At 32.2% G+C, this 57,671-nt stretch carries 57 protein-coding genes and 1 tRNA gene (1 of these 58 running past the window's edge); 50 read left to right on the top strand and 8 right to left on the bottom strand.

Going from position 1 to position 57,671, the window contains the following annotated elements; all coding sequences use genetic code 11:
- Together E0F91_RS14470 and E0F91_RS14465 are read left to right on the top strand one after the other, a co-directional pair.
- Nucleotides 1–1,375, top strand: partial view of a fumarate reductase/succinate dehydrogenase flavoprotein subunit gene (locus E0F91_RS14470; protein WP_132067165.1) — the 3' portion only. The gene continues 626 nt to the left of window position 1, outside the view; the window shows 1,375 of its 2,001 coding nt (coding positions 627–2,001); the start codon falls outside the window, past its left edge; it ends in the stop codon at nt 1,373–1,375.
- Nucleotides 1,376–1,463: 88 nt separating this feature from the next.
- A complete protein-coding gene (locus tag E0F91_RS14465; protein ID WP_091253757.1) occupies nt 1,464–2,210 on the top strand; it encodes a succinate dehydrogenase/fumarate reductase iron-sulfur subunit in 747 nt (248 codons plus the stop codon).
- Nucleotides 2,211–2,330: 120 nt separating this feature from the next.
- Here the strand turns inward: E0F91_RS14465 and E0F91_RS14460 are convergent, their stop codons facing one another.
- A complete protein-coding gene (locus tag E0F91_RS14460; protein WP_132067164.1) occupies nt 2,331–2,894 on the bottom strand; it encodes a hypothetical protein in 564 nt (187 codons plus the stop codon).
- Nucleotides 2,895–2,966: 72 nt separating this feature from the next.
- Between E0F91_RS14460 and E0F91_RS14455 the strand changes: the two genes are divergently transcribed.
- Nucleotides 2,967–3,737 carry an amidohydrolase gene (locus tag E0F91_RS14455; protein ID WP_132067163.1) on the top strand — a complete coding sequence of 257 codons (771 nt, stop codon included), beginning with the start codon at nt 2,967–2,969 and terminating at the stop codon, nt 3,735–3,737.
- On the opposite strand, the gene E0F91_RS14450 is transcribed toward E0F91_RS14455, so the two are convergent.
- Entirely contained in the window at nt 3,734–5,392 is a 1,659-nt protein-coding gene (locus tag E0F91_RS14450; RefSeq protein ID WP_132067162.1) for an Ig-like domain-containing domain, read from the bottom strand. The genes E0F91_RS14455 and E0F91_RS14450 overlap by 4 nt on opposite strands.
- A gap of 210 nt (nt 5,393–5,602) precedes the next feature.
- Between E0F91_RS14450 and mce the strand changes: the two genes are divergently transcribed.
- The 9 genes from mce (at nt 5,603) to E0F91_RS14405 (ending at nt 13,451) form a co-directional block, all read left to right on the top strand.
- The gene (gene mce, locus E0F91_RS14445; RefSeq protein WP_132067161.1) at nt 5,603–6,004 is read left to right on the top strand and encodes a methylmalonyl-CoA epimerase; all 402 of its coding nucleotides are present in this window, start codon (nt 5,603–5,605) and stop codon (nt 6,002–6,004) included.
- A gap of 144 nt (nt 6,005–6,148) precedes the next feature.
- Nucleotides 6,149–6,222: transfer RNA gene (locus E0F91_RS14440), tRNA-Ile, on the top strand.
- A 167-nt stretch (nt 6,223–6,389) separates the two neighbouring features.
- The gene (locus tag E0F91_RS14435) at nt 6,390–7,115 is read left to right on the top strand and encodes a hypothetical protein (RefSeq protein ID WP_132067160.1); all 726 of its coding nucleotides are present in this window, start codon (nt 6,390–6,392) and stop codon (nt 7,113–7,115) included.
- A 92-nt stretch (nt 7,116–7,207) separates the two neighbouring features.
- On the top strand, nt 7,208–7,495 hold the full coding sequence (locus tag E0F91_RS14430) for a helix-turn-helix transcriptional regulator (RefSeq protein WP_132067159.1): 288 nt from the start codon (nt 7,208–7,210) through the stop codon (nt 7,493–7,495).
- A gap of 89 nt (nt 7,496–7,584) precedes the next feature.
- Complete coding sequence (locus E0F91_RS14425; protein WP_132067158.1) at nt 7,585–8,793, top strand: primase-helicase family protein; 1,209 nt, start codon at nt 7,585–7,587, stop codon at nt 8,791–8,793.
- Nucleotides 8,794–8,999: 206 nt separating this feature from the next.
- Nucleotides 9,000–9,857 (top strand): toprim domain-containing protein, encoded by an 858-nt coding sequence (locus E0F91_RS14420; protein WP_132067157.1) that lies wholly within the window; start codon nt 9,000–9,002, stop codon nt 9,855–9,857.
- A 200-nt stretch (nt 9,858–10,057) separates the two neighbouring features.
- Nucleotides 10,058–10,576 carry a BfmA/BtgA family mobilization protein gene (locus E0F91_RS14415; protein WP_132067156.1) on the top strand — a complete coding sequence of 173 codons (519 nt, stop codon included), beginning with the start codon at nt 10,058–10,060 and terminating at the stop codon, nt 10,574–10,576.
- Complete coding sequence (locus E0F91_RS14410; RefSeq protein ID WP_132067155.1) at nt 10,576–11,832, top strand: DUF5712 family protein; 1,257 nt, start codon at nt 10,576–10,578, stop codon at nt 11,830–11,832. Before E0F91_RS14415 ends, E0F91_RS14410 begins: the two co-directional genes overlap by 1 nt.
- Nucleotides 11,833–12,035: 203 nt before the next feature.
- Nucleotides 12,036–13,451 (top strand): ApeA N-terminal domain 1-containing protein, encoded by a 1,416-nt coding sequence (locus E0F91_RS14405; protein ID WP_132067154.1) that lies wholly within the window; start codon nt 12,036–12,038, stop codon nt 13,449–13,451.
- A 133-nt stretch (nt 13,452–13,584) separates the two neighbouring features.
- On the opposite strand, the gene E0F91_RS14400 is transcribed toward E0F91_RS14405, so the two are convergent.
- Entirely contained in the window at nt 13,585–13,989 is a 405-nt protein-coding gene (locus E0F91_RS14400; RefSeq protein WP_132067153.1) for a helix-turn-helix domain-containing protein, read from the bottom strand.
- A gap of 180 nt (nt 13,990–14,169) precedes the next feature.
- On the opposite strand from E0F91_RS14400, the gene E0F91_RS14395 reads away from it, so the two are divergent.
- The 15 genes from E0F91_RS14395 to E0F91_RS14325 all read left to right on the top strand — a co-directional run bounded on the left by E0F91_RS14395 (nt 14,170) and on the right by E0F91_RS14325 (nt 35,572).
- Nucleotides 14,170–14,727, top strand: coding sequence for a hypothetical protein (locus E0F91_RS14395; protein WP_132067152.1), 558 nt, complete (start codon nt 14,170–14,172; stop codon nt 14,725–14,727).
- 34 nt (nt 14,728–14,761) lie between these two features.
- Nucleotides 14,762–16,378, top strand: coding sequence for a hypothetical protein (locus E0F91_RS14390; RefSeq protein ID WP_132067151.1), 1,617 nt, complete (start codon nt 14,762–14,764; stop codon nt 16,376–16,378).
- 411 nt (nt 16,379–16,789) lie between these two features.
- Nucleotides 16,790–19,483 (top strand): class I SAM-dependent DNA methyltransferase, encoded by a 2,694-nt coding sequence (locus E0F91_RS14385; protein ID WP_132067150.1) that lies wholly within the window; start codon nt 16,790–16,792, stop codon nt 19,481–19,483.
- 71 nt (nt 19,484–19,554) lie between these two features.
- Nucleotides 19,555–20,478 carry a hypothetical protein gene (locus E0F91_RS14380; protein WP_132067149.1) on the top strand — a complete coding sequence of 308 codons (924 nt, stop codon included), beginning with the start codon at nt 19,555–19,557 and terminating at the stop codon, nt 20,476–20,478.
- Between the two features lie 348 nt (nt 20,479–20,826).
- Entirely contained in the window at nt 20,827–21,876 is a 1,050-nt protein-coding gene (locus tag E0F91_RS14375; RefSeq protein WP_132067148.1) for a DNA-binding protein, read from the top strand.
- A 2-nt stretch (nt 21,877–21,878) separates the two neighbouring features.
- Entirely contained in the window at nt 21,879–22,343 is a 465-nt protein-coding gene (locus E0F91_RS14370; RefSeq protein WP_132067147.1) for a type II toxin-antitoxin system death-on-curing family toxin, read from the top strand.
- Between the two features lie 310 nt (nt 22,344–22,653).
- Nucleotides 22,654–22,851, top strand: coding sequence for a hypothetical protein (locus tag E0F91_RS14365; protein WP_132067146.1), 198 nt, complete (start codon nt 22,654–22,656; stop codon nt 22,849–22,851).
- Nucleotides 22,852–22,909: 58 nt separating this feature from the next.
- On the top strand, nt 22,910–24,850 hold the full coding sequence (locus tag E0F91_RS14360; RefSeq protein ID WP_132067145.1) for a DEAD/DEAH box helicase: 1,941 nt from the start codon (nt 22,910–22,912) through the stop codon (nt 24,848–24,850).
- A complete protein-coding gene (locus tag E0F91_RS14355) occupies nt 24,837–26,033 on the top strand; it encodes a GIY-YIG nuclease family protein (RefSeq protein WP_243698913.1) in 1,197 nt (398 codons plus the stop codon). Before E0F91_RS14360 ends, E0F91_RS14355 begins: the two co-directional genes overlap by 14 nt.
- A gap of 197 nt (nt 26,034–26,230) precedes the next feature.
- Entirely contained in the window at nt 26,231–28,573 is a 2,343-nt protein-coding gene (locus E0F91_RS14350) for an AAA family ATPase (protein WP_132067144.1), read from the top strand.
- 72 nt (nt 28,574–28,645) lie between these two features.
- Nucleotides 28,646–30,121: an AAA family ATPase gene (locus E0F91_RS14345; protein ID WP_132067143.1), complete on the top strand. Its 1,476-nt coding sequence runs from the start codon at nt 28,646–28,648 to the stop codon at nt 30,119–30,121.
- Nucleotides 30,114–30,950 (top strand): hypothetical protein, encoded by an 837-nt coding sequence (locus E0F91_RS14340; protein WP_132067142.1) that lies wholly within the window; start codon nt 30,114–30,116, stop codon nt 30,948–30,950. Before E0F91_RS14345 ends, E0F91_RS14340 begins: the two co-directional genes overlap by 8 nt.
- Nucleotides 30,951–31,046: 96 nt before the next feature.
- Complete coding sequence (locus E0F91_RS14335) at nt 31,047–33,299, top strand: nSTAND3 domain-containing NTPase (protein WP_132067141.1); 2,253 nt, start codon at nt 31,047–31,049, stop codon at nt 33,297–33,299.
- Between the two features lie 90 nt (nt 33,300–33,389).
- A complete protein-coding gene (locus E0F91_RS14330; RefSeq protein ID WP_132067140.1) occupies nt 33,390–33,749 on the top strand; it encodes a hypothetical protein in 360 nt (119 codons plus the stop codon).
- A gap of 95 nt (nt 33,750–33,844) precedes the next feature.
- Nucleotides 33,845–35,572: a hypothetical protein gene (locus E0F91_RS14325; RefSeq protein ID WP_132067139.1), complete on the top strand. Its 1,728-nt coding sequence runs from the start codon at nt 33,845–33,847 to the stop codon at nt 35,570–35,572.
- Nucleotides 35,573–35,632: 60 nt separating this feature from the next.
- On the opposite strand, the gene E0F91_RS17785 is transcribed toward E0F91_RS14325, so the two are convergent.
- On the bottom strand, nt 35,633–35,776 hold the full coding sequence (locus E0F91_RS17785) for a hypothetical protein (protein WP_165930143.1): 144 nt from the start codon (nt 35,774–35,776) through the stop codon (nt 35,633–35,635).
- A 1,009-nt stretch (nt 35,777–36,785) separates the two neighbouring features.
- Nucleotides 36,786–38,012 carry a site-specific integrase gene (locus E0F91_RS14320; protein WP_132067138.1) on the bottom strand — a complete coding sequence of 409 codons (1,227 nt, stop codon included), beginning with the start codon at nt 38,010–38,012 and terminating at the stop codon, nt 36,786–36,788.
- A gap of 376 nt (nt 38,013–38,388) precedes the next feature.
- Here E0F91_RS14320 and E0F91_RS14315 point away from each other — a divergent pair, with 376 nt between their 5' ends.
- The 18 genes from E0F91_RS14315 (at nt 38,389) to E0F91_RS14235 (ending at nt 49,782) form a co-directional block, all read left to right on the top strand.
- Nucleotides 38,389–39,591 (top strand): site-specific integrase, encoded by a 1,203-nt coding sequence (locus E0F91_RS14315; RefSeq protein ID WP_132067137.1) that lies wholly within the window; start codon nt 38,389–38,391, stop codon nt 39,589–39,591.
- A 223-nt stretch (nt 39,592–39,814) separates the two neighbouring features.
- On the top strand, nt 39,815–40,543 hold the full coding sequence (locus tag E0F91_RS14310; protein ID WP_132067136.1) for a hypothetical protein: 729 nt from the start codon (nt 39,815–39,817) through the stop codon (nt 40,541–40,543).
- Between the two features lie 116 nt (nt 40,544–40,659).
- Nucleotides 40,660–40,878: a hypothetical protein gene (locus tag E0F91_RS14305; protein WP_132067135.1), complete on the top strand. Its 219-nt coding sequence runs from the start codon at nt 40,660–40,662 to the stop codon at nt 40,876–40,878.
- Nucleotides 40,879–41,398: 520 nt separating this feature from the next.
- A complete protein-coding gene (locus E0F91_RS14300) occupies nt 41,399–42,052 on the top strand; it encodes a DUF6046 domain-containing protein (RefSeq protein WP_132067134.1) in 654 nt (217 codons plus the stop codon).
- 24 nt (nt 42,053–42,076) lie between these two features.
- Entirely contained in the window at nt 42,077–42,358 is a 282-nt protein-coding gene (locus E0F91_RS14295) for a hypothetical protein (RefSeq protein WP_132067133.1), read from the top strand.
- A 24-nt stretch (nt 42,359–42,382) separates the two neighbouring features.
- Nucleotides 42,383–42,625 carry a hypothetical protein gene (locus tag E0F91_RS14290; protein WP_132067132.1) on the top strand — a complete coding sequence of 81 codons (243 nt, stop codon included), beginning with the start codon at nt 42,383–42,385 and terminating at the stop codon, nt 42,623–42,625.
- 20 nt (nt 42,626–42,645) lie between these two features.
- Complete coding sequence (locus tag E0F91_RS17780; RefSeq protein ID WP_165930142.1) at nt 42,646–42,789, top strand: hypothetical protein; 144 nt, start codon at nt 42,646–42,648, stop codon at nt 42,787–42,789.
- 2 nt (nt 42,790–42,791) lie between these two features.
- Complete coding sequence (locus tag E0F91_RS14285) at nt 42,792–43,100, top strand: hypothetical protein (RefSeq protein WP_132067131.1); 309 nt, start codon at nt 42,792–42,794, stop codon at nt 43,098–43,100.
- 11 nt (nt 43,101–43,111) lie between these two features.
- A complete protein-coding gene (locus tag E0F91_RS14280; RefSeq protein ID WP_132067130.1) occupies nt 43,112–43,723 on the top strand; it encodes a hypothetical protein in 612 nt (203 codons plus the stop codon).
- A 10-nt stretch (nt 43,724–43,733) separates the two neighbouring features.
- Nucleotides 43,734–44,027: a helix-turn-helix domain-containing protein gene (locus E0F91_RS14275; protein ID WP_132067129.1), complete on the top strand. Its 294-nt coding sequence runs from the start codon at nt 43,734–43,736 to the stop codon at nt 44,025–44,027.
- Nucleotides 44,028–44,113: 86 nt separating this feature from the next.
- On the top strand, nt 44,114–45,061 hold the full coding sequence (locus tag E0F91_RS14270; protein ID WP_132067128.1) for a hypothetical protein: 948 nt from the start codon (nt 44,114–44,116) through the stop codon (nt 45,059–45,061).
- 614 nt (nt 45,062–45,675) lie between these two features.
- Nucleotides 45,676–46,005 (top strand): helix-turn-helix domain-containing protein, encoded by a 330-nt coding sequence (locus E0F91_RS14265; protein WP_132067127.1) that lies wholly within the window; start codon nt 45,676–45,678, stop codon nt 46,003–46,005.
- Nucleotides 45,986–46,921 (top strand): hypothetical protein, encoded by a 936-nt coding sequence (locus tag E0F91_RS14260; RefSeq protein ID WP_132067126.1) that lies wholly within the window; start codon nt 45,986–45,988, stop codon nt 46,919–46,921. The genes E0F91_RS14265 and E0F91_RS14260 overlap by 20 nt, the downstream gene beginning before the upstream one ends.
- A 4-nt stretch (nt 46,922–46,925) precedes the next feature.
- Nucleotides 46,926–47,153, top strand: coding sequence for a hypothetical protein (locus tag E0F91_RS14255; protein WP_132067125.1), 228 nt, complete (start codon nt 46,926–46,928; stop codon nt 47,151–47,153).
- 169 nt (nt 47,154–47,322) lie between these two features.
- Nucleotides 47,323–47,583 carry a hypothetical protein gene (locus tag E0F91_RS14250; RefSeq protein WP_132067124.1) on the top strand — a complete coding sequence of 87 codons (261 nt, stop codon included), beginning with the start codon at nt 47,323–47,325 and terminating at the stop codon, nt 47,581–47,583.
- Between the two features lie 12 nt (nt 47,584–47,595).
- A complete protein-coding gene (locus E0F91_RS14245; protein WP_132067123.1) occupies nt 47,596–47,883 on the top strand; it encodes a hypothetical protein in 288 nt (95 codons plus the stop codon).
- Between the two features lie 1,025 nt (nt 47,884–48,908).
- Nucleotides 48,909–49,262, top strand: coding sequence for a hypothetical protein (locus E0F91_RS14240; RefSeq protein WP_132067122.1), 354 nt, complete (start codon nt 48,909–48,911; stop codon nt 49,260–49,262).
- A gap of 292 nt (nt 49,263–49,554) precedes the next feature.
- Entirely contained in the window at nt 49,555–49,782 is a 228-nt protein-coding gene (locus E0F91_RS14235) for a hypothetical protein (protein WP_132067121.1), read from the top strand.
- Between the two features lie 32 nt (nt 49,783–49,814).
- On the opposite strand, the gene E0F91_RS14230 is transcribed toward E0F91_RS14235, so the two are convergent.
- The gene (locus E0F91_RS14230; protein ID WP_132067120.1) at nt 49,815–50,402 is read right to left on the bottom strand and encodes a riboflavin synthase; all 588 of its coding nucleotides are present in this window, start codon (nt 50,400–50,402) and stop codon (nt 49,815–49,817) included.
- A gap of 185 nt (nt 50,403–50,587) precedes the next feature.
- Between E0F91_RS14230 and E0F91_RS14225 the strand changes: the two genes are divergently transcribed.
- The 3 genes from E0F91_RS14225 to E0F91_RS14215 all read left to right on the top strand — a co-directional run bounded on the left by E0F91_RS14225 (nt 50,588) and on the right by E0F91_RS14215 (nt 53,242).
- The gene (locus tag E0F91_RS14225; protein WP_132067119.1) at nt 50,588–51,928 is read left to right on the top strand and encodes a phage integrase SAM-like domain-containing protein; all 1,341 of its coding nucleotides are present in this window, start codon (nt 50,588–50,590) and stop codon (nt 51,926–51,928) included.
- A gap of 116 nt (nt 51,929–52,044) precedes the next feature.
- Nucleotides 52,045–52,671, top strand: a complete 627-nt coding sequence (locus tag E0F91_RS18240) for a recombinase family protein (RefSeq protein ID WP_132067118.1) — start codon at nt 52,045–52,047, stop codon at nt 52,669–52,671.
- Between the two features lie 70 nt (nt 52,672–52,741).
- Nucleotides 52,742–53,242 carry a hypothetical protein gene (locus E0F91_RS14215; RefSeq protein ID WP_132067117.1) on the top strand — a complete coding sequence of 167 codons (501 nt, stop codon included), beginning with the start codon at nt 52,742–52,744 and terminating at the stop codon, nt 53,240–53,242.
- Nucleotides 53,243–53,386: 144 nt separating this feature from the next.
- Here the strand turns inward: E0F91_RS14215 and E0F91_RS14210 are convergent, their stop codons facing one another.
- Nucleotides 53,387–54,175 carry a hypothetical protein gene (locus E0F91_RS14210; protein ID WP_132067116.1) on the bottom strand — a complete coding sequence of 263 codons (789 nt, stop codon included), beginning with the start codon at nt 54,173–54,175 and terminating at the stop codon, nt 53,387–53,389.
- Between the two features lie 524 nt (nt 54,176–54,699).
- Here E0F91_RS14210 and E0F91_RS14205 point away from each other — a divergent pair.
- Nucleotides 54,700–56,598, top strand: coding sequence for a site-specific DNA-methyltransferase (locus tag E0F91_RS14205; protein WP_243698912.1), 1,899 nt, complete (start codon nt 54,700–54,702; stop codon nt 56,596–56,598).
- 111 nt (nt 56,599–56,709) lie between these two features.
- The gene (locus E0F91_RS14200; protein WP_132067114.1) at nt 56,710–57,402 is read left to right on the top strand and encodes an AlbA family DNA-binding domain-containing protein; all 693 of its coding nucleotides are present in this window, start codon (nt 56,710–56,712) and stop codon (nt 57,400–57,402) included.
- Nucleotide 57,403: 1 nt separating this feature from the next.
- Here E0F91_RS14200 and E0F91_RS14195 read toward each other — a convergent pair.
- A partial coding sequence (locus tag E0F91_RS14195) for an IS3 family transposase (RefSeq protein ID WP_165930099.1) occupies nt 57,404–57,671 on the bottom strand: 268 nt, incomplete at its 5' end.

The following is a 57,671-nucleotide window of genomic DNA, read 5'->3' as shown; positions in this document are numbered from 1 at the left end:
GGTTACAGGAGAAATCGAAAGACACTCTGCGCATGCTGTAGTTATTGCTTCTGGAGGATACGGAAACGTATTTTTCTTGTCGACTAACGCAATGGGAAGTAACGTAACAGCAGCTTGGAAAATTCACAAAAGAGGAGCGTATTTTGCAAATCCTTGTTACACGCAAATTCACCCAACATGTATTCCAGTATCTGGAGATCATCAAGCAAAATTGACCTTGATGTCAGAATCTTTGCGTAATGACGGACGTATTTGGGTTCCTGCAAAATTAGAAGATGCAAAAGCGATTCGTGAAGGAAAATTAAAACCAACTCAAATTGCGGAAGCAGACAGAGATTATTATTTAGAAAGAAGATATCCAGCTTTTGGAAATTTAGTGCCTAGAGATATTGCTTCTCGTGCAGCTAAAGAAAGATGTGATGCCGGTTTTGGTGTTAATAAAACAGGAGAAGCGGTTTACCTTGATTTTGCTGCGGCAATCGAAAGATATGGAATAGATCAAGCTAGGTTAAAACATTTGGACGAGAATGATAACGCTTTGGTTGTTCAATTAGGAACTGAAGTTGTAGCTAATAAATACGGTAACTTATTCCAGATGTATGAGAAAATTGTAGATGAGAATCCATACGCAACGCCTATGATGATTTATCCTGCAGTGCATTATACTATGGGAGGAACTTGGGTTGATTATAACTTACAAACGACTATTCCAGGATGTTTCTCTATTGGAGAATCTAACTTCTCAGATCACGGGGCCAACAGACTAGGAGCTTCGGCGTTGATGCAAGGTTTGGCTGATGGTTATTTTGTATTGCCATACACTATTGGAGATTATTTGGCACCAGATATTAAAATGGGTACCATTTCTACTGATTCACCTGAGTTTGAGCAAGCAGAGAATAATGTAAAACAACAGATTGTAGCCTTGATGAATAATGGAGGTTCAAAACCAGCAGATTATTTCCATAAGAAATTAGGAAAAATCATGTGGGACAAAGTTGGAATGGCACGTAATGCTGAAGGTTTAACGGAAGCGCAAAATGAAATTGCAGCCATCAGAGAAGAATTTTACAAAGAAGTAAAAATTCCTGGAACAGCAGATAGTTTTAATCCAGAGTTGGCCAAAGCACTTCGTATTGCAGATTTCCTTGAATTAGGAGAGTTATTTGCTAAAGACGCGTTGCATAGAAACGAATCTTGTGGAGGACATTTCCGTGAAGAGTACCAAACACCAGAAGGAGAAGCACAACGTGATGACGAAAACTTTGCGTATGTTGCAGCATGGGAATACAAAGGAAGTCCTAGCGATGCAGTGTTGCACAAAGAGCAATTAGTGTTTGATAACGTGAAACTGGTTCAAAGAAGTTATAAATAATTTAGTCAAATGTCTAACGTCTTAAAGTCAAATGGCACCATGTCAATCGACTTTCGACTTTCGACTTTATGACTTTCAAACTAAAAATATGAAACTTACATTAAAAATATGGCGTCAGAAAAATGCCGCTGCAGAAGGTAAAATCGTAGAATATCCCATTGACGGAATTGAACCAGATATGTCTTTCCTTGAAATGCTTGACATTTTAAACGATGAGTTGATCGTTAAGGGAGAAGATACAGTTGCTTTTGATCATGACTGTCGTGAAGGAATTTGCGGAATGTGTTCGTTATACATCAATGGTGAAGCACATGGACCAGATCGTTTAGTTACGACTTGTCAGTTGCACATGCGTAAATTTAAAGATGGAGATACTATCTTTATTGAGCCATTTAGAGCAAAAGCTTTCCCAGTAATTAAAGATTTAGTAGTAGACAGAGGAGCATTTGACAGAATCCAGCAATCGGGTGGATTTGTGTCTGTAAACACATCTGGAAACACAATCGATGCCAATACAATTCCTATTCCTAAGCATGATGCAGATAGAGCTTTTGATGCTGCAACTTGTATTGGTTGTGGAGCTTGTGTTGCAAGTTGTAAAAACTCATCTGCTATGTTATTTGTTTCTGCAAAAGTGTCTCAATTTGCTTTATTGCCACAAGGTAAAGTTGAAGCAGCTGACCGTGTAATGAATATGGTTGCGCAAATGGATGCGGAAGGTTTTGGTAACTGTACCAATACTGGAGCTTGTGAAGTAGAATGTCCTAAAGGAATTTCTTTGGAGAACATTGCTAGAATGAATAGAGAATATCTATCTGCAAGTTTGAAAGGATAATCATTGGGTCGTAAAGCCCAAAGTCAAAGATCTAAAGATTAAATAATAATTTAAAAACGCATTCAATGTCAAAGTTGAATGCGTTTTTTTATGGTTAAAAGTTAGATTTCAGGATTGAGTTTAGTCTTTCCATCCCCAAGGTGCTGAAGGTGTTGCGACTGCTTTTGTAATGTCAAATTTCACAGTAAACAATCGGTCTGAACCGATGCGTCTTAGGTTATACGTGAAGGAGGTTTCGTCCAAAGTAATCCACCAGACATTTGCGGAAGCATTTGGAATTAAGTCGCAGGTTTCTTGATCTGCCGGAAAAAACTGAAGCGTTGATGAACCAGAATTTGAGGTTGTTCCGCCGTATTGAGTCACTTTATCTTCAGATCCATCTTCGTGACGGTGATCGTGTTTCAATTGAATACGATCATTTGTATAGGTTAATACCCAAGTTCTTGATTTATCGTCTCCTACAAAAAATGGAATCCGAATCGTGTTTTCATCACAATTGCGAACATGCATTACTAGTTTTTTATCTCGAAAAGTATCATTTGCAGCACCTTCTTTTACTTCACCTTCAAATGATTTGCCACATTGTTTTTGTAAGTTTTCCCAAAATTGTTTTGCTCCAGATTTTTCCTGGCCAAAAATCAAAACAGAAAACAATAGTGTGCTTGCTAATAAGATCTTTTTCATAAAGTTTTTTTGGCTAATATAATGAACTTATTGTATTGTGATATTCCTTATTTTTATAAAAAAAATATAACAATGCAAGTCAACCTGATCCAAGCTCCTTTAATTTGGGAAAATCCAAAGTCAAATCGCGATTATTTCGAGGCTAAAATAAATAAAATTGTTTCTGCTGTTGATTTAATTGTATTACCAGAAATGTTTACAAGCGGGTTTACGATGAATGCCACAGCTGTTGCTGAAACCATGCAGGGTCAAACGGTAAATTGGCTTCAAGCTTTGGCGAAAGCTAAAAACTGCGCCATCATGGGAAGTTTAGTTATAAAGGAAAATGAGAATTTTTACAATCGATTGGTATTTGTATTTCCATCAGGTGAAATCCAGTATTATGATAAAAGACATTTATTCACCTTGGCTGGCGAGGATAAGGTGTACACAAGTGGAAGCCAAAAAATAGTAATCGACTATTTGGGTTGGAAAATTTGTCCACTGATTTGTTATGATTTGCGATTTCCGGCTTTTTCCAGAAATTTAGAGGATTATGACTTATTGATTTATGTGGCAAGTTGGCCAAAAATTAGAACTAATGCTTGGGATGCTTTACTAAAAGCCCGTGCGATAGAAAATATGAGCTATGCTATTGGTGTCAACAGAATAGGAACTGATTCGAATGGTTACGAATACATTGGTCACTCACAAGCGGTCGATTTTCTTGGGAATTATGTCTTGGATCCAGAAGAATCTGAAGGTTCGTTTTTAGTAGTATTAGACAAAGAAAAAATGCTGGAAACCCGACAAAAATTAGGTTTTTTAAACGACAGAGACTCTTTTGAAATTAAGAATAGCTAGTTCTGATTTTTCTTATCGGTTTTCTTTCTAGGTTCGGGAGTGTAGGGAATGCTTAAATCAAAAATTTGATTCACATCCCAATTAGCACGAACATCGATATCCTTGGAAAAATAGATTACTTCCTCAGCCTGACGTTTTTCTAAATAGTTTCCAGCGTCCCATTCCTTGTTTTTATTAGTATCATAAATAGCGCGTAAGGTATAAAGTGCAGGGTCGATTAAATTAAATTCTACTGTGGTGTTTTTTTCAGTGTATTCACTCGCCAAAACATCACCTTTTATATTTGTCAGTTCTATCAGGACAGGAAATTCTTTTATGTTTTCTAATGCTACAGAGAGATTCCCGTAATCTGATGTGTTTGTAGTGTTTAGTTTATAAGTCAACGTATCATTCGATTTTTCGAAAAAATCAGTTAATGCTCCGGGAAGAATTGTAAAAGTGTAATTTTCTGAGGGTTCCTTTTTAAAGTCAAAATATAATTTTTGATTAAACTCATCGTATTCGGAGGTAAAAACCACTTCAGTTCTTGCATTGTTGATTAAATTTATTTTAGAATTTTCAACGCGGATTAATGGGGTTGAACTTTCTAATGTAAAACGCTCTCTGAATTTTATGGTGCTAGTTTGTATTGGGGAGATGCTTAAGGTGTCCTTTTTTTGGTCTTTTATTTTAAAGGTGAAATTGGTTTCGTACTTGTCTTTGGCAACAGCCAAATTAAGCGAATCAACTTTAATGGGTTTGTACCAGATTTGTAAGGAGTCCTTTTTTGGAAATTTAGTAATGATCGTAGACAAGAGATCATTATTGTTTTTTAATACTATTTTTGGACTTACAGCCGCAGAATTCACGTTTCCTTCGTATCCCACGAGCAGTCTGTTCCCGGAAGCTTGACTTGGTTTGAAAATTTTGAAAGGAAGGGTTTCTTTGAATAACTCTAACTCGTAAATGGTGTCGTTTGGGACGGTAATAAATTCCTTGCTAAACCCAATTTTATCTGTTTTTGGATTGTATTTGTTGTTGCTGTTATAGTCTTTCATGGCTACAAGAAGGTATTTTCCAGCTTTTAAATTATCAAAACGAAAAGTCTTTAGGCTATCTAACGTGTTGGTTACGTATCTGGGATTTTCATTATAAACAATTGAATCGTTAAAAGTGTCATTCACGTCATATAGCATTACCGAAACGAATGATTCTATTTCTTTATCATAAGCGCTTTTTACAATTCCATCAAGGCTCAAAGAGTCAATATAATCGCCGGTAGAAAATACATATTTGAATTGATTGAATGGATTTCCTTCATTATTGTCAGCGATACTTTGGCCAAAATTAAAGCTGTAAGTGGTATTTGCTTGTAAAGTATCTTTGATCTTTATGGTAATCGTTTTGCTTGCCGTTGTAGGTAAAATCAACGGTTCGTTTTTCATTGGTGGAGAAATGATCAATTGTTTGTTCAGATTTTTCAATTTGATATTCTCGTCAAATACCAACTTAATTTCGTTTCCTTTGAAGTTTTTGCTAAAATTTTCTGGATAACTTGCTTTTAAAACGGGTGCAATAGTGTCTTTTAAACCACCGGTTATTGAGCCTCGTTTTGCGCAACCAACAACAATAAAAAGTAACAATAGGAAGGCGTATCTTAAATTGTTTTTCAACATATCAAATCATAATTAGAATCTACAAAATAACAATTATAATTCATGCAATCGAAATTTTTTATAGAATTATTATGACCGAATTATTTGAGCTTACTTTTATAGAAAGCGTCACTTTTTTGTTTTTAATGATTAAATTTACGTCAAATAAATTTTGTTACGGCTTACTGGCTGCTTGAATTTAAAAATAACGTTGAATTGATAGTATAAATAATGAGAAAAATAGAACACATAGGGATTGCGGTTAAGGATTTAGAAGTGTCAAATTTAGTTTTTGAAAAACTTTTTGGTGCTCCTGCTTACAAATTTGAAGCAGTTGAAAGTGAAGGTGTGACCACCTCTTTCTTTATGAATGGGCCTAACAAAATTGAGCTTTTGGCAGCAACCACGCCCGAAAGTCCTATTGCTAAGTTTTTAGAAAAAAAAGGAGAAGGAATTCATCACATCGCTTTTGATGTAGAAGATATTACTTCAGAAATTACACGTTTAAAAAAAGAGGGTTTTGTGGTTTTAAATGAAGTTCCAAAGAAAGGCGCTGATAATAAATGGGTTGCCTTTTTACATCCCAAAAGTACTAATGGAGTGCTGATTGAATTGTGTCAAGAAATTAAATAATTTTATTTTAAATGGAATAAGGTAGTATTCTAATAGTCAGTTGGTTTGTGATTCAGTGGTGTTAATTAGTTAATTATCCTAAAATCTAATAAGGAAATATTTGGAGCAAAGAAAAAATAGTAGTAATATTGCAAACTCTAAACCGGTCCTATAGCTCAGCTGGTTAGAGCACCTGACTCATAATCAGGTGGTCCCTGGTTCGAGCCCAGGTGGGACCACTAGTAAAATCAAGCCTTTACAGCAATGTAGAGGCTTTTTTGTTTTCATCAGTACAATATATGTATAACAAATTGTTGACCTCGCAAAGATAGTAAACTTTTCATTCTGTTTCAATTAGCTATGTTTTTTTAGTATTTTTACTTTTCAATTAAAAATAATTAGCGTTATGATAAAAATAATTGAAAAATCTTTTTTCTTTCTTCATAGACAAATACAAAAGATAAATTCTTTATTAACTAAGAAAACGTCATATATTTTAGCCCCGCTATTACCTATTATTGTCGTTATCAATAGCGCTCTTCAATTATACAACGGTAATTTTATTTTATTCCATTTAATAATTCTAATTTTAGGAGTAGTTTTTTCATTTTTACTTACTGTTTCTTCCATATATTTTTTAAAAGGTGATAATATTTTTAATCGATATAATAGAGAAAAGTCAAATAGTAATTTATCTCAGTTCCAAAATACATCAAAGTCTTCAAATAATATATCTGAGAAAAAAGTAGCTGATTTAATTGAGGCTAATAGAGATGCAATAAATTACTATTATGTTGAATTCAAAAAGATTGAACTATTTAACGATGACACATTATTAAGTGACTTTCAAAGTTTGATTGCTAATTGCTTAAAAAAATCTAATAACAATTATTTTTTTGAATTAGAAATTAGTGCTCAGGAAACACACGGTTTTATCAATGAATTTATGATTCCTTTCTTGATAAAATTAGATTCAAGCAGTGTAATTCCTAAAAAATGTATAGCTTCTCTGCTACAATATAAGAAAGCAGGGAAATATATTCCTGTAAATGAAAAATCATTATCTGATAAAAATAGAATAACCGTTACCCTTTTTCAAAAAAAGGTATATGAAAGTGTTCAAAAAATGTAAATTCCCCGAATTATTATGTGACCAAGTCGCAATTCCACGTTTCATCTAGTTTCATTCCAATAGTTTAGCCTCATAATTCTAAAACAAAAATTATGAACCCACAAAAAATTATTGAACAGTTAAATGAAATTAAAATGATGATTACAAAAGGTAATCAGTTCCAAAAAGAGATTTTTACTATTAAAGATCTCATGAACTATACAGGCTTTTCAGATAGTACGATTCACAAATTATCTGCTAAAAAATTAATCCCTCATAACAAGCCAACCAACGGAGCTTTATTCTTCGATCGACTTGAGATAGTTGAATGGATTAGAAAGCACAAAGTCTATTCAGATGAGGAAGTTTTGTCTAAATTTTCCAAGCAGTTAAAAAAATAAAAGTGTTCAATTCCGCTAAATTGTAACGCTTTATTTTAATTCTAACTATGTTATATCCTCCAAAGATACAATAAAAAACATTGTACAAAATGAAAGAGAAATATTTACGAATAGGTACGTCCTATTTTAAGAAATCCCTGTACCCTTTATCTTCAGGTGATTTTGTGGAAATTTTAGTTATATGGTCTCCAGAACTTATAAGGCAAGATCATGGTAAAAATGTTCTTTCAGAAATTGAAAGATATGATGGTTTCATTTGTATTCCTGAGAACCGTCCTGAATTTTTTTTAAAAAGAATTCAGGACTATTACAATACTTATCATCAAATAAGTAAATCACCTTGTGAAGGAGATATTGAAAATACTCTTGGTTTTTTAGCTCATATTTTTGGAGAGCAATTGGAATTAGGAATTGATTATTTACAATTGATTTATTTAAGACCAACTCAAATTCTTCCAATTTTATGTTTAGTGAGTAAAGAACGTAATACTGGCAAGTCTACTTTCTTAAAATGGCTTAAAGAAATATTTGAATACAACCTCACTTTTCTGACCAATAGTGATTTCACCTCAAATTTTAACGCTGATTGGAGTTCCAAACTTTTAATTTGTATTGATGAAGTATTATTCAAGACAGATGAACTAACCGAGCGAATAAAGTACCTATCTACAGCCAACACTCATAAAACAGAAGCAAAAGGAAAAGATAAAAAAGAAGCATCATTTTTTGGAAAATTCGTTTTGTGTTCAAACAACGAAACCTCATTTATTAAAATTGACTCGGATGAAATTCGCTTTTGGGTAATAAAGGTTAATAAATTTCAAAAAGAAGATGTTGATATTTTACAAAAACTAATAGATGAAATTCCAGCATTTTTACATTTTTTAATCAATAGAAAACTATCTACTGAAAATCAATCACGAATGTGGTTTACTCCAGATCAGATTAAAACAAAAGCGTTGTTAAAATTGGTAAGGTATAATTCAAATCAAATTGAAAGAGAATTAGTTAATGTTTTATTGAATACAATGGAAAGTTTGGACATTGAAAATTTAGATTTTAGCTTCTCCGACTTATTAAACATTTTAAACAAGTTTAAGATTAGATATGATGCTGTTGAAATAAAAAATATTATACGCAAAAATTGGAAGCTAGAGCAAGCAAAAAATTCAAACCAGTATCAAAAAGTAAGCATCACTAACGACCTTGATTTTTATCAAAACGTAACAAAAGGTCGTTATTATTCGATCACTAGAGATTTTTTATCTGATTATAATGATGAATTGATGACAATATAGAATTTAGCCAACAACAGTAAGGCTTCTGTTTGTCATCACTTTGTCATCAAAAAATGAAATGATGATAAAAAATGATGACTGAATTTTAAAAGTGATGACATGATGACAAAATGACGACGTGTAAAACCACTGTTACTATTGGGCTGATGGTACTTTGTCATCAATTCATCATTTTTTTTATTTTTTAAACCCGCAAAAATACTGCAATGAATACAACACAAGCAAGAGAAATACCAATAGAAAAAGTTCTTCAAAATTTAGGATGTGAACCCACTAAATGTAATGAAACTGAAAGTTGGTACCTGTCTCCATTTAGGATTGAAAAAACAGCTTCATTTAAACTCAATAGAAAAATTAACAGATGGTTTGACCATGGGGAACAAGTTGGAGGAAACGTAATAGATTTTGTAATTCAAAAGTTTGGATTTAATGTTACAGAGGCTTTGACTTACTTAGAAAAATTTGACACTCTTTTTTCTTTTCAAAAGCAAATTTCTGAAGTCCCAATTAAAGAAAGTAACACTAATCAAATTGAAAAAATAATTCCAATTCAACATTTCGCTTTATTACAATATCTGGAGAGTAGACATATAAAATTTTATAAAAATATTGAACAGCTAAAAGAAGTACACTACATTATTAATGATAAAAAATACTTCGGGATTGGATTTCAAAATAATAGTCAAGGTTGGGAAATAAGATCCAAATATGCGAAGATTTGTTTGAAAAAGAAAGATATAACTTTGATTCGCAATGGTTCACAAATACTTAGGGTTTATGAAGGTTTTTTTGACTATTTGTCGTTTCAGCAAATTTGGAATAATCTACCAATGGAGGAATCAGATTCTTTGATTTTAAACTCTGTAGCATTAGTTGAAAAGAATACTTCCATTCTACAAAATTATAAAATAATCGAATTGTTTCTCGATAATGATGAAGCTGGAGACAAATACACTAAATTGATTTCAACTCAATTTCCAGGAGCTAAAGATGGTAGGATTACTTATTCAGAATGCAAAGATTTAAATGAATTTTTAGACAAAAAAACATGTCTAAAAGAATAGAAATCTCTAAGATATCGCAATCTAAATGTCTCTAAAAGAGTAGCAAGTAGGACAGGGGCGGAAAAACCCCTATCCTACTTGCTCTGCGAGGCCAAAGCCTTGAAAATAAGGCTTTCTTGAAGAATGAAGTTTATAAGATTTTATAATTTAAATATAATAAAGACGTAACCACTTGATTAACAGTATTAAAAATTATAATTATGACTAAAAAAAGTATTATTATAGATGAAAAAGCGCATACAGAACTTGGGAAATTATCTGAAAGCTTACGAATGAACTTAGGGGTTCTTATACAAGAAATGATTTATTATTTCAAAAAAACAGGTATCGATCCCAAAGATGCTGTAAACAAAAACCCATCTTTAATGGTTGCCGCTTTAGATAGAAGGATAGTCTCTTTTTTAAAAGTTCAAGAAAGAGATATTTTGAAACCATTAAGACAAGATGTTTTTAATTATCAAAATGCTCAAAAGGAAGAAATTTCAAAATTAATTATTTCGATAGATAAACTCCTAAACCAACATTCAGAACGAATAACTGAAATAAAAAAAGCTCATCTTGAGAATCTGAACAAAATAAATAGCAATGATGGGGAAAGAACTAAAATGATAATTTCTGAATTACAAAAAAATAGACAAGCTATTTTGCTTATTTGTCAACTATTAGACGAAAAAAACAAATCGGGCACTATGGGTAAAATTAAATCTCTTTTTTCATAATGCCAATATCTAAACATCATAGTACACTTGGAGCAGACAATAAAGGAAGTTGTTCCAACTTAGCCATTTACTTAGAAAAGGAAAATGAAGAATTAGACAGAATCATCAAAAAATCTTCCTCAATGAGTGAAATATCTCAGCTAGAAAATAGGAAACAATGGTTCTTTACAGCTTCAGAGATTAATATCAGTACGATAGATGTTATAAGCGCAATCGATAACAATAAAAGAAAATTAGGAGCTAATGATGCTAAATATTTTGCTCCAACAATTAGCTTCAGCGAGAATGAGTTGAGTCATATAGCCTTTCTGGCTACAGGAAAAAAAGAAGTTACAAGTATTTCGGAATTAAACTCATCTGAATTAGAGCAATTTAATAATCTTATAAGAGAGTATGGACGCAAAGTAATGGATAACTATGCTTTGAATTTTAATCGTCAAGACAAAGGAATTAAAACGGGTGCTGATTTAGTTTATTTTGCAAAAATTGAGCATTTTAGAAAATACAAGGGTACAGATAAAGAGGTTATTAATGGAAAGGAAATTTCTGGAGAGTATAAAAAGGGTCTGCAATCTCACATTCACATAATTGTTTCCAGAAAAGATAAAACACAAATATTAAAATTAAGCCCTACTTGTAATGAAAAACAAACCAATAGAAAAATTGGTAATAACGAATATCAAGTGGGATTTGATAGAGTGAAATGGATCAATTCGAACGAAAAAACTTTTGATGAACATTTTAATTATAAACGAAAAGAACTTGAAAAATTTCAAAATCAAAATATTTTAAAAAATGGAAGTCCTCAAGACAAACATGAAATCAATAAAAAAATAGAAATAGAATCGAATAATAGGGATGATATAAAAAAGCAAATTAGGAATGCTCATTTGAATGTTTTGATGACAAAACCAAACAATTTAAAAGAGTATCAACAGAGGATGATGAAATTTGAAATTCACATTTTACCCACAATAAATAAAGATGGTTTTATCCAGGAGAATCACTTTTTTCACGAACTATCAGGTACAGATTTCAAATCGAGTGAAGTTGATCAAAACTTAAAACTTAATGAATTATTTAGTGCTGATGGCAAAACAACTAAGCAAGTGCAACAAACAGAACCGTCATTAGAGGATTGGAAGATTAACACCGAAAAATTAACATCCATTTTATCATCTCTTCTCTATGAAGTAGATCCAGTGGTTGATGATGAATTGCTAAAAAGAAAAAGAAAGAGAGCAATAAGAAGATGATTTAATATAAAAACACAACAGTATCAATAATTTAAGATAATAATATACCTGATATACCTCATTAAAATATTGTAAATTCTACTTAACAAAAAAAATGATCTAATAATCAGTCGAGTCTAAGACTCATTCTAAGTTTGTACCTTTGTATGGAGAATTATAGAATTTTCATTAAAATATTTTTTAACACAACTTAAATTATTTTCATGATTGATAAACTGGAATATAAAGGTTTGTGGTTTCTACCGCGTAATGAAGAAAGAAAAGTGCCCGGTATTTTAACTTTTGATCCTGCAGATAATCGTCATGTATTAGAATTAATAGGAAGTTTTTACGATATGTCCGAACATGATGGTGAAGAAATTATTTTGGGGATAACTTATAGAGGTGATAAGATTACATTACATCAATGTCAATTTTCGTCCTCAACAGGTATTCCTCGGAATGAAAATGATCCAAAACTTATTTTTAGAGAGGAAAATCAACCATATACTTTGAATTTTCGAGTGGAATATATGTTGAAAGGAATCCATATTTATAATATTGAAAATCTTACCTTCAATTCTATTTATACAACTATCTATAATCTTCACGAATGGGTAGGAATTAGTGGTATAAGTGTCGATAGTGAAATACCCAATTGTGAAGATGTAATAACGTTTACTAAGCCGGAACCAATAATCGTAGAAATTGATGAGAATTTGGAATTGGAGATTAAATTCCATTCAAATTTCCCCTTATATAGAAGAGTAATAAAAGAGCAAACTTTGAAACAATATACCACATTAGCTCTACATTTTAAAAAGGGTCAAACCTTAGATGATTTGTTATATAATGTAAAAAAATTTCAAAACTTTTTATCGGCATCAACTCAAAGTCAAACTAGAATTGAAGTTGCTGAAATATATAGTGACCAGTTTCGCAACAAATACGATATAAGAATTGATATTGATCTATATACTATTATCACACCCAATCTAAAATTTGACAAGCCAAAAGAAGATTGGCAAATGATATTCACTTATAGAGATATTGAAGATAAATTCAAATCAATTATACAGAATTGGTTTAATTATTATGAAAAATTTGAAGCACCGTTGAATTTAGTTTTCGGTCAATTTTACTTATCTGAATACTATTTGGAAATTATGTTTCTGAATGTTGCACAAGCAGCGGAGAGTTTTCATTCAAAATTAAAGATTGTCGAAGATAAAGAAAGGACAACGCAAGATATAGAATTCAAAAGAAAAGTTGACATAGTTTTAAGTTCCGTTCCAGAAGTTTTAAAGAATTGGGTGGCATCCAAATTATCTAATCCACTTCATTTTGATACAAGACTAAAGTATTTAATAAACGAGTTTTCAAATGACCAGATTAATGCAATGATAGGAGACCAAGATAAATTTATTAAATCAATTGTCAAAACTAGAAATTATTTAACTCATTATAACTCAAAAGATAAAAAAGCAGCAAGTAATGGATTAGAATTGGTTTTATTAATGAAAAGGCTAAGATTGCTTTTAATTAGTTCATTTCTTGTCAATTCAGGGATGGACAAGAAAATACTTGAGGGATTAATAAAAGAAAAAACTTACATGATGTTTAGGAGTTATTTCGATTAAAAATCTGTTGAGAATAGCAATTACCTCGCGTTTTTATCACAAATCCAACTCTTTTTCGAATTGTTTTTTTTATTTTATACTTTCGGAATATTTCATAACAAAGCAGCGCAAAAAAATAAAGGAATTATCCCAATTATTTATTGATTAATTTTTCCAGCCTTGCCATCATTTCATCTTTTTCTTTCAGCATGCGCTCGTATAAAGCAATTTTTTCTTCATGAAGTTTTTTGATTTCCTCAATCGGATTGTTATTAAAAACTTCAATTTTGTTATTGAACATTGCATTGTCCGAGAAATTACACGAAATTAAATTCACTGCCTGTTCCTCATCAAAATTCTGAAAAGCTTCAACTGGAATTTTTAATACTGCTGAGATTTGATTAAGTATATTATTCTCAATTACATCTTTTTGCTCCAGCATAGAAATTTTCTTCTGATTCCAGTCTTCTCCCAGATCATAAGCCAATGCCTCCTGCTTTATGTTTAGCATTTCTCTGAAACGTTTTACGTTTCTTCCCTGATGTATTTTCTGTTCCATAATGAGTATCAATTTTCTGAAGGCTCAAAGATAAAGCCATTTCGATTAACAATTCTGAGTTTCAAAGATAAAAAAATATCCTGTAAAATATCCCTTTTGTCAGATATTATATCCGCATTCTGAATAGTTTATCCTTTTGAAAGAATGGAACTTCGCTTGTGAATTTTAAATCTTCCCACTATGAAAAAGAATAAAATATCCTTCGAAACTGGATTTTGGGCAGGGTTTGTTGCAGGAAATCCATTTGAGGCATTTGACGCCATTTTTGACTTTGCACATCTTGATTATTATAAACAGAATTTAAGTGAAGCAGTACTTCACTGCTATAAGAGAAAAGTCTACAAGCAGGATGATCCTTGCAATGCTTTTGTCTTTTATACTGCTATATGCTCTTTTCTCAAAGTCTGTTACTGCCTGAAGGGGAAAGACAAGAAATGGAAAGTGAAAGAGTCTTCCCGCTCCGAAACGGTATTTCATCTTTCTTCCCTGACCAAAGAAGAATACGACAATCCTTTTTTGGTGCTTCAAAGTGCATTTGAAGAGAGAACATTTCAACAGTTTGAATTTTTCTTATGTGAAATCACAGAGCTTTCATTGTCTCCATATTATGTAGATCCTGACTCCGACCTTACGACACCTTATATTCATTTAATCAAAATGCTCGATGCAGGAGAGCTGATGAGAGAAAGAGGTGTTGAGAGAATCAAGAAAATTGACCCAACTGAACTTACAACGTAATAAAACAACCTTTACCAACTTAAAATATAACATTATGAAAACTCTTGAAAAACTTACATTTCCAAAACTCGAAAACGAATATTTAGAAAACATACTACGACAATTGGTTAATCAGTATACTATTATTCAAATATTTTTTACCAAAGGGCAGTCTTCTGCGTTTTCATATCTAATTATTCATACTGAAAAAGGTATAGATGCAAAAGAACTACAGGAAAAAAACTGGGTAAGAAAAGTTAAAAATAACTGTCAGATTGCCGTATATTTTATTTACACTTCAAAACTCCGTCATCGATTTTCTTTAGGTTATCCGTTTATTGAATTTTACTGCCGCCCTTCGGCTGTCATCTACCAAAATAAAGACTCCCAAGATTCGATTGTCATTACAAGGGATTGGAAAAAATACAATAAGAGGCTTCATGCGCTTAAAGACGATTTTTATCACGATCATGATCTTCATAAGTCACAAATTCAAAATCTTATTTCGGAAGGCTGTTCCAACGGTGTTTTTACATCTTACTCGAGGCTAATTGAATATGATCTTGAATATTTAGAAGAGCTGTATTGCGGAAGTAAATCTGCTTTACTTAGTTTAGATGAAAGGATCAATAATCTTATAGAATACATTCCTGTTATTCAAAAATACTTTGTGAGAAACAACCACAACAAATATTATCTAACAGATCTGTTTGTAAAAGCAAAAGAAGCATCCGACGATGATGAAGTGATTTATAAAGAAGAAATGTATGAAGCGGTTGGAATTGCCGAACAACGCCTCTATTGCCTTATCGAAGAAAGGTTTTCTGAATTAAAGAAGATGTTAAAAAAAGCACATATAGTAGAACACGAAGTTTCATGCCAAATGGATAATAAACCGAAAAAACAAACCCTGGGCATTGCTGTCGAAACCATATTAAATTTAGTAGAAGTTGAACAAATCTACTTATACCACCAAATTACCTATGCAGAGAAAACGACCTATTACCTGATGCTTATAGGTAACGGTGGAACTAACGAAAAATTAAGGTTAATCAATCATTTCTTAAAAAGCAAAATTGCGGATAATCACGAGGTTGTTATGATAAGTCACAGCCGTAAATGGATACAAGAAAATCTCTACCAGTTTCAAAGTTTCTTTTCCGACATTATTCAAGCCAATGACCTGATATATTCATCCAGCCCGTACCACTCGGAATTTCATTGGGAGCAGCCTCACAATCCGTACCACGCTGATCTGTATTTTTATTACAAGCCGACCAAAGATGTTGCCTTGCAATTTTTTACAATAGCCAATAATCCTAAAGAAAACTACCAAGGTTTAGAGTATCTCTTTTCATTATTCTTTCTGTCGTTTTGCAGAACTTATATTTTTGTAAAAACCTATTACCTGCCTAATAATCTGACTAGCCAAGCATTGTGGCACTTATGTATCTATGCAGATGCCAACATCCGAAAGTATAATTATTTGCTAGAACAGTTCTGGACGGAATGCTTTCCGTATTTAAATAAACATAGGGTACTTAATCATAAGTTGTCAAAGCTCAGCAAGGAAGAGGTTTGTCAGATGAATGGTATTGTTGAGAAGTTGATGTATGAATTACACAATTTGGTTATTGAAGGCGGATTATTGCAAGACTTTGAGGAAGATTAGCCAGATTAGTAAACGACAATTTCGGAATAAAACTAATTTTTAATTCTAAAACACATGATAAGAATAAGGAATAATTTAAATTTTGTTTTCATAAGACGGAAGAGCCTCGCTATTATTGCGGGGTTTTTCTCGTTTCAGTGATTTAAATTCATATTTCTCATCTATTACAAAAAGGTTGTATTGGTTTTATAAATTATTCAAGATGCAGTAGGGAATTTATTCTGTTATTTTAAGTGTTTTTTAAAAGATATTTTTTTATTGTAAAGCAATGAAGAATATTTAGGGGTGTCTGAATAAATATAAGTATCAGATAAACTACATCCCTTTTGAGGTATTTTTTAATATCTTAGCAATTAAAATATCAGGTTTTAATCAAAACTGCATTCCACAAAATTGTAACATAATGTACTTATGAACATTGCCCAAATAGAATCAAATCTTCAAAATTTGATAGTAAACTATACTAATGAAACTTTTATTTATGAATTTTTGTTAGCCTATGGTTCGCCTAAAGCTTCCATAACACGATTACAAAAAGGAAATCTTAATTTATCAAAAATAGAAGGGGAAATATCGTGGAAGAAAAAAGTGTTTTTCAAACCAGTCTTTGATCAAGATCTACATCAAGCCATTTCCGAGATAAAAAACGCGCTCAAACAAGAGCAACGTTTTGTTATCGTTACCGATTTCAAAACTTTTTTAGCCATTGATACAAAAACAAGCGATAGTTTAGACATCGATTTTATGGTATTACCCAAGCACTTTGATTTCTTTCTACCCTGGGCAGGTATGGAAAAAGCACAACACCAAAACGAAAATCCAGCTGATGTAAAAGCAGCCGAAAAAATGGCAAAGCTTTTTGACGAAATCAAAAAAGACAATCCCGACAATTCTCCCGAATTTATTCACGGATTGAATGTATTTCTTTCCCGCTTGTTGTTTTGTTACTTTGCCGAAGATACTGGGATTTTCGAAAAGAATTTATTTACCCATTCTATTCAAAATCACACACAAACAGACGGTAGCGATTTAAGCGACTATCTCGATAAAATGTTTGAGGTAATGAATACTGACGCAAACGATAGACACAATCTACCAGTTTATTTGGATGCCTTTCCGTATGTAAATGGTGGTTTGTTCCAGAACAAACACACAGCACCAATTTTTACACGTCGTAGCCGACAAGCGGTTTTGGATAGTGGTGAACAAAATTGGGCTGCTATAAATCCTGATATTTTTGGCTCGATGTTTCAAGCCGTTATTTCGGTAAATCAACGAGGTAGTTTAGGACAGCACTACACTAGTGTGCCTAATATTATGAAAGTAATAGAGCCTTTATTCTTAAATGATTTATATACAACTTTTGAAAACGCCAAAGGCAACAAAAACAAACTTGAAGCTTTATTAAAAAGAATTTGGAACATCAAACTATTTGATCCGGCTTGTGGTAGCGGCAACTTCCTGATTATTGCCTACAAAGAATTACGAAAACTAGAAATGGCAATCTTCAAGGAAATAGATGCGGTAAACAAAACCTATACTACCCAATATTCAGGCATAAGCTTGAATCATTTTTACGGCATCGAGATTGACGATTTTGCTCACGAAATCGCCATACTCTCGCTGTGGTTGGCAGAACACCAAATGAACCAAGAATTTTTTAAAGCTTTTGGAAGAACAAAACCGTCACTGCCATTACAACAAACAGGATCTATTGTTCACGGAAACGCTGCTAGAGTCGATTGGGAAAGTGTTTGCCCTAAAAAGGAAGGTGATGAGATTTATATTTTAGGGAATCCGCCTTATTTGGGTTATAGTGTTCAAAATGAACTCCAAAAAGAAGATATGACTTTTGTATTCAAAGGATTTAAAGAATATAAAAGTCTAGATTATATATCTTGTTGGATTTTTAAAGGAGCAGATTTTATTCAAAACCATAATGCTCAATTTGCTTTTGTTTCTACCAATTCAATTTGCCAAGGAGAACAAGTCGCTTTACTTTGGTCTAAAATCTTCATAAAAAATTTAGAAATAGGTTTTGCTCATACTTCGTTTAAATGGAATAATAATGCTAAGGCTAATGCTGGCGTATCAGTTATTATCGTCGGAATTAGAAATATTTCAAAATCAGAAAAATATTTATTTAGTGAAAACAGAAAGCTTTTAGTAAATAACATTAACGGTTATCTTTTTAACGCTAATAATGTTTTTATTAATAATAGAAATCAATCCATTTCTAAAATCCCTAAAATAGGATATGGCAGTTCAGCATTAGATGGCGGGAATTTATTATTTACAGAAATTGAAAAAAATCAAGCCTTATCAGACGAGCCAAAAGTTGAAAAATTCTTAAAAAAAATTATGGGTTCGCAAGAATTAATAAAAGGAATAGAAAGATGGTGTTTATGGATTGATGATAAAGATTTGGAAGAAGCAAAACAAATTGACTTAATTTCAAATAGGTTAAAAAAAGTAGAACAATTTAGATTAGAAAGCAATAGAAAAGGTACTATTGATGCTGCTAAAACTCCTCACAGATTTGGAGAGCCAAGATATATTGAAGGAAAGCTAATTGTTATTCCAAAAGTTTCATCTGAAAACAGAGAATATTTACCTATTGGTTATTTTGATAATAATGTGGTAATCCTTGATAAAGCGTTTCCTATTTACAATTCGGAACCATATATATTTACAATTTTGTCTTCAAAAATGCATATTTTATGGTTAAAAGCTATTGGAGGTAAACTAGAATCTCGATTAAGCTATTCATCTTCTATTGTTTACAATACCTTTCCAATTCCCCCAATTTCTGAAACCCAAAAAGAAGAACTAACCCAATGCGTATTCAGAATATTAGAAGAACGAGAAAACCACTCCGAGAAAACCTTAGCACAATTGTATGACCCAGAAAAAATGCCAGAAGATTTGCGTGAAGCACATCTCTTGAATGATTTGGCAGTAGAACGTTGCTACCGTAGCAAACCTTTTGAGAGTGATGAAGAACGATTGGAATATCTTTTCAAACTATATGAAAAAATGATTGCAGAGGAAAAAGAAAAAGGAACTTTGTTTCAAGAAGAGAAGAAAGCTAAAAAGCAAAAGTAGTTTCATTGAGGGATTGAGGTCTTTCTGTTGAAAAAATTTCCATACAGAAAACCCGTGGATAATTGAAAATAATGATAGAAAATATATTCGAAGAAATAAGAGAAATTTGTAATCATCCTTGGAAAAGTGAACTTCTTTTCCAAGATAAAATCATCTGGAATAGATTGTGGACTTCGTTGGATGTAATCGAAGATTCTCAAATTGCAATAGACGATTATACTAACTTGTCGGAATTCAGCTCCAGCGAAAAAGGTTATTTATATGTTTATGGGATTCTTCACGCCTTATATCTGCAACAAGACGCACTATGTAATCTTAATAAGTCCTTATTTGGTCAAGACATTGATTTCAAAAAGGACTATCCTGAATTATATAATATAAGGGAGATTCGCAATAATTCAATTGGTCATCCAACTGATAGAGGCAACGGTAAGTCATTTCACGGCATTAGTCGAATGACTATTCAAAAGAAAGGATTTCAAATGATGTCTTCTTTTCCAAAAACAGGTGAAGAAGATGAGTTTACGGATATTAATGTTTTATCCTGTATTGAAACCCAGGGAGGATTATTTAAAGTAATTTTAAATCAAACAATGGAAAAATTAAAATCCGATTTCGAGAATCATAAACTCAAATTTAAAGACAGCAAACTTATAGACCTAGTGCATAAAAGCATTGACTATCAATTTTCAAAACTTTATGAGAACATCAATCGAGATTATACATTAGTTGAAATTAATTTTGGAACTATTTTCGAAACATATAATAATATTAAGAAAGGGATAATTGAAAGATATTCAAGTTTATCAGCATTATCTGGTATTGAACTAAATACAGAAATGCTCGATTATTTATTTAACCGTTTAAAGCGTGACTTAATAGAAAACAAAATTGAGGACAAATTAGAATTACGAATATTTATCGACGCATTGAAATCTCATTTTGAGGAATTAAAATCAATGGTCAAAGAAATTGACGAAGAGTTTAAAAGTTAAAATATAATTGAACGATTGGAATACCTTTTGAAATTGTATGAAAAGATGATAGCAGAGGAAAAAGGAAAAAGAACTTTGTTTCGTGAAGAGAAGAAAAAAAGGAGTAGCTTCACAGAGGGACACGGATGCTCCTCTATGAAATAGCGAAAATAATTTTGAGAGGGACATCAATGTCCCTCTCAAAAAACGGGCTGAATTTCTGGTGATGACATCAGTGTCCCTACCAGAAAAAAGGAATCCAACTGAGAGGAATGAGCTTTCTTTAAGTTGAAGAATTGAAATTAATGATGAACTGACCGACATTCATGTCGGTCAGTTGAAATAAATAAAAAAATAAACCTTGCAGAAATGAAAGATTTAACCAATTCACACATTGACCGTGAAAATGTAATTAATAACAATACGGCTGTTAAAGAAATATACAACCAATTGGGATTTAAGGGCATTATGTTCGAAAAAAAATACCGTTACACCTTGAATCAAGTATCTAGATTTTATGAAGTAGATACAAGAACAATTGAACGGATTTTACAAGAAAATAGCGCTGAGCTGCAAAATTCAGGGTATGAAATTTTCAAAGGTATCAAACTTAAAATGTTTAAAGATTTGATAAATCAACTGACCGACATCAATGTCGGTCAGTTGATGCAAGATGATGATAATGAGTTGGTAGGAAAAAGAGCGACTAGCTTATCTGTCTTTACTTTTAAAGCATTATTAAATATTGGTATGTTACTTCAAACATCGGATAAGGCAAAAGAAGTAAGAAGTTTTATGCTTAACGTAGTAATAGACGTTTTGAATAAAAACAGTGGAGGTTCTACCAAATTTATTAATCAAAGAGAGCCAGAGTTTTTGAGGTCTGCAATAAGCACAATCAATTATAGACAAGAATTTACCAATGCAGTTGATTTTTATATAGTTCCTAATAAATTCAAATACGGGCAATTAACAGATAAAATCTACAAAAATATTTTTAACGAAGATTCAAAAGAATACCGCAAAGTACTGGATTTAAAGCTATCAGAAAACGTAAGAAATACAATGTATTCGGAAGTATTAGATCTGATTTCTAGTTACGAAAGTGGTTTTTCTGAATTTTTGAAGGAAGAATTTGAGAAAAAAGGAGAGAAATTTTCTTTAACCGAGGCACATGGGGTGTTTTCTGAATTTGAGAAACGAACCAATAAGATTTATGAACCATTGAGAGATAAAGCAAGGGGGCTTATGGCAAGTAGAGATATGGTTTTTAGGGATGCATTACATGAAAAATTAAAAGATTATATAGGTACCGTAAGTGCTGAAGATTTTAATAAATTTTTAGGAGAAAAAAGCCAGGCACTGGAAGAAAGATTGAAAGATAATATGGATGTGTTCAAAAGATTAAAAGATCGCTAATTATGAAGTACTTTTATTTTGACACAGCACATGCCATTAAAGAACAAGATTTTATTATTGAAAATAGTGGCGGCAGAAAAGGAATTATCAACATTGGTTTAGTTGATAGTGTTTTAGAACATATTCAAAATGATTCGTATTATCCTGAGTTTGAAAACAAAGTTTGTCATTTATTCTATTCGATAAATAAAAACCATGCATTTGAAGATGGAAACAAAAGAAGTTCAATTGTTCTGACTTCTTATTTTCTTGAAGTGAATGGATTTGATTTCAAAGTAAGTCACTTCATTCGAGAAATGGAAAACATTGCGGTTCAGGTGGCTGACAATAAGATAGATAAAGATTTATTGCAGGAAATCATTACATCAATTCTATACGAAAGCGACTATGATGAAGCGCTTCAATTAAAAATAGTTAATGCTATATCAGTAAGAGAAGAGAATAACCAAGAAGAAACCGAATTCTAAAAAAATGGAAAGATATAGAAATATAGGAGGGAATTCAGGAATATGAAATAGGTACTGATTCTGTTATTTATTCTAAACTGCTAATCGAGAAAAAAGATGATTTAAGCCTTACCGAAGTAATACTTTTAGACAAGGTGCAGAAAAAGCAAGTGATAACAGATGACGGTGCTAAATTACTAAAGAAGAAAAATTTTATAGAGGGACGAAAGCCGAATTATCATATATCTGCTGAATTAGCCGAGATTACAGGAGAAAAGCCGATTATATTCGTAATAGAGGATTTAAAGACGAACATTATAAAAAAATGGTTTTGGGCTATTTAGTTAAATATGGATATGCGTCTAAAGAAGATATAGATAAACTTATTTTAGACATACTTCCTAATGTTTTAGACAAAAAACAGAAAGAAAACAAAGTAATAAATTTGATTTACGCAATGCATAAAAAGGACAAAACCCTTGTAAATAAAGGGACTAGTAGAAAACCTATTTGGAAAAAGTTTGTCTAAAATCGGTATAAATAAAAAACACTTTAGACAAACTTAGACAAACTTTAAAAAATAAACCATGCCAGATATAGTAAATGTAAACTACCATAATACCGGAAATAGTACAAAAATCAATACGATGGGAATGCGAGAAATGCAAACCCGTGCTTTTGAATCACGTGATGCGCAGTATTTATTACTCAAAGCTCCTCCGGCTTCGGGAAAGTCACGTGCCTTGATGTTTTTGGCTTTGGATAAATTAATCAATCAAGGGATCAAAAAAGTGATTGTAGCCGTTCCCGAGCGTTCTATTGGTAGTTCATTTTCTAAAATGGATTTGAAAAAAGATGGCTTTTTTGCCAATTGGGAACCCAATGACAATTACAATCTTTGTACGCCGGGTGATGATGCTAGCAGCAGCAAAGTCAAAGCTTTTCATAAATTCATGGATAGCGACGAACAACTATTAATTTGTACACACGCTACTTTGCGTTTTGCCTGTGAGGAATTAGACGAAGCAAAATTCAATGATACACTTTTGGCAATCGATGAATTTCATCACGTTTCTGCCGATGCCAATAACAGATTAGGCGAATTGTTAAAATCAATAATGAACAAATCTTCGGCTCATATTGTAGCCATGACAGGTTCTTATTTCAGAGGGGATTCGGTGCCAATTCTAACGCCTGAAAACGAAGCCAAGTTCACCAAAGTAACTTACAATTACTATGAACAATTAAACGGATATAACTTCTTGAAATCATTAGGGATTGGCTACCATTTCTATACCGGAAAATACACCTCGGCCATACTCGATATCTTGGATACCGATAAAAAAACAATCCTCCACATTCCGAATGTAAATTCAGGCGAATCCACAAAAGACAAGCACAATGAAGTCAATTTTATTTTAGATGCTATTGGCGATGTTATAAAACAAGATTCCGACACAGGTGTAATTCATATCAAACGTCACAGCGACGGTAAAATATTGAAAGTAGCCGATTTGGTTGAAGATAGTTCAAGGGAAAGAGACAAAATAGTCAACTATTTAAGAAATGTTAAATCCGTAGATGACATGGATTTAATCATCGCATTAGGCATGGCAAAAGAGGGTTTTGATTGGCCCTTTTGTGAGCACGCTTTAACGGTAGGTTATCGAGGTTCATTAACAGAGATTATTCAAATTATTGGTCGATGTACTCGGGATAGTAACAATAAAACACATGCACAATTCACCAATCTTATTGCCAGCCCTGAAGCCATTCAGGATGATGTAAAAGTCGCTACCAATAATATGCTCAAAGCCATTACAGCCTCATTATTGATGGAGCAGGTATTAGCGCCCAACTTCAAATTCAAAACAAGATTGGATAACGATGATGAGGATACAAAGCCAGGTGAAATAAAAATAAGAGGATTCAAAGCACCGAGCTCAAAAAGGGTAAAGGATATTGTAGAATCAGATTTGAATGATTTGAAAGCTACAATCTTGCAGGACGACACTATGCTGAAAGCAATGCCGGGAAACATCGATCCAGAAGTAATCAATAAGGTGTTGATCCCAAAAATCATCAGAATTAAATACCCGGAATTAACAGACGAAGAAATTGAAGAAATTCGTCAATATGTGGTAGTCGATTCAGTGGTGAAAAACGGAGAAATAAAAGAAGTGGGGGACCAGCGTTTTATCAGGATGGCGGATAAATTTGTAAACATAGAAGATTTACATATTGACCTGATTGACACGATTAATCCATTCCAGAAAGCTTTCGAAATACTTTCGAAATCGGTTACTACCAAAGTGTTGAAAGTGATTCAAGACACCATTGAAGCGACAAGAATAAAAATGGACTTTGAAGAAGCTAAAATTTTGTGGCCCAAAATCGTGGAGTTCAAAAAAATGTATGACAAAGAACCGAGTCTAAATGCCAACGACCCATTAGAACGAAGAATGGCAGAGTGTATTATTTATCTGAAAGAAGAAAAAAGAAAACGAATGGCCAATGCAAATGGATAAATTTCAAACCCTAGAGGACATTTTTGCAAACGATCAATTTGACATTCTAAATGTCAAACCTAAAGTTTCAAGTGCACGAAATGCAGACGAACGACTATCGGCTTCATTCGGTGAAGTGAATGATTTCTTTGCAAAATACAATAAAGAGCCACAACCCAATCCAGGCAATATTTCAGAATTTCAGCTCTATTCAAGGTTGAAAAGCATTAGGTCAGATATAGAAAAAATGCAATCTTTAGAGGAGCAAGACATTCATGGTTTATTGAACTTTGAAGCAAAAGAAATTAATTCAATCGATGATATTTTTAATGATGATACATTTGACTTATTAGATGATGATTCCGATTTGTTTGAATTTAAACATACCCCAAAAGACTACGAAAGAGCTCCGTCTGATTTTGTAGCAAGAAGAAAGCCGTGTAAGGATTTTGATAAATACGAAATGCTTTTCAAGGATATTCAAAAGGATTTAGGGGATGGAAAAAGAAAGCTGGTTGATTTCAAGGAAGATAATTTAAGAGAAGGCGATTTTTATGTCCACAACGGCGTTTTGATGTTATTAGAAAACATCAATTTGACCCAAGAAGAAACCTATGTAGAAGGCAAACGTTTAAGAAAAGACGGTAGAACAAGATGTATTTTTGAAAATGGCACCGAATCAAATATGTTGTATCGATCGGCGGCTAAAATCCTATATGCCAATGGTAAAGTGGTAACACAAAACATGGATAAAGTAAACGAAAACTTCATTGAAAGATTTAGCAATATAACCGATGAAGATGCAGCAGCAGGATATATTTATGTGCTGCGTTCCAAAAGCAAAGACGAACGAATAATCGAAATTGATAACTTATACAAAATTGGATATTCTAAAGTTGAGGTTGAAGAAAGAATCAAAAATGCAGAAAAGGATCCAACCTATCTAATGGCTCCCGTAAAAATCATTACCTCTTGGAAATGTTACAATATGAATCCACAGAAGCTAGAACAATTACTTCATAATTTCTTTGGTAAATCGTGTCTGAACATTGATATTTTTGATGAGAAAAAAAGAAGGCACACCCCACGAGAATGGTTCATAGCGCCGATTGATGTTATTGAGCAAGCCATTGAATTGATAATTAGCGGGGAGGTTGTTAAACATAGGTATGATGAAAAAAACATGATAATAATTGAAATTTGAAATTAATTAGTATCTCATTTGAAAAACAACCGCATATACTGCATCGTGACACCATCGGTAAAAGAATAACTAACAGAATCATCGATTTCGTAAAAACGTTTATTGATGGGATTAATTAATACCCTAGCAAAACCTCATTAAAAAGATGTCTTTCTATTTTGTCTTTAATTAAGAGTAATTAAATCGAGTACACAACAATGATTAAAAGGATTCAATATATAAAAAACTTCGGTGTTTATAAAAATTATAGACATAGCGGAACCTTACCTGATTTCAATAATAAAAATATGATTTATGGTTGGAATTATTCTGGAAAAACAACTCTGTCAAGACTATTTTCATTCATGGAAAATAAGAAAACCAATTCCGAAGAATTTCCTGATATTGAATTTGAAATTATATTAGAGGATGGTACAAAAATAAACCATTCGAATATAGATTCCTTTCCATTCAATGTAAGGGTTTTTAATTCTGATTTCATCAAAGATAATTTGAGGTTCGATTCTGACGACAAAAAAATGAAAGGGATAACTTTCGACATTGGTAAAAATGCTCATTTGCGACCATTAATTGTAGCTAATGAAGAATATATAGCCAAAGCGAGATTAAAGATTACCGATAATTCGGTTTTTATAAATAGGTTTAACGAATTTTCAGCTTCAAAATTTACCAATCAGGCTAGAATAATAAAAAACGATCATTTCAACAGTCTAATTGAATTTAATAAGGGACATTTAGAAAGATTAATAGGCACCAAAGAAGAGGTTCTAAATAATATTATTTTAGATCAAGCCATATTAATTAAAATCAAAGCTGATTCTATTTCAAAAAATGACAAAGACAAAATAGACATAGAGGAATATGCTAATAAATTGAATGACTTAATCCAAAAAGTAAGTGATTTTATTAGCAAAGAGCCCAAAGCAGCCACTCAGGAAGAAATTCTTGACGATGATTCGGATTTGTATAATTGGGTAAGAACAGGTGTCAGATTACACGAATCAAAACATCTGGAAAATTGTGCTTTTTGTAAATCCGATTTAATCCCGGAGAGAGTAATGAACTTAAATACTTATTTCTCAAATGAAGCAGCAGTTTTAAAAGATGAATCTGTAGAATTAATAAATAAAATTAATGCTGAAATAGAATATTTTGAAAAAATTGATATTCGAAACAAAAGTAAGAATGATTTAAATGAAAGCTTACAATTAATATTTGAAGATTTAGTACGGGAATACTCTACTGTTTGCAAAGAATATTGTTCTGTTCTAAATCAACTAAAATCAATAATCGAAGATAAATTGACGAATTCTCTATTTGTCACCAAAACTTTACCTGAAATGAATACGGAAGTAGAATCTATTTTATCGAAATGGATTACCGATGTGAAAAAGGTATTTGAAGAACATAATCAAATAGTAGAAAATTTTAAATCAAATCAAGATAGCGCAAGAGATAGCTACAAAAAACATTTAGTTTCGAAATATTTAATTGATGAAAATTACTTTGAATTCAAAAGAAAAAAAGAAATTGAAGAAAAATATCATCAAATTTTTAATGCTCGTATTCTAGCAAAAGAAATTGAAAACAAGGAGTACTCTGACCAACTTCAAAGTATCACCGCGGGTAAGGGTGAGCTGAACATGTTTATTAAAATGTTTCTAAAAAGAGAAGATATTAAGATTGATGTTACTTATGACAATCATTTCGTATTAAAAAGAGGGGATATCATCGCGAAGAATTTAAGTGAAGGTGAAAAAACTGCAATTGCTTTTTCTCACTTTATGGTAATGCTAGATAGCTTATTTGAATCAGGTAAATTATTAGAAACAATTGTTTTTTTTGACGACCCAATTTCGAGTTTGGACGCGAACCATATTGCTCAAATCACTTCATTGATTAATTCATTCTTCTTCAGAAAAGGAATTGATCCGGACAATCCAGCTAAAGTGATAGATTGCTTTTTGCAACTTTTTGTGTCAACACATAATTTTGAATTTTATTCTTTCTTAAGAGACGCTAACAATATTAAACGGAAGAAAAAAATACCAACAGAACAAGGTACCAGAGAGGTCTCCGCTTGCAATTCGTTTTTTATTAAAAAAGTGGCGATTGATTCCTCTATAATAGAAAAAATGCCATCATCTTTGGCTAGTTATAAGTCGGAATATATCTATTTATTCTCTCTGATTTATAATTTTTTCGAGTCAGATTGTAGTATACAAAACCCAAATTACATATTAATGCCGAACGCAGTCCGTCGATTTTTAGAAATTTACACCTTAATAAAACTACCTGGCAACAAAGGTGAAATTGATAGTAGAATCGTTGAACTTGTCGGAGACGTAAATGAACTTAAAATTTTGCATCACTTTTCACATTTTACATCTTTTGAAAAAGCAACAAGACACGATGAATTGATTTTAAGATTACCGGAAGTGATAGCTGATGTTTTTACTTTGTTGGGTAATGATATGACACATTATGAATCTTTATGCACTGCGATTAATAAAACAGTTTTTATTGTTGAAAATTCTTAAAATACAATAAGTAGACTTGACTTATCAGGTTTCTATTTACGCTTAAATTCATAATTGTCTATATACTTAAATATGAAAAACATAAAATTTCACATAAATCCTGAAAATATTCAAGAAATTCAATCCCCCTTTTTTTTATTAGAATATGATAGTTGGGATGATTATAGCAGAAGAACCAGTTTTGAACTAATATATTTTAACAAACAAAGGAAGCGCTATAAAATTGGATATGTTAAAATAATGCACGAGTCGGAATTTAAAACTTTAAATATAATTGATAAGGTATTTGATGAACTTTCAGAAGAATTTTGCTCTTTAGGACAAGATATGGAGTATTATACTACTCTCTACAATGTATTAGGAAAAGAAGATTTTAATGAAGCCTTAAATAAAATTAATGATGTTGCATTTTATAATGCCTTAGCTGACAAATTTGAACATTATTCAAATTTTAGAGTTTCATTGATTAGAAATAGTGAAGCTCAAAAAGCATTTAAAGAAGCTAAATCAATTATTTATGGTTTACCTCAAGAACAAAATTTTATTTTTACTTATAAATGTGATTTAGATCATACAGATGGAGACCATACAGTAAACTTCAATTTTGGAGACAGTGAAAATTTGCCTAATCGGATGATTTCTCTAATTGGAAAAAATGGTACAGGTAAAACTCAATTTTTGGCAAAATTTGCTTTGGATTTAAGTGGTCAATCCAAAAGCAAGCTAAAGGATGACACTTTTACTCCCTCGAGACCCTTATTCAGTAAAGTAATAGCAGTTTCTTACAGTGCTTTTGATAAATTTGCAAGACCTCAAAAGGACAAATCGTTTAGTTATAAATATTGTGGATTAAAAGATGAAGACGGCAGATTACTGTCTGGTCCAAAATTAGTTGAAAATTACAAGGAATCTGTAGGATTAATTCTTAGCAAAAGTAACAGAGCGCTAACATGGTTCAATGTTATGAAAACTATTCTCGATGAAGAATTAGCTGATTTATTTTACACTGAAATATTTGAAAATGAAAATTATGAAATAGTAAACAATAAAAACTCTAAATTATTAAGTTCGGGACAAAGTTTTTTAATGTACGTAATTACTGAGATATTAGCTCATATTAAGAAAAATTCAATTTTGCTTTTTGATGAACCTGAAATGCACTTACACCCAAATGCAATTGCAAACTTTATCAGAATGATAGAATATATTCTTCAAAAATTTGATTCATATGCAATTTTAGCAACTCACTCTCCAATCATTTTACAGGAAATTCCTGGGAGATATGTAAACGTTTTTGAAAGACAAGGTAATGTTCCAATGGTATATAAATTAGGAATCGAAAGTTTTGGTGAAAATATAGATGTCTTAACCGAAAAAGTTTTTAAAACAATGGAAGTTGATGACAATTACAAGCATGTACTTAAAAATCTTAGCGAACTACATTCATACAAAAGTGTATTATCCATTTTTGAAAACAAATTAAGTCTGAGTGCGACTACATTTTTATTAAACCAATACGAAAATCCAGAGAAAGAATTAAATGCGTAACCTGATACCTTTAAATACTGTCCCAATAGATGAATTTGATTTGATTCATAAAAGTAAACAAGAGCCTGCTCATACTATTTTACAGGCTTTAAGGCCAACAATTTTAAATAGATATGGTAATTATAAAGTAGAGTTTGATAAAAACACCTTGCAAAACTTACCGAGCCAAGTCTATACTCTACAAGAAAAGAAATATTTGCGGAAATGTTATTCTGACTCAACTAACGCTTTAGATAAGTTAATTGCGAGAATAAAAGAAAACCAGCCGAATTATTTACGTTCGGTTTGCCAATTTTGTGGAATAGATACAGACAATACAACAGATCACTATCTACCACAATCACTTTTTCCCGAATTCTCTGTTAATCACTTAAATTTATTCCCTTGTTGTGCTGTTTGTAATCCAATTAAAAATGATTATTGGATTAGTCAAGACCCTAATTATACAGGTATAATTAATCTTTATACTGATATATTACCAACACAACAATTTCTTTTTGCAGATGTTAGATTTTTCAGAACAAATGTGATAATTAAATTTCGTATTGATAACCCAAATGGTATAGATTCAGATTTATACCAAGTGATTGAGTATCATTTTAAAAGAATTAAACTTCTTGATAAGTATAATGATAAAACAGGTAATATTTATCAAAGGGTTCTTAATTCTTATAAAGGAAAAACTGTTTACAGAGGCAAACCCGATTTAATCCAAACCAATCTATTACAAGAAGTTAAAAATCATTTTAGCTCATTTGGAAGAAACCATTATGAAGGAATTTTAATGGAGGCCTTAGCCAACAATAATGTCTTTTTAAATTTATTTTAAATTGAGGTAAATACAATCTCCGATGCTGATGTAATCCCATAACGGTTTTGTGACTTTCTTATATATCAACTAATTTTTTAAAAATTTTATCCCAATATGAGCAATTACGATTTTTTAAATCTTTCACCATCAGACTTTGAAGATCTAAGTAGAGATCTATTGCAGAAGGAATGGCAAATTACATTAGAAACATTTGCAAGTGGCCGTGATAATGGTATTGACTTAAGATATTCAACTGCAAATGATGAAGAAATCATCATTCAATGTAAAAGATATTCAGATTATAAATCATTTTTTTCTAATTTAAAAAAGGAAAAAGAAAAAGTTTTTAAATTAAAACCAAGAAGATATATTGTCTCTACTTCAGTTGGTTTGTCTCCAAGTCGTAAGGATCAAATAGTAAATTTATTCTCCCCATATATTAAGTCTACAGCTGATGTTTATGGTAAAGATGATATAAATAATTTAATTTCCAAATACCCGGAAATTGAAAGACAGCATTTTAAATTATGGCTTTCGAACAGCACGATATTGGATAAAATTTTGAATAGCAAGATTTATAATCAATCAAACTTTGAAATCGAAACTATAAAAGAAACGGTAAATGTTTATGTCGATAATGAAAGTTATTATAAAGCAATTGAAATCATTAAAGACAAAAAATATGTTATAATATCTGGTATCCCTGGAATTGGAAAAACAACTTTAGCTAGAGTATTAGTATTTCATTATTTAGCTAATGGTTTTGAAGATTTTATTTATTTATCAGACTCAATTAATGACGGATATACTTTATATAAAGAAGGGCGCAAACAAATATTTTTATTTGACGATTTTTTAGGAACGAATTTCTTAGAAAACAAATTAAGTAATAATGAAGAACAAAGGATAGTTAAATTTATAGAGAAAATATCTAAATCCAAAGACAAAATAATAATATTTACGACCAGAGAGTATATTTTAGCACAAGCCAAACAAAAATATGACGCATTCAATAATCAATCTTTAAAATTTGCAAAGTGCATTATTGATTTGTCTCAATATACAAAATTGGTAAAAGCAAAAATTTTATACAATCATTTATATTTTTCAAATATCCCTGAAAGCCACATCCTTAACTTATTGGATAATAACGCATATCTCAAAATAATTAATCATCGAACTTATAATCCGCGAATTATTCAAACGATAACAAACGATGATTTTTGGAAAACTATTGACAGTGATAAATTTTCAGAAAATTTTTTAGAATTTATCGAGAATCCTCAAAGTGTATGGAAACATGTTTTTGAAAATCAAATTTCTAAACTTTCTCAAATAATTTTAGTAAATCTAATGGCTTGTGGGAGTCCTATTTTACTTAACGATCTAAAGTTGGTGATTCAAAATTTTGCACGACACTTTAATTCTAAATATGGTATAATATACAGTGAAATTGAATTCACCAAATCAATTCGTGAATTGGAAAATACTTTTATAAAAACGGTCAAAGACAAGGATAATGTATTTGCAATTGAGTATCAAAATCCATCGGTTCAAGATTTTTTAGTGTTTTATTTTAGAGATTATTCAGACTACATCACTGACATCTTAGAATGTACTTTATTTTTCAATCAAATGTTTCGGGTTTTTTCTTTTAAAAACGATTTTGGCTATTCAGTACAAACCAGAATTTTATTATCAAATGACAATATTAATATAGTTGTAAATCGCATTATAAATGAATTTGATGTTTTTAAATCTTCTACTCTCAAAGGATCAACATACCATCGTTTCTACAAAGATGATTTGTCTATTTATAACCAACTCGACACATTAAGATATAGTATCAAAATCGATGAGATCCCAGAACTTGAAGATTTTGTTAAAAAAACTCTAGTACATACTATTAACACTCATAAATTGCAAGATTTCGAATTCGATAGTTTTATAAACTTGATTGAGGGATTTCAATATGATATTGAATTTAATGCTTTTGAAATCATTAATGCCTGTTCAGAACATGTAACGGATATAAATGAATTAGATACTTTTGAACGATTTGAATCTGTTTTTTTTGATTATAGTAGTATTGTAAAAGATGACGAAAATATTAAAAAGAGAATAATTACAATATTAGAATTAGAAGCTGAGCACACAGAAGAAGATTTTGAAGAAACTAAGACTGATTTAATATCTCGTGCACAGAAATATAATATTGATTATTCAGATATAGAAGCAATTATTGAAAAGAAAATTGTAGACAAAAACGAGAATGATGATATCGATTGGAGTGCTGGCAATAAAAGTAAGAACAATGATTCTATTGACGACAAAGAAATAAAAAACATATTTGATAGTCTAAGGTAGAAAGAAATAGTTCCAAAAGAAAACTGGGATAAAATCACTGACAATCAAAACGATACAGGTGATATTAAATTAACTCCTCGTACACAAACAGTGGCTAAATCAAATGTATCTTTCTCAATACATGGCATAAACTACTCAGGGGGGTTATTTTCTGAATACAATTTTAATGCTAAAAAAACTACGTTGCTTTGGCCTTTCCCTATGCTAATTGTTTTGGATTTAAATGGAATTAACGATTTAGATCTCAATTCAGCTAGAAATAAAATTGTATTAAATGAACTATGGCATTCTTTTAAACAAAATCTTGCATTTATTATTTGCAAAAAACTATCAGAAAACTTAAAGGAAGAATATGTATCAACATTATATAGTCTGTTTCGGGAAAATTCAAAAAACAATAATTTTTTAGTTGGATTAGAAAAATCTCAGAAACTTTTAAAAAACCAATAACAATAAGAAAAGCATCTAAGGGTAGCTCGGTAACTTCTGAAATATATTACTTTTCAATCTGTGATGCTTTTCCACTTTACGATTTAGCCAAAAACATGAACGATCATATAGAGAAATTATCCAAAGAACTGAAAGATTATATTAGAAAGTACAATCATCAAAGTTTTGTAGCACAATGTTGCTATCTATGCAATGCTCATTGGCGAACACAGAGTAATATAGTGGAGCTCCATTCTCCTGTGAGACAATTAATGTATCTCATAAGTTTATATCACAGTACAGACTTCAAAGGAAATAAACGATTTGAGGCCTACGGTGACGAGTATAAAAATATAGTCCGTCTGTTGAACGCTATAGAAGACTGTTACGTCAGTACACCAGAAAATCTCATAACTCAGGATTATACTGAGGAAAGTTTAAAATGTCTGTTTATAAGCAACAGTACTTTTCTGAATTATTATCTAAATGCATCATTAAGCTATTTTGAGCAGGATGTTGAACGAATCAGACAAACATTCAAACATTTTGAATCACATATTAAAGATGAAACTGGATTGGAAATTCAGGATTTTATTGATTTTTTCTTCTTGATAACAAATCTGGAAATCGAAATATATAATCAACATTTCAACCATAAATACAGTACGGAAGAACATATATTAATCATCAAAATGCGTGAAAATCCTACCTCACTAACAAATGATGAGCTGTTACAAGTTAGTTATTTAGCGGAAAATGGCGTTCTCGGATTAGGTATAGCGATCAATAAACTAAAGGAAAGTATACCCTCAGAAAAAGTACATAAGTTACTAGTAATATTTACGATGATTCCAAATGAAAATGAAAATTATCTTTATTATACAGATACCTGTGATTACCTATCTAAACCATTGTTAATGACAGATCCCGATCACATTGCTCTTCTATATTCAAAACAACTCATTACTGCTATATATGATTATCTTTTTGAGCTGTGCAAGGAAGCAGATAAAAACGGAAGAAAGGTTCTTATGAGAAGAGAGAATTATCTCGAAGATAAAACGCACGAAGTATTTCGTGACTTTTTTGGTAAGGAAGCAAAGATTTACAGCAACTACCAAGTCAATGGACCTGAAAAGGATTTGCTTATACTGAAAGGAAAATACGCCTACATTATTGAATGTAAGGCCAACAAATATAGAATACCTTTTCGTGACCCTATAAAAGCTTATGATAGGATTAATGATGACTTTAAGAAATCCATAGGTAAGGGATACCAACAGGCCAAAGAAATCGAAGATTTATTCAACGGTGACGAACCCTTTGAAATCAAAAATGAACGCGGTAAAATTCTTGAAACAATCTACCCAGCAAAGTTCATTGAAGTATTCACTATTGTGGTCACTCAAGAACGATTTGGGCAAATTCAATGTGACCTTAGTCATCTATTGGAAATAGATGAAAACGATAATTTTCCTTGGGCGGTATTTATTGATGACCTTGAAACCTTTCTTATAACTTTAAAACGAAAAAATAATCACCTCTTTGAATTTCCTGCATTCCTATTGGAAAGAGAAAAATTACATGGAAGAATGTTTTGTTCTGACGAATTAGAACTATGTGCCTATTTTCTTTTTGATCGCGATAATTTTTTAAAGTATTGCAACAGTGAAAACTTCTTTATTTCTAGTCCGGACGTGCATCAGTTCTTTGACCTTTTATATTATGTAGGTTTTGGCTTCAAAAATGAATTGAATATTTCAGATAAACTAAAAAGATATTCCCCCGAAGCATTACATGTTATCAATAAAAATAAATTACAAATTCCTGAATCGTTTAAATAAGGTTCGCTTGTCTCCAGACTAAGATATTACACCAGCCTTAAGAAATATATAATTATCGGATTATATCCGAGTGGTTTTGTCTTTCTTGCTTAATATTCGATAGCTTTTCACGGTCAAAAACAAAGCTTCATATTCTAATCCATAAGGAACTGCTAGTTTATCTACTTTTAAAATAAGCCTCACGTCAATAAATTCTAAATCCATAATTGGATAAAAATAGTCCAATTTTAAAAGTACTTAAATCATTCCACAAAAAAACAAGGAACTGATTTACATCCATAACAACTATCCTTTTTAAGATAACAACACAATCAAGCGGTCTCCCTACGGTCGCTTCCTTTGTTCCGCTCGGCGGTTCCAGTCGGTCATCGGCAAAAAAAGCCTCCTTCCTCCATTCCACCGACGCAATACGGCTATAAAAAAAACAGCAGCTTAAAAAACAGCAGCTGTTTTGTTTGCGCCATATCGCTCCTCATCTTCACACGGTCGCTTCCTGCGTTCGTCGGGGCTATTACATCCACAATACAGCTTCATTCCGCTACACTCCGCAAGCTACGTTTCTCTTCATTCCAGCAGTATTGTGCCTGTCGCCCCTTGTTTTTTCAGCGGTTGCTCCTTCGCCCAGCCATCAGGGTTGGCTCCGTTAGCACTTTGCCCTAAATCAAGGTGTCCCGCCAAAAAAAGGCGGGAATATTATATTTTTTCCCTGCCGTTACACGCTCATAGCCACTTCTTTTCGCTGCGTGCCTTCGCTCACTTCCCATGTCTATGGTGGCTGTTCGATTGCCGCAACCCCGCCACTGCGCTCCCCGTCCCGTCAGAAAAAGACGGGACTGCGGTGCTTGGGGGTGTTTATTGCCTTTTCACAAGAACTTTCCCGAAAAGTGCTAAACGACAACATACATCTTCTAAAAAAAAATAAAAAAAAGATAGTAAAGTAAAGTTCCTGTTTCAAAAAGTAAAGTTCAAGCCCTTCAGGTTTTTGATAAAATCTCCACCCTTTCGGGTTGTATTTTATCAAAAAAACTTGACTTCTTTTGAAACCTCCACTAATGCGAGGACTTTCTTTTTTTTTCTTTTTTTCTTTGTGAAAATTATTAAGGAAAAAACCGTGGATTGATAATCCTTCTGATTATAAAAAAGTAAGTTTATCGGAAACTATAATTACATTCGTAAAAAGATGAAGTTTTTGTATTTTAAAGTTCCAATAATTTTAAATTAAGTTCTCAAAGGCGAAATCTAAATCTGTTGTATTGAAATCTTCTAAATAAGTTTCAGTTGTTTTAATAGATTGATGTCCTAAGGCTTGCTTAATCATGACGGTATTGATACCTTTTTTTAAAGATATTGTTGCAAAGGTGTGTCTAGCAGTATAAAAAGTGACTTTGTTTTTAATACCACATTGAAGTGCAATAATGTTGAGAAGTTTTCCATAATAATTTAAAACACTTTTTTTTCTACCTCTCAATTCTTCTTTTGTATACAGCTTTTCATCTTTATCTAAAATCGGGAAAATATAATCGGTATCAAATGGTCGATAAATTTTAAAGTAGTTTAGAATTGTTTTCGTATAACTATTATTTGGAATTTTTACATTTAATTTTACTTGCGTTTTATTTCTAATATACGAAAAACTGCTTAAATCAACATTTTCCCATTTTAACTCAGCTACATCTGTGAAATTCATACCTCGGCAGTAAAAACTAAATAGATAAGCATACAATGCTTTCGCACCCTCTTTGTTTTCAGATATGTCATAGTCCAGTAATAGTTGTAAATCATGTTTACTTAAAGCTTTCTTTACTTTACTAGATTTCAATTTTGAAATTATATAATCTTTAAAAGGATAAAATTCACTAGAAACAATTTTAGATTTTATTGCTGAGTTATATATGGCTCTAATATTGCGCATATATACGCCAATACCACCATCGTTACAGTCATGAGCTCTTAAATGAGATTCAAAAGCTATTAGAAAATCGTAATTAATTTTTGTAAAATCGTAAGTTATAATTGTTGATCTAAATCTCATAAGAGCAGAAATGGTGTCACGATAGGAACAGCTTGAACTTATTTTTCCAGATTCTTTTAATTGAAGTTTTCTCTCCTCAAAATAAGCAATAAAGCTTAGTTTTTTAACTTCTTCAGGTCTAAATAAAGAGTCAAATGATTCAAGAGAATAGTTATGACCTTCCTCAATCATTATATTTAATATTTTAGAAGCATCTTGTTTTATCGAATTTAATATTCGATTACATTGTAAATAATTTGGGAATTTAGATGTAAATTCATTTGCTTTGTTGTTCCAAAATTTTGGTAATACATTGTAAGGGGTTTTGTAGAATTTCGATTTTCTGTTTATCGTTATTCTTAAATTAATTGGAAAAGTGCCATCATTAAGCATTGTTTTTTTTAGGATGATTTTTACACTAGCTTTCATTTTTAATATTTTTAAAAGTTCAACATACGTACAACAATTGCATACATGTTGTGAAGCAGGATGAAACAAAAATATTTTTTAAAAATGATAAATAGCTATAATACAGTAGCTTTGAAGCTAAATGCAATTAAATACAAACATTAATAGTCTATCTCATAATCAGGTGGTCCCTGGTTCGAGCCCAGGTGGGACCACACAAAGCACTCTTTTAGAGTGCTTTTTTTGTTTAAAGTCCTTATTTTACAAGGGTTTACGATTTTTTGATAAAAAAGATTATCATTAAATATCAGTCTTTTTTCTACCAGTTTTCTACCCGATTTCTACCCATTTTATCAAAAATCTTTGTTTACATTTGCTTTAATAAATTGCAAATATTATGAACAAAACACGCTACACGGCTATATATAACCGTAAAAATCAGCTAAATACACTCGGCAAATCTTTGGTGCAAATTGAGTGCTATTTAAACGGGAAAAATAAATATTTTTCTACCCAAATTTACATTGAGCCAAACTACTGGAACAATAAAACCCGAACGATAAAAACGGATTACCCCAACGCCATTAAGCTTAATAAACAAATTGCCGAAAAAATACGGGATTTAGAAAATTTTGAACTTGACAAAATCAATGCGGGAAAACCTTTTAATTTGGGAATGCTAAACGATTTTATGAAAGGCGATGCAGTAAGTTCCTTTACGGAGTTTATGGAACTGGAAATTGAAAAAATGAATTTAACAGAATCCACAAAAAAGAACCACCGTACTACACTAACAAGATTAAAGGAATTTAAAAAAGTGATCTATTTTGAGGATATTACATTTGAGTTATTAAACGATTTTGATTGTTTTTTGCGTAAAATTCAAATCACTTTTAAGGATAAAGATACACCACCAAAAAAGCTAATGCAAAATACGATTTGGAAATATTTTAAAAATATGAAAACTTATGTAAACCTAGCAATCAACAAAGATTTAATGAATGTACAGCAGTACCCATTTAGAAAATTTAAAGTAAAAACGGGAGATAGTAAAAAAGTGTTTTTAAGCCCAAACGAAATAGAACAATTTGAAAATGTAGAACTAATTGGAGAAAACGCAAAGTATCAAATTGTAAAAGATTTATTTATGTTCTCGGTTTATACTGGATTGCGTTATAGCGATGTTTTTAGCTTACAGAAAAAAGACATTGTTTCCATTGCTGGTAAAGATTGGCTTATAAAAACAATGGAGAAAACAAACGAAAGTGTACGAATTCCAATTTATGCTATTTTCAACGGCAAACCCACTGAAATACTGAATAAATACACAAATTTTGGATCCGTTTTCTGTTTTTCAGAATTGACAAACCAACACTGCAACCGACAATTAAAAGAGATTTCGAAATTAGCAGGGATAAAAGATAAAATAATAACTTTTCACACGGCACGACATACAACGGCAACGTACTTACTTTACAAAAACGTATCAATTACCACAGTACAAAAGATTTTAGGACATAAAAAACTAGCCACAACCCAAATTTACGGGCATATTATGGATGCAACCGTAGAAAATGAACTGATTGCTATAAATTTTTAAAAATCCAGTTAAACCGCAAAAAAGACTACATTTGTAGGGTCAGGCTCGTGGGTCGGGCAAAGCTCGGGCGGTAAATATTTATTATTTATCGCCCGTTCGATTTTTAAGAAATAAATCTATTCAATAAAAAAATATCCGCATTTTGTTACAAAAGTATTTTTACTGATTAATTAGGTAAAACTATTTTGTTAATTTGCGGTACAAATACCAAAATTGCAAACCAATGAGCAAAACCAGTAAAATAACAGTAAAGCATTTTTTAAATACTAATTTAAAACCATATTTAATTAATGGAGTAAAACACTATAGTATTTATTTACTTTTAGTTGCATTTAGACAAAATACAAAAGTAAAATCAATAACTTTTAATGAGTATTATAGCGAGGAAAATTTTAATGAAATTTTCAATTCAACAGATGATTTTGACAAGGATTTAATTAATAATGAAATCAATGCTATTACATTAATTTCTGAAATTGTCACTAAAGAATTGAAGGAGTTTGATACAGCTTTTATAACTGCCTATTTTAAATATTGTACTACGGTGTCTATTTCTAATTTAAACGAATATTATTATTTAACCACCGCCAAAATACAAGATGATTTAATAGATTTTAATTTACGTGATTTTATATTAGAAAACAACATTCATCAAAAAACACTTTTTAATTATTTTGGAAATACGATGCAAAAGCAATTTCAAAATTACTTAAAGAAAAACTTAAAAGTAAAAGACTTAGAAAATATAACAATGCTATTTAATACCGCATACTTTTATGAAAGTTTAGAAGGATTTAAAGAAAGTATTTCAAAAACAAAAAACTCTTATTTAATTGATAAATATGACAAATCATTTTATCTTATTTCCAATATAAAACAAAAAATAAATAATGACTACTTTACCAAAAAGCATGGTACTGATGATGAAATATTTAATAAATATTTAAAATAAAAAAAATATTTCAAAATATACTAAAATTAGTCAAACATTTTTATATCTTTGTCGGATCAGAACGGCAAAGATATTTTTTTTGCTTAAAATGTTTGACTAATTTTAATCATTTAATTATGGAAATTCAAGAAATTAAAAAACAGCTACCAAATGGAGCTGGCAGGAAAATAGCAGAAATGGCAAATGTTAATTATGACACGGTACAACGATTTTTGCGTGGTGTAGAAACAAAAAGTGATTTGGCAATAATGGAAAGTACGACAAAATTCCTAAAAGAGTACAAAGAAGCCAAAGCCACTGCAATACAAGAACTCCAAGCCGTAGCAAGCGCATAACCTATGGAACGGCTAGAGTTTTCCATTAACTGGAATAACAAATTAGACTGCAAATGTTTTTCGACAATACGGGTTTATAATCCAAGAAAGCATTTTAAAAATAATCAATTTGAGATTTATCTACAGCGGAAATATAAAGGCAAAGCCGTAGTGCTGGGAGTAATCAAAACCCACTTAGAAAAATTGAGTGATTATATATGTTATTTAGATACTGGCTACAATCGAGAGGACACCATCGAGTTAATGCAAAAAATGTACAAAAGCAAAAATATAGATTTTAAAAAACAGCAAATTACAATATTGCTTTTACAGAAAATTGAACCAGTGCCACCAAAACAAGAAACCTTATTTAATTGAGAATATGAAGCAAAAGCACAAAGCCAAAAACAAGAAAACGCCACTATCAGATATAAAAACAGCCGTAGGAAAAGGAAAGTATCAAGATCAAAAAAAGCCAGTTGTAAAAAAAGATTAATTAACTCTTACCACAGAATTTAAACCGTATTTAAAAACTAATTAAATGAATAACAACGACTTTTTATTTGCTTCATTAATGGGAGGTAAGGCAGTTGCAACACTAGAAAGCAATAAGGTATTTGATAATCAATTCACAAAGCAAGTATTGCCTCCTATTCCTTTTTTGCCCTTTCAAAATGTAACGGGTATCACTGCGGTTTCTTCTCCAGTTATAGCAAACCATTGGAGCGCAAACCAACCATTAGACCAAAAGCAACAATATTTCCCTTTGTTGTTTAGCTTTTCGGAAAATGGAGCTAGATGGTTATTTCCTTTTGAGCCTTTAATTAGTGTTTCGGGAGGTAACGCAATTATAAAAAGAAAGGTAGCCAAACGAGTAACTGGAGGAACAATAAAAGAACGTTGGGCGCAAAATGATTACGAAATAACAATAACTGGGGTTTTGTTTGGTGCTATTGAAAGAGGCAATTATGAGGATACCTACCCAAGGGTTTTAATGCGGGAACTATTCGACTTTTTAAAAAAAGCAGGATTTATTTATGTGTTTAGCGATCTATTAAATACACTAGGCATTTTAAATATTGTTATTGAAGATTATAATTTTCCATTTACAAAAGGTGAAAACGTACAAGCATTTGAAATAAAAGCGTCTAGCGATATGGGTTACAAACTTCTTACTGAACTAATAGAACCATAGAAAAATAATGTAAAAATCAAAAAAATGAAACACTGGATAGAGTTTTTTCCAAAAAAAACAAGGGAACAGCAAAAAATAGGAAAAATGGCAATCGCCTTTGATTATGAATTATGGGAAAAAGAACTTTTGTACAAAAGTGCTATTTCGAATTGTAATAAAATTGAAAAAGAGATCATCAAAGATATAGGAAAAAATCATACTGATTTTAACAGTCTAAATGCAATGATTAAAACCGCCAAAGAAAAGGCAAACGAGTGGAACTCTACCCCCACAAACGAACTAAAAAACCCAAACAAAAAGAAATAATTTAATTCAAAAAAACGCATAAGAATGGCAAATGAAAAAGCACAAGTAGGCTACACAAACCCAAAATTAAATGATTTCTTAGATACTGTTATATCCGAACAATCACTAGCTACGCACTTAAGACGAATAAATTATATTTTGTCTTTAACAATAATGAGACTAGACGAAACAAAAAATCCCATAAATCCAGAATGGGCGGAAAACGGTTTTTTTTGGATTAATGAATTAGCGGAAATACTAGACCCAGTACTAGAAAAAGAAGACTAAAAAACACCAAAACCCATACGATGAAAAGAATTTTGATAATAGAAAAAGTAATGATCCATAATGAGAATATGGATTTAACAGGAACTAAAACAAGGGTTAAAGTTTTTGGAAAAGAAGTGTTAACCTACAACACACCAAATAATAATCAATTAATCACAGCGTAAACATGGAAGTAAAAGGAATTAAAGAGGTAGAAAGTTTGTTAACTCCAATAAATCAAGAAATTTTAAAAATGTTTGATTCACTGGAAAAGGAATTTATTGATAGAACCATACAGGAGGGGTTTAAACTAGCGGAACGGAACAAACTGCAAAAACTTGTAAAAACCCCCGAATACTGGGAGGGCTACAAAGTGAACCTCACGAAATTGAGCGTTGATTTTAAAGCGGATTTCATGAAGCAAAACCAAAAAGCAACCAAAGAGGAAAATTTAAAAGAATTTTTCCACAGACTAGAAAAATTTTCAACTAAATAAATATCAAAATTATGGCATTCGAAAAAGTATTATTATCAAAAAATCTAGGTGAAATTAATAGCGAAATTCAACAGCTAGAGCCTAAAAAGAATTATTTTCAAAACTATGTAAATAGACTTAGTTCGGTTGGTATCATTGCAACAAACACGGATTTAGAAACGCTTTTTGAAAATCCCAAAGCCTATGTAACCGACAAACTAACAGCGGGCGAAGATATGAAAGTTGGAGGGCTAACGCTCAATAAAGAAAAGCTTTTTGAATTGATAGAAAAGCCAGAAGGAACGAATGAAATTATAGCGGACATAGTAAAAGATCAGCAAGATAGAAGTAAAAGGGAATTTTATCACTGGAGCGTAAAAAGATTTGAGATTATTAAAGGATCGGTAACCATAACAACGGAAACCATAGATCACATTAACAATCGTTTGTCATTATTCATTGATAGCGAAAACCAACAGACCGCATTTACCAAACTGGGACAATTAGCACAGCTTTTAAATGAGTTAAACCAGTTAGAAACGAAAACGGGTAAAATTGGCGATACAACCGAATTGTCAGATTTAATGTTCTTTAAGAATGCAACTTTTGAACTAAACCCCCAGGCCGTTAAACGCTTCAAATAAAATTTGTAACATGGAAACACAAGTAAACAATATAGCGGTTATTACAGTGCCTTTGAGCGAATGGAACGATTTAAAAAACTTAGTTGTTAGTGTTGCAAAGAATGTGTTAGACATGAAAGCAACAGGACAAAAGGAGTTTTTAACACCTAAAGAAGCAATGCAAGTGCTGAAGTGTAGCAGGAATACACTGCAAAGCTACATTGAGAAAGGTTTTTTTAATGTTACTAAAATGAAGTCGGAAAAGTATAGTAAGGTAATTATAAAGCGGTCGGACATTGACTATTTTATTGAAAGCAGGGCATAAAAAAAGCCCCTCGAAAGGGGCTTTTAATATCGTTGCTAATACCAAAATTGCAAATATTAATATAAAGCACTTTGCAAATATATAAAATGATTGACAATATTACAATGGTTAAAAAATCTTTGTCAGAAAGAGAGAAAACCAACATAATTAAGAAAAGCCGTTTAGTGAGTAATTCATTAAACGGCTTAATCTATTACGATAACCGAACTACTAAAAATTTCACTGGAGGTTTATTTATTCAGATTGACACAAGGAATAAATTAAAAATAACGGGAAGCATACATAAATATCACTCCCATTTAGAAAGTGGCTATTTAACCAATTTTGACAGCTTTACAATGGTTCAAGCTAAAGGGACATTTAACCGACTAATTACAAATACAGGCATTGATCCCAACGATATAGAAGTAACATTTTTTGAAGTTGGAATAAACCTAAAATTTGATATCGATGTGAAATTTGTTTTAGAGAAAGTGCATAGCATTGGTAAGATGGAAAAGCCGTTTTTAATTGAGCCAAAATTTAAAGAAAGCAGGCAAATAACAACGGGAACGCATCGGGATTTTAGGGTACATTTTAAAATGTATGATAAGTTGTTTGAAATGCAAGACAGCAGGAAACCAATAGGCAATTTTAAACACCATATTCTAAGAATTGAAACTGTACACCGTAGAGTTGAAAAATTACAACTAAATCAATTTTTATCAAATGAATATTTAAAAGTGATCCAAAGTGATTTTTTTAACCAGTGGGATGGCTTGAATTTCTACAATGATATTGAAGCCCCGAAAGGCACGCAAAGGAGTAAAATAGATTTAGTACGGAATATTATTTATAAAGGAAAAATTACGGTTTTGAACAACTATAAGAGCCAATATGAAAACAAAGCTTTGAGCAAAAGACAGTTTTACGCTATTAGGGATTTTATAGGTAAATGGGAAGTAATACGCACGGATTTTGTTGTAAAAAACAGTAAAATAGTACCCATTTGGAATAAATCATATAACGCTGAAAAACAACTACTTATATTTTAAAAATATAAAGTTTGATATTTATTGATAAAAAAAAGAAGTATAAAGGCACAAAATAAAAAAGTCACACTTTTGTAACTCGGTTAAACTGTTAATTAACAACTAATTAAGTCAAAATTAAATATATGTTGATACGTAATGAAACAAATCAAGATTCAAAAAGCGCACGTAAAGTCCCGCTATTTTTTTATGGAAGCTTGTCTTAAACATCCTTTAGGATGCAAGCACGCACCAGTATTGAGATTACGTAGTATATCAAGCTATCCCCAAAGAGGAACTAACACCAAAATATAAAAAAGGGCGAATTTTTAATAAAAATAGTAGTAAAAAACGTGTCGGATTCACTAAACACCCTAAACGGAGGTTTAAGGACTGGGAACAAAGTAACATAGTACCATTCAATATAAAAAAGGTCTGATTTTCGACAAAAAACATTGTTTGACCATATACAGCAGTATCCACAACGCAAAAAAACGAAAAGGGGGGTATTGAAAAAAACAGTTTAAAAAAAAGTCAAAAAGTACCCTATTGAAAAACCTTAAATTTTAGTACCACAAATTAGTATTAAATACCATTTATATACCATTAAATTACCTAACCAATCAAAAACACCCATAATGGCAAAAGCTGAAAAAACACCACCGATCCCAAAACAAAGAAAATCGTACACACTTGATGACAAAGCAAAAGCAAAAAAATATTATTTAATTGGTTTGTCATTACTGGAGGTTGGCAAAATAACTGATACCCCATTTAGAACTATTGAAAAATGGTACGTTGCTGAAAATTGGAAAGATCAAAGGGAAACAATCCCAATAAAAAAGAAAGCAAACGATTTGTTTAATTCGGGTTTGAATTATGCGCAAATTGGTAAAGCATTAAATAAAAGTAAATCCACAGTTTCACGATATTTAAAAACGGTACGCAATGAAAACGAAATTAATTAAAACAGCAGTAAAAGGATTATATTTTACAATTGATGGTAAACTATGGCATAAAACGGCTAAACGAGAGATTACACCAACGGCAAACGGTAAAGTTAGATTTAATGGCAAATTGTATGACTTGCAAAAGTTGATTACTGCAAATACTATTGATCTCAAAACAAAGGAACTCAAACCAGCTTTAAAAATAATTCCAACTATTAGAGAATTACAAAAGGAGGGATTTAAAAAATCGAGCGTAAAAGGATTATATTTGAGTAATCAAGGCAAAGCATACAATCAAACCACTAATAGAGAATTAACACCATCGAAAAGAGGTTATATTGCTATTTTCGGCAAAAGCTACAATCTTGCAAAGTTGATTTTAGAAACTTATAAAAAAACTCCAGTAAGGGGCGGGCAAATAATTTTTATAAATGGTAACGATCTGGATTTTGATTTTAATAATTTAGTCTATACAACTGGATTACATTACAAAGCACCGAGCGAAAGCGAAATAGTAAAATGTATTAGATTATATTATGAAGTGCCAAAGAAACTAAATAGACAAAACATACTTTTCAAATATTACCTAAATGAAATTGCAGTAAAACGGGGTTTTATTGGTAGATACTGCGAAAGCGAATTTATTTTGTTTTTAGAATGGTTAAAACCTTTGCGATCAAGTGTTACAAAAGCCGAAATAAGCGCAAAAAATGGATTTAGCACTACTAATGGTACGAATGCAATAAACAAGTATTTAACACTATTAGTGAATGAATGTATGCAAGATCAAAATAACGGGATCTTAAAAATAAAAGATTTTGAGCCAAAGCCCCTAACGGCAACACAAAAACTGAAAATAACAAACCAACGTTTAAAGGATATTGGAATGAGTTCGCAAATTCCTTTGAGAAAATCCACCCCTAAAAAAATATAAACCAATGGCAAACGATCCAAGAGCAAAGGGCGTACAATTAAGCAAGCTAAAAAGGTATAAGTTAATATTGGATTTATATAAAAAACACAAAACGGAAGACATTCCCGACACGGTTATTTTAAGAAAGTATATTTGTCCCGTTTATCCTATTTCTCGAACTACTTTATACACCATATTAACCACACCAGTAAATAAATTGTTAGCGGAGTTGCAGGATTCAGAAAACAAATAAAATGATTGTTAAAAAGTCGCTTTTTATGGTGCGATGGTCTGTTTAGGACTTGAACCAAATCCAATAAGCATTAATAAATACAAGGCTTTACAATTATTAAAAAAATACGGGTAGAAAAACGGTAGAAAAAAGCCCCGTTTTAAGGTTAAAAACTTCAAATTTTAAAGCAATGAAAAACACTTCAAAAATAGATTATAAGGAAATAGATAAATATAGAAAAACGGATATTGAATATTATGATTTACTAAATAGAGTTTGCCATATTGGTTTTAGGACTTCGGACTTTGATTTTTGGGTTTTGTTCAATGAAGCCGAAAAACAGGGCAAAAAAATATATTTGGTTCGGGATAGATGGAATGAATTATTTAAAGAAAACCCAAGCATTGATTGGGAAGATCAGATTTATAAAGAAGACGTAGGAATTAAGTAAAACACTGTAAAAATGAAATTAGAAACGATTTTTGATTATAAACCAACCGAAAGCGAAATAGCGGTTACTCTTTATGATTCTATGGCATTAGCGTTAAGGTTTAGCTTTGATATAGTCGAAAAAATGACACCTAAACTATATAAAAAGTTGATAAGTAGAAATGATGCAATTTGGGATTTAGTCTGTTTATTTGAAATAAGAAACGATAAAGTAAAAGCAAAAGAGTATTGGGATAAACTGCCAAAAGAACTGCAAAAACTTTATACACTTCAAACTGACAACGAAAATATGATAGTTTAACAAACACACCAGGATTAAACAACACGAACCATCACACCTGGAACAACGGCCCTGGATTGGATCATGCTCYAGGATTAAACAACACGAACCATCACACCTGGAACAACGGCCCTGGATTGGATCATGCTCYAGGATCAAACAACACGAACCATCACACCTGGAACAACGGCCCTGGATTGGATYATGCTCCAGGATCAAACAACACGAACCATCACACCTGGAACAACGGCCCTGGATTGGATCATGCTCCAGGATCAAACAACACGAAACCATCACACCTGGAACAACGGCCCTGGATTGGATCATGCTCCAGGATTAAACAACACGAACCATCACACCTGGAACAACGGCCCTGGATTGGATCATGCTCCAGGATCAAACAACACGAACCATCACACCTGGAACAACGGCCCTGGATTGGATCATGCTCCAGRATCAAACAACACGAACCATCACACCTGGAACAACGGCCCTGGATTGGATCATGCTCCAGGATTAAACAACACGRACCATCCCACCTGGAACAACGGCCCTGGATTGGATCATGCTCCAGGATCAAACAACACGRACCATCACACCTGGAACAACGGCCCTGGATTGGATCATGCTCCAGGATCAAACAACACGAACCATMACACCTGGAACAACGGCCCTGGATTGGATCATGCTCCAGGATTAAACAACACGAACCATCACACCTGGAACAACGGCCCTGGATTAGATCATGCTCCAGAATCAAACAASACGAACCATCACACCTGGAACAACGGCCCTGGATTGGATCATGCTCCAGGATTAAACAACACGGACCATCCCACCTGGAACAACTGCCCTGGATTGGATCATGCTCCAGGATCAAACAACACAAACCATAACACCTGGAACAACTGCCCTGGATTGGATCATGCTCCAGGATCAAACAACACGAACCATCACACCTGGAACAACGGCCCTGGATTGGATCATGCTCCAGGATCAAACAACACGAAACCATCACACCTGGAACAACGGCCCTGGATTGGATCATGCTCCAGGATCAAGCAACGAACCATCACACCTGGAACAACGGCCCTGGATTGGATCATGCTCCAGGATCAAACAACACGAACCATCACACCTGGAACAACTGCCCTGGATTGGATCATGCTCCAGGATCAAACAACACAARCCATCATACCTGGAACAACGGCCCTGGATTGGATCATGCTCCAGGATCAAACAACACAAACCATCAYACCTGGAACAACGGCCCTGGATTGGATCATGCTCCAGGATCAAACAACACGAACCATCACGCCTGGAACAAATTGAGAAAGATAGTAGTAGTAGAAAGGATTGAGCTACTATTATTATTTAATTTGTGCTTAGAATTAGTATAAATTAGCTTTTATACCAGTTTTCTACCCAAAACAAAATAAAAGAGTTAATCAGTTGAAAAACAGTGCTTTAATGTAATTTACAATAGTTCAGGTGGGACCACAATTATAAAATCTTTCAATTTTTTGAAAGATTTTTTTTGTTTATAATAACTTTGGGTCTGTTTTTTATATAAAAATGTACTTTTATAGAGTGTGCTGTTGTTTTTGTTAAAACTATGTGGTTATTTTACAAAAAATTATATCTTTTTGAAAATTACACCTTAAGAATGATTTTTTTTATTTTGTAAATTTTATGAAATTTTTAAAAAGCGTTTTTTTTATTTTAATGATTTTAGTGCTAGGCATTTTTAATGTGATTGCGGGTCCTGCTAATCCACCTAGTCCCGTGGGAAGAAGAAGGCCGCCTCCACCTCCTGGTTTAGAAATTGATGAGAACATTTTTATACTGGTATTGATTGCTTTATTTATGGGTATTTACATCATTTACAGTTTTAAACTAAAACAAAAAACTCCAATGTAAAATTGGAGTTTTTTTTGGGTAGTAGGTACTTGTTATTTGTTAGCGTACAATCGGGAAACATATTTACCGATAACGTCAAATTCAAGGTTTATTTTTGTGCCTACTTCAAAGTTTTTGAAATTAGTATGTTCGTAAGTATAGGGAATAATAGCTACGCTAAATTCATTTTTCTTGGAGTTTACGACGGTTAAACTTACTCCATTTACTGTAATAGATCCTTTCTCGATGGTGATATTGTTTAGGTTTTCATCATATTCAAAAGTATAAAGCCAGCTCCCGTTAGTTTCTTCGGCGGTGATGCAAGTGCCAATTTGATCAACGTGGCCTTGAACGATATGGCCATCAAGTCGATCGCCTAGTTTCATGGCTCTTTCCAGATTGATTAGGTCTCCTGTTTTCCAGTTAATTAAGTTTGTTTTTTTTATGGTTTCATCAATCGCCGTTACAGTGTAGGAGTTGTCTGTTAAGGCCACGACCGTAAGACACACGCCATTATGAGCGACACTTTGGTCAATTTTTAGCTCACTTGTTATGGATGAATTAATGGTGACGTGTAGATTGCTGTTCTCTTTTTTTATTTCTTGGATGGTTCCAAGGGTTTCTATGATTCCTGTAAACATTTCTTGTTTTATTTTACTAAATTTGCACTTCAAAATTAAACACAGTATGTTCACTGTTAATTAATATTTAGAAGTCTCGAATTCAGTTAGTTAAGTAATTTTAATTTGTTAATAATATTTATTTAACCGCCACTATAACATCCACTATTATATTATATCTTTACTGATTGATAATAGATCAGGTTATGGCAAGCAAAGTTATATTAAAAAAACAAAAGGCAACTGATGTTGAGGGGCATTTAGCAATTCAGCACATGCATTTTAACAAAAAGAAGATTGTTTCATTACAGATTAAAATGAATGAAGAGCATTTTGTTAATCACTTTAATGCATTTCATCAGAGATTTGACAGAACCACTATAGTTGATTATGTTGAAATCAATAAAGTGATTAGAGAAAAGATAGATGATCTAAGTTGTTTTGGCGTTGTTAAAGGAGAAACAGGAAAGGAAGAGTCATTCTTAACATATTTTCAAAAAAATATTAATATCCACACAAACCCCTCTACTATCAATGTTAGGAATTCTGTGCTGAAGAAACTTCAAGCTTTTCAGAAAAAAAAGGCATATGAGGATATTTCGTTTGCGATGATAGATTATTATTTTATCGTTGAATTAAAAAATTTCATTAGACATAGTGCAACTGGCACGACGACTAAGACATACATGGAAGTTGTGAAGGCTGTCCTTAATCTCGCTAAGAGAGATTTGTTGTACATAGAGAAGTATGATTATTTTGAGAAATTGGAGTATAAAATTTATCAAAAAGATAATTCAGCTCTAACAAAAGACGAGGTGCAGCGTCTATTAAGTTTTCAACTCGAGAATTACTCATATGAGATGAACATGTTCTTAATTGCCATATTCCTGCACGGGGTTCGTGCAAGTGATCTATTCCTCATGCGAAATGAAAATTTCAGAAAAGAAGGGATAGTTTATATGTCCAAGAAGACTGGTAAGAAGATGGCTGTTAGTTATGCTGATAAATTAGTAACTCTATTGTGTGCTACTACTGGCGTTAAATCAGCAAACGAGACTAATACCACTAACGTAAATATAGAAAGAGTTATCTCAGATACACCGAACAATACAGATAAAAATCAAAGATATGGTAATACTCAGCGGCTAATTGAACATATTGATTCATTGCCCAAGAAGGATTATTTTTTTAAAAACTTAATGGACAAAGAGCCTATCCTACAAAATTATGACAAGAATTACGAAATGACCAATGACCAACATCAAGCGTATACACGATTGATAGTAGCCTATAATTACAAATTGAAACAGGTTTTAAGGAAGTTTGAAAGTGAGACCCAATATAAGATATCTAAAATCACAAGCCACACTAGTCGTTATACTTTCGCCAATCTTTGTTTAGAAGTGGATAAGCCAGATATTAACGCTATATCACGGGCGTTGGGTCATTCGTCATTAAAAACGACCATGGATTACTTTAACAAAAACTTTGGTAAAGAACGCGTTAAGGATTTGGCAGTTCAATTTAATTCCCAATTTGACTTTTAACAACTTGTATCATTACGCAAAGTGTATCATTTTAATATTATTATAGGCAATGTCTGGCGGTGGTAATTGTACCTATTTATATCAAAGACTTATTTTAACACAAATCAAATAGATATATGGAAAGAGCTATTCTAGTTTCACGGTGCAGTACGAATGAATCACGCCAAGATGTAAGCAGGCAATCTGCGGAACTAGCTGCAAAGTACAGTGGTCAATATATTATAGTGAAGGAATTTAGTTATTACGAATCTGGCACTAAGAATGATGAAGTTAATAAGGAGATCTTAAATTTCTCAATAAACAACAATATAGATCATATAATCACACTTGAGATATCAAGAATATCAAGGAAAATTAGTTCTTTCGCACTGTTTCTTGAATCGTGCAACAGTCACAACGTTAATATAATAATAGATAACTTCCAGTTACATACCCTACTGCCATGTGGGCAGCCAAATAGCATGGTGCAGACTATGTTGTCAATTGCTAGCACCTTTAGTGCCATGGAGTTATCATTAATCAAGGAACGTCTACAAAGCGGCCGTCGCAAATTCGTTGCAGGGGGAGGGGTGCTGGGCAGAAAGATGGGGTCGGTAAAGACCACCACAGACCTTCTGAAAGACCACTCGGACGTTTTGAAATATATACGTCAGGGGCAATCTGTCAGAAACATAATGAAGTTAACAGGTAAGTCTAGTGGAACTATTCAAAAGGTTAAAAAACTATTTCAATGTACGGATTAAAAAAATAATTAGTGAATTTGTAAACTTTTTCGATTTTCTCTTCTATAATATCTAATTTAAAAAAACAATTATGGAAAAAATTAATATTACAGAAGAATTAGAATATTTAATGCAAATTCAAAAGCCGTATATTTCGTCATCATTTACCGTTGGGGTCGCTATACAGGTAGATGAGATGTCGGACTACATTGCAGATTGTTATGATCTGGCGGAGTCAACTCAATATGGTATGCACGGCGATATCAGTACTAGTTATCATCTAGATTTAATTAATAATACTATGATACTATTTACTGAAGTGTGTATAGAAGATTATGATGGGGATTGCGATCATAATGAAGTCGATCTGAATGCACATCATTTATACGTAGAGATATACACGTCTAGAGAAGATTTTATGAATGGAACGCTTGCTATATATCATGAAGAAAACGCTGCTGCCAATTCGCATTGGTGGACGGATCAAGATGATAATTTCTGCACAAATGATGAGGGGTACAATAATATCGATATAATAATAGATGCTCAGTTATTACTGACACTTCAAGAGGTAGATGACCTTGCTTCATAGCTTAAATGAAGGGTGCGATTTCAATAAATCACACCCTTCATTATTATATAATAAATCAAAAAAATATACAAATACATACAAAAACATACAAAAACATAACATTTTTTCTGGTGACATTCACGATCAGTAAACAAGCAAAATACACTACATTAATCCGTCCTCACATTCCTCAACTATTATTGCAAAATTTTCCTCATTTAAGGTTAAATCTTCATTCCAAATCTCAAAATATTGCTGGTACTTCAATATATATTTTAGATGAACCTGATGATTCATTAATGCCTCAGGCAACCTGCGAGGAATTATTTGTTGTTGTGTGTTAATTATTACATTACCCGAGACTCGGCAATCTTTATCGCCCGTATATGTAGATTTAAGACTATGGTCAAAGTGTAAATCACCACCTATTTCGCTAGGACATCCGCGCAGATCTTCAAGCATATTATTGCCCGACACTCTGAAGGATCCACCCACGATTCGAGGTGATCCCGTAAGACACTTGATAAGAGAATCATACACATAAAAATCACCAACCACCTCTTGTGGCCCACCATTTAAAGATGTTAAATCGTTTAAGAAGCAGGCGAAATCTCGACCTATTCTTTTTGGTGAGCCTTCCAAGTTTGTTAGGAGATTAAAGGCGCAATTATAACTTTCACCTACGATGGATGGACCTGATACCAGTGATCTTAAATCATTATGAGCACAGTTAAAATCACCGTCCACCCTATGCGGAGATCTAATCAAAGTAGTAAGATTATTACCAGAGATGTCAAAATCACCCTTCACGCACCCAAATTGCACAGGGATTTCGGTAAGGTTTTTATTTCTCAAATCGACATTTTCGTCCGCATCAACTATTCCATCATCATTCACCTTATAATACAAGATGCCGAGGGAGTCGCAAAGAGCTACTATTTCTGCTTTTGTCATATCGTGTTTTAAGTAAAGGAACGGAGATCACCAATACTATAGTATAAATCTAATTACATTTTTTATGTACGTTAAGCTAGATGATGATTTGGTTTACAGATTTGCTAATTAAAAAATCGATTAAGGTAAGATAAGTGAGATTGAATTTCACCATCGATGCCGAATGCAAGTGTAAATTATAGGTCAGTTATTATCATTAATTATTCAAGCTAAATTTTATCACTAACTACATATTTATAAGATAATTTACCCTATTTTTATATATCGATAGGACTTTTGCTTACGCCAGGAAAAGAGTATGTCCTATATTTGTTACTTTTGTTTAAAATAGAGAATATAGAAAGGGATATTGTGCAATTGAACAATCAGTTAAAAAAAGAAACTCAGCTGAATAGTAAGGTAGTATTGAATATTGCCATACAAAATAAGAGAAAAGAGATTCAGGTAATAAAAAACACCCTAGCAACATTATGAGCTTAGAACAAATAAAGACAGGTGATCAACTAACACAAAGTTTAGATATAGTGACAGATAACATCGCCAGATTGAAGGAACTTTTCCCAGAGATTATAACTGAGGGGAAAATCGACTTTAAGACACTACAAGCCATTCTAGGTGAAGAACTAGAGGAAGAAGAAGAATATTACCGCTTTACTTGGGCAGGTAAGGCACAAGCCCGTAGAGAGGCTCATAAACCTAGTACTGGAACATTAAGACCCTGCAAAGAGGATAGTGTAAACTGGGACACCACTCAAAATTTATACCTGGAAGGTGATAATCTAGAAGTACTGAAACTGCTACAAAAAAGTTATGCTAACAAGGTTAAAATGATCTACATCGATCCACCGTACAACACGGGAAAGGACTTTGTTTATAAAGACAACTACAAGGACAGTCTCAAGAACTACCAACAAATCACTGGTCAAGTGGATGATGAAGGCAATAAGCTTTCGACCAATTCTAATAGTGATGGTCGCTTTCATTCTAATTGGTTAAACATGATGTATCCTCGTTTGCAATTAGCTAGGAATCTTTTAAAGGAGGATGGGGTAATTTTTATTAGTATTGATGATGGCGAAGTACATAACCTAAGAGGGATTGCCAATGAAATTTTTGGTGAAGAAAACTTCATAAATAATATTATATGGGAGAAAAAATATACAGTTGCTAATGACGCTAAATATTTCTCTGATAACCATGATCATATATTGATGTTTTGCAAGTCAAAGGAAAATTTTTCGATTGGTAGGCTACCAAGGACTGAGGCAATGAATGATGCTTACAAGAACCCAGACAAGCACCCTAAAGGGGTATGGAAGGCAACACCTCTTCAAGCAAAAAGTGGCTCAGATGAGAATTTTACCCATACTTTTCCAAACGGAATAAATTGGAGTCCACCAAAAGGGAGATATGCAGCATATTCTCATGAAACTCTAGATGAGCTATATCATAAAAATGAAATATGGTTTGGAGCTGACGGGAAATCAATGCCTTCTAAAAAAACTTTTTTAAATGAATTAAAAAGTTTAGGAGTCGTTCCTAGGACAATATTAAGTTTTAAGGAGGCGGGACACAATCATGAATCAAAAGAAGAAATAAAAAATCTATTTGAGACTGGTGTTTTTGATACGCCAAAGCCTACTAGGCTAATACGATTATTATCAATTATTGCAAATATAAGCGATAAAGATGTTGTATTGGATTTCTTTGGAGGCTCAAGTACAACAGCCCATTCAATTATGGCTACTGCATTGGAATTAAATAAGAAAATAAATTCGATAACTATTCAAATTCCCGAACTAGTAGATGAAAAAAGTGAAGCTTATAAATCTGGCTATAAAACTATAACAGAAATAGGTAAAGAACGCATACGAAGAGCAGGTAGTAAAATTATTGAAGAACAGACTGAAAAAATAGCTAATCTAAAAGCAAAATCGGAGAGTAAAATGATGCAAGATGAAGCATTGGCTGAGATTACAACATTGCAAACAAATCTTGATAATCTAGACACTGGTTTCAAAGTGTTCAAGCTAGACACTTCCAATATTAAGGGTTGGGACGGTAATCCTGATAACCTAGAACAAAGCTTATTTGATAGCCAAGATAACATCAAAACAGAACGTACGGAAGAAGATGTGTTATATGAGATACTATTAAAATACGGCTTAGATCTTACCTTGCTTATTGAAGAAAGAGTTATTGAAGGCAAAAGGGTGTTCAATGTTGGTTTTGGCGCATTGTTTATATGTCTAGCTAATGATGTTACCGCTAAGGTTGCTGAAGGTATTGGTGCATGGAAAGAAGAACTAGCACCTGCAACATGTAGGGTTATCTTCAAGGATTCCGGATTCACGGATGTAGAGAAAACTAATGCGGTGCAGACTTTGAAGCGTTTTGGAATCAATGAAATAAAGAGTATCTAAATAGTAAGCGAGGCTTGACTACTCATAAGCTAGGTTAGAATTAGAAGTTGTTTTCTATATTTTACAGGGGTTTACAGAGGTTAAGCACGGAATCATACAAAATAAGCAAGGATGGACACGATAGTAGTATCAAACATAAACACCATAGTTACCGAAGAGTATTTGCGTACAAAAAATGAAAATCAATATTTTGAACGTAAAGGATTAGGTGAGAAAGATATTAAAGCTAGTAAAATAGCTGATGAACTTATTGGGATGCTTAATGCAGATGGTGGGATTCTAGCATTTGGTGTTGCTGATAATGGGGAATTTCAAGATTTAAGAACACTAGGTGATAAGCTTGATACCTATCGTACATTGACTTTTGATTTTATAAAGCCTGCATGCAATATTGTGTTAGAGGAAGTTGAGGTCAATGGAAATCTTATTTTTTTATTCCACGTAGAACAGGAGTTAGAACGACTTTTTTGTAGAAAAGATAATGAACAAGTGCACTTGAGAGTGTTGGATACTAATAGAGTGTTGGATCGGGATCACATCAAGAAGCTAGAATATGATAAGGCAATAAGACGTTTTGAGGAAGAGGTCGTTGCAGACTTTGACTTAGAAGATTTAGACCAAATGTTACTAAATGAGTATAAAGGGAAGCTAAATTATAAAGGGGAAGCTCTTGATCTATTGGCTAAGCGTTATCTAGCTACAAAAAAGGATGGTATTTATAAATTTAAAAAGGCTGCGGTCTTATTGTTTTCCATAGATCCTGAAAAATACATACTGGATATGCAAATAAAAAGTGGAGTTTAAGTTAAGCGACATTTTTGTAATTATTGGTTTTAGTGTTAAATTCCATTATCGTCAGGTATTTCAAAGCTGAATGTCTTCTTTTTTGATTGTACCAGACTTCTATATATTCAAAAACTTGAAGTTTCATTTGCTCTTTAGAGATCAGTTTATTTCCATAAATTAATTCTGTTTTTAATGATTTGAAGAAGCTCTCAGCTACTGCATTATCCCAGCAATTTCCCGCTCTACTCATGCTTCGAGTTACCTTATATGAGTCTAAAACATTTGCA

The sequence above is a fragment of the Flavobacterium sandaracinum genome (genome assembly GCF_004349135.1).
Classification (GTDB): Bacteria; Bacteroidota; Bacteroidia; order Flavobacteriales; family Flavobacteriaceae; genus Flavobacterium; species Flavobacterium sandaracinum.
Note: the sequence above shows the minus strand (reverse complement) of the source record. Positions and strands in the feature narration are given on the sequence as shown.

Bases quoted from the DNA above. Each gene is read 5' to 3' on its own strand.
- E0F91_RS14465 (WP_091253757.1), top strand. From the start codon at position 1,464: ATGAAACTTACATTAAAAATATGGCGTCAGAAAAATGCCGCTGCAGAA.
- E0F91_RS14460 (WP_132067164.1), bottom strand. From the start codon at position 2,894: ATGAAAAAGATCTTATTAGCAAGCACACTATTGTTTTCTGTTTTGATT.
- E0F91_RS14455 (WP_132067163.1), top strand. From the start codon at position 2,967: ATGCAAGTCAACCTGATCCAAGCTCCTTTAATTTGGGAAAATCCAAAG.
- E0F91_RS14450 (WP_132067162.1), bottom strand. From the start codon at position 5,392: ATGTTGAAAAACAATTTAAGATACGCCTTCCTATTGTTACTTTTTATT.
- mce (WP_132067161.1), top strand. From the start codon at position 5,603: ATGAGAAAAATAGAACACATAGGGATTGCGGTTAAGGATTTAGAAGTG.
- E0F91_RS14435 (WP_132067160.1), top strand. From the start codon at position 6,390: ATGATAAAAATAATTGAAAAATCTTTTTTCTTTCTTCATAGACAAATA.
- E0F91_RS14430 (WP_132067159.1), top strand. From the start codon at position 7,208: ATGAACCCACAAAAAATTATTGAACAGTTAAATGAAATTAAAATGATG.
- E0F91_RS14425 (WP_132067158.1), top strand. From the start codon at position 7,585: ATGAAAGAGAAATATTTACGAATAGGTACGTCCTATTTTAAGAAATCC.
- E0F91_RS14420 (WP_132067157.1), top strand. From the start codon at position 9,000: ATGAATACAACACAAGCAAGAGAAATACCAATAGAAAAAGTTCTTCAA.
- E0F91_RS14415 (WP_132067156.1), top strand. From the start codon at position 10,058: ATGACTAAAAAAAGTATTATTATAGATGAAAAAGCGCATACAGAACTT.
- E0F91_RS14410 (WP_132067155.1), top strand. From the start codon at position 10,576: ATGCCAATATCTAAACATCATAGTACACTTGGAGCAGACAATAAAGGA.
- E0F91_RS14405 (WP_132067154.1), top strand. From the start codon at position 12,036: ATGATTGATAAACTGGAATATAAAGGTTTGTGGTTTCTACCGCGTAAT.
- E0F91_RS14400 (WP_132067153.1), bottom strand. From the start codon at position 13,989: ATGGAACAGAAAATACATCAGGGAAGAAACGTAAAACGTTTCAGAGAA.
- E0F91_RS14395 (WP_132067152.1), top strand. From the start codon at position 14,170: ATGAAAAAGAATAAAATATCCTTCGAAACTGGATTTTGGGCAGGGTTT.
- E0F91_RS14390 (WP_132067151.1), top strand. From the start codon at position 14,762: ATGAAAACTCTTGAAAAACTTACATTTCCAAAACTCGAAAACGAATAT.
- E0F91_RS14385 (WP_132067150.1), top strand. From the start codon at position 16,790: ATGAACATTGCCCAAATAGAATCAAATCTTCAAAATTTGATAGTAAAC.
- E0F91_RS14380 (WP_132067149.1), top strand. From the start codon at position 19,555: ATGATAGAAAATATATTCGAAGAAATAAGAGAAATTTGTAATCATCCT.
- E0F91_RS14375 (WP_132067148.1), top strand. From the start codon at position 20,827: ATGAAAGATTTAACCAATTCACACATTGACCGTGAAAATGTAATTAAT.
- E0F91_RS14370 (WP_132067147.1), top strand. From the start codon at position 21,879: ATGAAGTACTTTTATTTTGACACAGCACATGCCATTAAAGAACAAGAT.
- E0F91_RS14360 (WP_132067145.1), top strand. From the start codon at position 22,910: ATGCCAGATATAGTAAATGTAAACTACCATAATACCGGAAATAGTACA.
- E0F91_RS14355 (WP_243698913.1), top strand. From the start codon at position 24,837: ATGCAAATGGATAAATTTCAAACCCTAGAGGACATTTTTGCAAACGAT.
- E0F91_RS14350 (WP_132067144.1), top strand. From the start codon at position 26,231: ATGATTAAAAGGATTCAATATATAAAAAACTTCGGTGTTTATAAAAAT.
- E0F91_RS14345 (WP_132067143.1), top strand. From the start codon at position 28,646: ATGAAAAACATAAAATTTCACATAAATCCTGAAAATATTCAAGAAATT.
- E0F91_RS14340 (WP_132067142.1), top strand. From the start codon at position 30,114: ATGCGTAACCTGATACCTTTAAATACTGTCCCAATAGATGAATTTGAT.
- E0F91_RS14335 (WP_132067141.1), top strand. From the start codon at position 31,047: ATGAGCAATTACGATTTTTTAAATCTTTCACCATCAGACTTTGAAGAT.
- E0F91_RS14325 (WP_132067139.1), top strand. From the start codon at position 33,845: ATGAACGATCATATAGAGAAATTATCCAAAGAACTGAAAGATTATATT.
- E0F91_RS17785 (WP_165930143.1), bottom strand. From the start codon at position 35,776: ATGGATTTAGAATTTATTGACGTGAGGCTTATTTTAAAAGTAGATAAA.
- E0F91_RS14320 (WP_132067138.1), bottom strand. From the start codon at position 38,012: ATGAAAGCTAGTGTAAAAATCATCCTAAAAAAAACAATGCTTAATGAT.
- E0F91_RS14315 (WP_132067137.1), top strand. From the start codon at position 38,389: ATGAACAAAACACGCTACACGGCTATATATAACCGTAAAAATCAGCTA.
- E0F91_RS14310 (WP_132067136.1), top strand. From the start codon at position 39,815: ATGAGCAAAACCAGTAAAATAACAGTAAAGCATTTTTTAAATACTAAT.
- E0F91_RS14305 (WP_132067135.1), top strand. From the start codon at position 40,660: ATGGAAATTCAAGAAATTAAAAAACAGCTACCAAATGGAGCTGGCAGG.
- E0F91_RS14300 (WP_132067134.1), top strand. From the start codon at position 41,399: ATGAATAACAACGACTTTTTATTTGCTTCATTAATGGGAGGTAAGGCA.
- E0F91_RS14295 (WP_132067133.1), top strand. From the start codon at position 42,077: ATGAAACACTGGATAGAGTTTTTTCCAAAAAAAACAAGGGAACAGCAA.
- E0F91_RS14290 (WP_132067132.1), top strand. From the start codon at position 42,383: ATGGCAAATGAAAAAGCACAAGTAGGCTACACAAACCCAAAATTAAAT.
- E0F91_RS17780 (WP_165930142.1), top strand. From the start codon at position 42,646: ATGAAAAGAATTTTGATAATAGAAAAAGTAATGATCCATAATGAGAAT.
- E0F91_RS14285 (WP_132067131.1), top strand. From the start codon at position 42,792: ATGGAAGTAAAAGGAATTAAAGAGGTAGAAAGTTTGTTAACTCCAATA.
- E0F91_RS14280 (WP_132067130.1), top strand. From the start codon at position 43,112: ATGGCATTCGAAAAAGTATTATTATCAAAAAATCTAGGTGAAATTAAT.
- E0F91_RS14275 (WP_132067129.1), top strand. From the start codon at position 43,734: ATGGAAACACAAGTAAACAATATAGCGGTTATTACAGTGCCTTTGAGC.
- E0F91_RS14270 (WP_132067128.1), top strand. From the start codon at position 44,114: ATGATTGACAATATTACAATGGTTAAAAAATCTTTGTCAGAAAGAGAG.
- E0F91_RS14265 (WP_132067127.1), top strand. From the start codon at position 45,676: ATGGCAAAAGCTGAAAAAACACCACCGATCCCAAAACAAAGAAAATCG.
- E0F91_RS14260 (WP_132067126.1), top strand. From the start codon at position 45,986: ATGAAAACGAAATTAATTAAAACAGCAGTAAAAGGATTATATTTTACA.
- E0F91_RS14255 (WP_132067125.1), top strand. From the start codon at position 46,926: ATGGCAAACGATCCAAGAGCAAAGGGCGTACAATTAAGCAAGCTAAAA.
- E0F91_RS14250 (WP_132067124.1), top strand. From the start codon at position 47,323: ATGAAAAACACTTCAAAAATAGATTATAAGGAAATAGATAAATATAGA.
- E0F91_RS14245 (WP_132067123.1), top strand. From the start codon at position 47,596: ATGAAATTAGAAACGATTTTTGATTATAAACCAACCGAAAGCGAAATA.
- E0F91_RS14235 (WP_132067121.1), top strand. From the start codon at position 49,555: ATGAAATTTTTAAAAAGCGTTTTTTTTATTTTAATGATTTTAGTGCTA.
- E0F91_RS14230 (WP_132067120.1), bottom strand. From the start codon at position 50,402: ATGTTTACAGGAATCATAGAAACCCTTGGAACCATCCAAGAAATAAAA.
- E0F91_RS14225 (WP_132067119.1), top strand. From the start codon at position 50,588: ATGGCAAGCAAAGTTATATTAAAAAAACAAAAGGCAACTGATGTTGAG.
- E0F91_RS18240 (WP_132067118.1), top strand. From the start codon at position 52,045: ATGGAAAGAGCTATTCTAGTTTCACGGTGCAGTACGAATGAATCACGC.
- E0F91_RS14215 (WP_132067117.1), top strand. From the start codon at position 52,742: ATGGAAAAAATTAATATTACAGAAGAATTAGAATATTTAATGCAAATT.
- E0F91_RS14210 (WP_132067116.1), bottom strand. From the start codon at position 54,175: ATGACAAAAGCAGAAATAGTAGCTCTTTGCGACTCCCTCGGCATCTTG.
- E0F91_RS14200 (WP_132067114.1), top strand. From the start codon at position 56,710: ATGGACACGATAGTAGTATCAAACATAAACACCATAGTTACCGAAGAG.